53 protein-coding genes (1 of these 53 only partly in view) are annotated in these 57,671 nt (G+C 41.8%); 16 read left to right on the forward strand and 37 right to left on the reverse strand.

The window, feature by feature from the left end; all coding sequences use genetic code 11:
* The 3 genes from OO007_RS12720 to OO007_RS12730 all read left to right on the forward strand — a co-directional run.
* Positions 1-165, forward strand: the 3' portion of a protein-coding gene (locus OO007_RS12720) for an anti-sigma factor (RefSeq protein ID WP_325809086.1). 570 nt of this gene lie to the left of the window's left edge; 165 of the gene's 735 nt are visible here — the last part of the coding sequence; its start codon lies off the left edge, out of view; its stop codon occupies positions 163-165.
* An 18-nt stretch (positions 166-183) separates the two neighbouring features.
* Positions 184-1,272: an esterase-like activity of phytase family protein gene (locus tag OO007_RS12725; protein ID WP_325809087.1), complete on the forward strand. Its 1,089-nt coding sequence runs from the start codon at positions 184-186 to the stop codon at positions 1,270-1,272.
* Positions 1,273-1,334: 62 nt separating this feature from the next.
* Positions 1,335-1,748 (forward strand): rhodanese-like domain-containing protein, encoded by a 414-nt coding sequence (locus tag OO007_RS12730; RefSeq protein WP_131906089.1) that lies wholly within the window; start codon positions 1,335-1,337, stop codon positions 1,746-1,748.
* Positions 1,749-1,779: 31 nt separating this feature from the next.
* Here OO007_RS12730 and OO007_RS12735 read toward each other — a convergent pair whose 3' ends face one another.
* From OO007_RS12735 to OO007_RS12800, 14 genes are all read right to left on the reverse strand, one after another.
* The gene (locus OO007_RS12735) at positions 1,780-2,517 is read right to left on the reverse strand and encodes a HesA/MoeB/ThiF family protein (protein ID WP_325809088.1); all 738 of its coding nucleotides are present in this window, start codon (positions 2,515-2,517) and stop codon (positions 1,780-1,782) included.
* Between the two features lie 136 nt (positions 2,518-2,653).
* Positions 2,654-2,959 carry a hypothetical protein gene (locus tag OO007_RS12740; protein ID WP_325809089.1) on the reverse strand — a complete coding sequence of 102 codons (306 nt, stop codon included), beginning with the start codon at positions 2,957-2,959 and terminating at the stop codon, positions 2,654-2,656.
* 93 nt (positions 2,960-3,052) lie between these two features.
* Positions 3,053-3,316 (reverse strand): MoaD/ThiS family protein, encoded by a 264-nt coding sequence (locus OO007_RS12745; protein WP_207907056.1) that lies wholly within the window; start codon positions 3,314-3,316, stop codon positions 3,053-3,055.
* Positions 3,317-3,442: 126 nt separating this feature from the next.
* Positions 3,443-4,705: an NAD(P)/FAD-dependent oxidoreductase gene (locus tag OO007_RS12750; RefSeq protein WP_325809090.1), complete on the reverse strand. Its 1,263-nt coding sequence runs from the start codon at positions 4,703-4,705 to the stop codon at positions 3,443-3,445.
* A gap of 263 nt (positions 4,706-4,968) precedes the next feature.
* Positions 4,969-6,822, reverse strand: coding sequence for an aldehyde ferredoxin oxidoreductase family protein (locus OO007_RS12755; RefSeq protein ID WP_325809091.1), 1,854 nt, complete (start codon positions 6,820-6,822; stop codon positions 4,969-4,971).
* Between the two features lie 12 nt (positions 6,823-6,834).
* On the reverse strand, positions 6,835-7,314 hold the full coding sequence (locus OO007_RS12760; protein ID WP_131906094.1) for a 4Fe-4S dicluster domain-containing protein: 480 nt from the start codon (positions 7,312-7,314) through the stop codon (positions 6,835-6,837).
* Between the two features lie 106 nt (positions 7,315-7,420).
* Positions 7,421-8,914: a formate dehydrogenase subunit gamma gene (locus OO007_RS12765; protein ID WP_325809092.1), complete on the reverse strand. Its 1,494-nt coding sequence runs from the start codon at positions 8,912-8,914 to the stop codon at positions 7,421-7,423.
* 358 nt (positions 8,915-9,272) lie between these two features.
* A complete protein-coding gene (gene fdh3B, locus OO007_RS12770) occupies positions 9,273-9,893 on the reverse strand; it encodes a formate dehydrogenase FDH3 subunit beta (protein ID WP_131906096.1) in 621 nt (206 codons plus the stop codon).
* Positions 9,894-9,905: 12 nt separating this feature from the next.
* The gene (locus OO007_RS12775) at positions 9,906-12,821 is read right to left on the reverse strand and encodes a formate dehydrogenase subunit alpha (protein ID WP_131906097.1); all 2,916 of its coding nucleotides are present in this window, start codon (positions 12,819-12,821) and stop codon (positions 9,906-9,908) included.
* A 12-nt stretch (positions 12,822-12,833) separates the two neighbouring features.
* Positions 12,834-13,040, reverse strand: a complete 207-nt coding sequence (locus tag OO007_RS12780; RefSeq protein WP_131906098.1) for a transcriptional initiation protein Tat — start codon at positions 13,038-13,040, stop codon at positions 12,834-12,836.
* A gap of 55 nt (positions 13,041-13,095) precedes the next feature.
* Positions 13,096-13,731 carry a TorD/DmsD family molecular chaperone gene (locus OO007_RS12785; RefSeq protein WP_325809093.1) on the reverse strand — a complete coding sequence of 212 codons (636 nt, stop codon included), beginning with the start codon at positions 13,729-13,731 and terminating at the stop codon, positions 13,096-13,098.
* A gap of 388 nt (positions 13,732-14,119) precedes the next feature.
* Complete coding sequence (locus tag OO007_RS12790; RefSeq protein WP_325809094.1) at positions 14,120-15,661, reverse strand: 4Fe-4S binding protein; 1,542 nt, start codon at positions 15,659-15,661, stop codon at positions 14,120-14,122.
* Positions 15,658-16,395, reverse strand: coding sequence for a DUF3306 domain-containing protein (locus OO007_RS12795; protein ID WP_325809095.1), 738 nt, complete (start codon positions 16,393-16,395; stop codon positions 15,658-15,660). Before OO007_RS12795 ends, OO007_RS12790 begins: the two co-directional genes overlap by 4 nt.
* A 3-nt stretch (positions 16,396-16,398) precedes the next feature.
* Positions 16,399-17,022, reverse strand: coding sequence for a DUF3305 domain-containing protein (locus OO007_RS12800; protein ID WP_325809096.1), 624 nt, complete (start codon positions 17,020-17,022; stop codon positions 16,399-16,401).
* 513 nt (positions 17,023-17,535) lie between these two features.
* Here OO007_RS12800 and moaA point away from each other — a divergent pair.
* From moaA to OO007_RS12815, 3 genes are read left to right on the forward strand one after another with little or no spacing between them, the layout of a single operon-like run.
* Positions 17,536-18,591, forward strand: coding sequence for a GTP 3',8-cyclase MoaA (gene moaA / locus OO007_RS12805; protein ID WP_325809097.1), 1,056 nt, complete (start codon positions 17,536-17,538; stop codon positions 18,589-18,591).
* Between the two features lie 4 nt (positions 18,592-18,595).
* Positions 18,596-19,471 (forward strand): formate dehydrogenase accessory sulfurtransferase FdhD, encoded by an 876-nt coding sequence (locus OO007_RS12810; protein ID WP_325809098.1) that lies wholly within the window; start codon positions 18,596-18,598, stop codon positions 19,469-19,471.
* A 9-nt stretch (positions 19,472-19,480) separates the two neighbouring features.
* Entirely contained in the window at positions 19,481-20,398 is a 918-nt protein-coding gene (locus OO007_RS12815) for a helix-turn-helix transcriptional regulator (RefSeq protein WP_131906105.1), read from the forward strand.
* A gap of 71 nt (positions 20,399-20,469) precedes the next feature.
* Here OO007_RS12815 and lipA read toward each other — a convergent pair whose 3' ends face one another.
* The 5 genes from lipA to dld form a co-directional block, all read right to left on the reverse strand.
* Entirely contained in the window at positions 20,470-21,444 is a 975-nt protein-coding gene (gene lipA, locus OO007_RS12820; RefSeq protein ID WP_325809099.1) for a lipoyl synthase, read from the reverse strand.
* 4 nt (positions 21,445-21,448) lie between these two features.
* Positions 21,449-23,233, reverse strand: a complete 1,785-nt coding sequence (gene lpdA, locus OO007_RS12825; protein WP_325809100.1) for a dihydrolipoyl dehydrogenase — start codon at positions 23,231-23,233, stop codon at positions 21,449-21,451.
* 14 nt (positions 23,234-23,247) lie between these two features.
* Positions 23,248-24,882, reverse strand: a complete 1,635-nt coding sequence (locus tag OO007_RS12830) for a dihydrolipoyllysine-residue acetyltransferase (protein ID WP_325809101.1) — start codon at positions 24,880-24,882, stop codon at positions 23,248-23,250.
* A gap of 15 nt (positions 24,883-24,897) precedes the next feature.
* On the reverse strand, positions 24,898-27,582 hold the full coding sequence (gene aceE / locus OO007_RS12835) for a pyruvate dehydrogenase (acetyl-transferring), homodimeric type (protein ID WP_325809102.1): 2,685 nt from the start codon (positions 27,580-27,582) through the stop codon (positions 24,898-24,900).
* A 315-nt stretch (positions 27,583-27,897) separates the two neighbouring features.
* Positions 27,898-29,631 (reverse strand): D-lactate dehydrogenase, encoded by a 1,734-nt coding sequence (dld, locus tag OO007_RS12840; protein ID WP_325809103.1) that lies wholly within the window; start codon positions 29,629-29,631, stop codon positions 27,898-27,900.
* A gap of 247 nt (positions 29,632-29,878) precedes the next feature.
* On the opposite strand from dld, the gene OO007_RS12845 reads away from it, so the two are divergent.
* From OO007_RS12845 to OO007_RS12860, 4 genes are read left to right on the forward strand one after another with little or no spacing between them, the layout of a single operon-like run.
* Positions 29,879-30,691 (forward strand): FCD domain-containing protein, encoded by an 813-nt coding sequence (locus OO007_RS12845; protein WP_325809104.1) that lies wholly within the window; start codon positions 29,879-29,881, stop codon positions 30,689-30,691.
* The gene (locus OO007_RS12850) at positions 30,692-31,480 is read left to right on the forward strand and encodes a (Fe-S)-binding protein (RefSeq protein WP_325809105.1); all 789 of its coding nucleotides are present in this window, start codon (positions 30,692-30,694) and stop codon (positions 31,478-31,480) included.
* A complete protein-coding gene (locus OO007_RS12855) occupies positions 31,470-32,996 on the forward strand; it encodes a LutB/LldF family L-lactate oxidation iron-sulfur protein (protein WP_325809106.1) in 1,527 nt (508 codons plus the stop codon). Before OO007_RS12850 ends, OO007_RS12855 begins: the two co-directional genes overlap by 11 nt.
* On the forward strand, positions 32,996-33,640 hold the full coding sequence (locus OO007_RS12860) for a LutC/YkgG family protein (protein ID WP_325809107.1): 645 nt from the start codon (positions 32,996-32,998) through the stop codon (positions 33,638-33,640). The genes OO007_RS12855 and OO007_RS12860 overlap by 1 nt, the downstream gene beginning before the upstream one ends.
* A gap of 51 nt (positions 33,641-33,691) precedes the next feature.
* Here OO007_RS12860 and OO007_RS12865 read toward each other — a convergent pair whose 3' ends face one another.
* On the reverse strand, positions 33,692-35,047 hold the full coding sequence (locus tag OO007_RS12865) for an integron integrase (RefSeq protein ID WP_325809108.1): 1,356 nt from the start codon (positions 35,045-35,047) through the stop codon (positions 33,692-33,694).
* Between the two features lie 145 nt (positions 35,048-35,192).
* Here OO007_RS12865 and OO007_RS12870 point away from each other — a divergent pair, with 145 nt between their 5' ends.
* The 3 genes from OO007_RS12870 to OO007_RS12880 all read left to right on the forward strand — a co-directional run bounded on the left by OO007_RS12870 (position 35,193) and on the right by OO007_RS12880 (position 37,221).
* Entirely contained in the window at positions 35,193-35,780 is a 588-nt protein-coding gene (locus OO007_RS12870; protein WP_325809109.1) for a hypothetical protein, read from the forward strand.
* 204 nt (positions 35,781-35,984) lie between these two features.
* Positions 35,985-36,281, forward strand: coding sequence for a hypothetical protein (locus OO007_RS12875; protein WP_325809110.1), 297 nt, complete (start codon positions 35,985-35,987; stop codon positions 36,279-36,281).
* Between the two features lie 223 nt (positions 36,282-36,504).
* Positions 36,505-37,221, forward strand: coding sequence for a hypothetical protein (locus OO007_RS12880; protein ID WP_325809111.1), 717 nt, complete (start codon positions 36,505-36,507; stop codon positions 37,219-37,221).
* A 229-nt stretch (positions 37,222-37,450) separates the two neighbouring features.
* On the opposite strand, the gene OO007_RS12885 is transcribed toward OO007_RS12880, so the two are convergent.
* Positions 37,451-37,666 (reverse strand): DUF2061 domain-containing protein, encoded by a 216-nt coding sequence (locus tag OO007_RS12885; RefSeq protein ID WP_131907109.1) that lies wholly within the window; start codon positions 37,664-37,666, stop codon positions 37,451-37,453.
* Between the two features lie 309 nt (positions 37,667-37,975).
* Here OO007_RS12885 and OO007_RS12890 point away from each other — a divergent pair, with 309 nt between their 5' ends.
* Positions 37,976-38,635: an NADPH-dependent FMN reductase gene (locus tag OO007_RS12890; RefSeq protein WP_325809112.1), complete on the forward strand. Its 660-nt coding sequence runs from the start codon at positions 37,976-37,978 to the stop codon at positions 38,633-38,635.
* 172 nt (positions 38,636-38,807) lie between these two features.
* Positions 38,808-40,997, forward strand: coding sequence for an OsmC domain/YcaO domain-containing protein (locus OO007_RS12895; RefSeq protein WP_325809113.1), 2,190 nt, complete (start codon positions 38,808-38,810; stop codon positions 40,995-40,997).
* Positions 40,998-41,003: 6 nt separating this feature from the next.
* On the opposite strand, the gene OO007_RS12900 is transcribed toward OO007_RS12895, so the two are convergent.
* The 16 genes from OO007_RS12900 to petA form a co-directional block, all read right to left on the reverse strand.
* Positions 41,004-41,591, reverse strand: a complete 588-nt coding sequence (locus OO007_RS12900; protein WP_325809114.1) for a TlpA disulfide reductase family protein — start codon at positions 41,589-41,591, stop codon at positions 41,004-41,006.
* 434 nt (positions 41,592-42,025) lie between these two features.
* Entirely contained in the window at positions 42,026-42,535 is a 510-nt protein-coding gene (locus OO007_RS12905) for a hypothetical protein (RefSeq protein WP_325809115.1), read from the reverse strand.
* A gap of 166 nt (positions 42,536-42,701) precedes the next feature.
* Positions 42,702-43,121: a polyhydroxyalkanoate granule-associated phasin gene (locus OO007_RS12910; protein WP_325809116.1), complete on the reverse strand. Its 420-nt coding sequence runs from the start codon at positions 43,119-43,121 to the stop codon at positions 42,702-42,704.
* Between the two features lie 138 nt (positions 43,122-43,259).
* Complete coding sequence (locus tag OO007_RS12915; protein WP_325809117.1) at positions 43,260-44,219, reverse strand: patatin-like phospholipase family protein; 960 nt, start codon at positions 44,217-44,219, stop codon at positions 43,260-43,262.
* Between the two features lie 69 nt (positions 44,220-44,288).
* Positions 44,289-45,146 (reverse strand): ATP-binding cassette domain-containing protein, encoded by an 858-nt coding sequence (locus OO007_RS12920; protein WP_325809118.1) that lies wholly within the window; start codon positions 45,144-45,146, stop codon positions 44,289-44,291.
* A complete protein-coding gene (locus OO007_RS12925; RefSeq protein WP_325809119.1) occupies positions 45,146-46,123 on the reverse strand; it encodes an ABC transporter ATP-binding protein in 978 nt (325 codons plus the stop codon). The genes OO007_RS12920 and OO007_RS12925 overlap by 1 nt, the downstream gene beginning before the upstream one ends.
* 7 nt (positions 46,124-46,130) lie before the next feature.
* On the reverse strand, positions 46,131-47,024 hold the full coding sequence (locus OO007_RS12930) for an ABC transporter permease subunit (RefSeq protein WP_325809120.1): 894 nt from the start codon (positions 47,022-47,024) through the stop codon (positions 46,131-46,133).
* 1 nt (position 47,025) lies between these two features.
* A complete protein-coding gene (gene oppB, locus OO007_RS12935) occupies positions 47,026-47,940 on the reverse strand; it encodes an oligopeptide ABC transporter permease OppB (RefSeq protein ID WP_299871663.1) in 915 nt (304 codons plus the stop codon).
* A gap of 15 nt (positions 47,941-47,955) precedes the next feature.
* Positions 47,956-49,545, reverse strand: a complete 1,590-nt coding sequence (locus tag OO007_RS12940) for a peptide ABC transporter substrate-binding protein (RefSeq protein WP_325809121.1) — start codon at positions 49,543-49,545, stop codon at positions 47,956-47,958.
* 188 nt (positions 49,546-49,733) lie between these two features.
* Positions 49,734-51,080, reverse strand: a complete 1,347-nt coding sequence (locus OO007_RS12945; protein ID WP_131907119.1) for a dihydroorotase — start codon at positions 51,078-51,080, stop codon at positions 49,734-49,736.
* Between the two features lie 113 nt (positions 51,081-51,193).
* Complete coding sequence (gene folA / locus OO007_RS12950; RefSeq protein ID WP_325809122.1) at positions 51,194-51,685, reverse strand: type 3 dihydrofolate reductase; 492 nt, start codon at positions 51,683-51,685, stop codon at positions 51,194-51,196.
* Between the two features lie 22 nt (positions 51,686-51,707).
* Positions 51,708-52,163 (reverse strand): ClpXP protease specificity-enhancing factor, encoded by a 456-nt coding sequence (locus tag OO007_RS12955; RefSeq protein ID WP_207907138.1) that lies wholly within the window; start codon positions 52,161-52,163, stop codon positions 51,708-51,710.
* 65 nt (positions 52,164-52,228) lie between these two features.
* The gene (locus OO007_RS12960; RefSeq protein WP_131907121.1) at positions 52,229-52,858 is read right to left on the reverse strand and encodes a glutathione S-transferase N-terminal domain-containing protein; all 630 of its coding nucleotides are present in this window, start codon (positions 52,856-52,858) and stop codon (positions 52,229-52,231) included.
* Positions 52,859-53,055: 197 nt separating this feature from the next.
* A complete protein-coding gene (locus OO007_RS12965; RefSeq protein WP_131907122.1) occupies positions 53,056-53,859 on the reverse strand; it encodes a cytochrome c1 in 804 nt (267 codons plus the stop codon).
* Positions 53,856-55,268 carry a cytochrome b gene (locus OO007_RS12970; RefSeq protein ID WP_131907123.1) on the reverse strand — a complete coding sequence of 471 codons (1,413 nt, stop codon included), beginning with the start codon at positions 55,266-55,268 and terminating at the stop codon, positions 53,856-53,858. The genes OO007_RS12965 and OO007_RS12970 overlap by 4 nt, the downstream gene beginning before the upstream one ends.
* Positions 55,268-55,873: a ubiquinol-cytochrome c reductase iron-sulfur subunit gene (petA, locus tag OO007_RS12975; protein WP_131907124.1), complete on the reverse strand. Its 606-nt coding sequence runs from the start codon at positions 55,871-55,873 to the stop codon at positions 55,268-55,270. The genes OO007_RS12970 and petA overlap by 1 nt, the downstream gene beginning before the upstream one ends.
* 335 nt (positions 55,874-56,208) lie before the next feature.
* Here petA and purB point away from each other — a divergent pair, with 335 nt between their 5' ends.
* The gene (gene purB / locus OO007_RS12980) at positions 56,209-57,573 is read left to right on the forward strand and encodes an adenylosuccinate lyase (protein WP_325809123.1); all 1,365 of its coding nucleotides are present in this window, start codon (positions 56,209-56,211) and stop codon (positions 57,571-57,573) included.
* The last annotated feature ends 98 nt before the right edge of the window (positions 57,574-57,671 follow it).

Raw genomic sequence — 57,671 nt, forward strand, 5'->3', positions numbered from 1 at the left:
ATTTCCAATAAAGGAAAAACCAATATCAAAATCAGTGAAAAGCAATGGCACCACATGAAAGAAATTGGTTCACTCGCGATTAGCGTAGATCATAAGGATAAAACGTCAGAGAAAAACCCTGCCGGAAAATTCATTCTTAAAGGACAGTTGAGTTCTTCTAGCTAGTCAATATATGATCGCTCAATGCGAACATATATTAAACTGAAACCCAGGTTTCAAAAAAATCAGAATGAGAAACAAAAGCCACTGAAAAATTCAATTCAGTGGCTTATTTCTTTCTTCATAGGATTTAGCTCACTACTGCTATTTTCTTGTAGCTCAGGACAGACAAATCCCAATAGCTACCCAATTGCGATTACGCCTAAGCATATTGATACTGATTTTATGCAATTGAAGCTCAATGGTAGTATCGCTTTAAAATCCTCTACATTTAACACTATTCCGGTTCAGGAACTTTCAGGTATCGCCTGGGATAACGACGAACAACTGCTGTACGCCGTTTCTGATGAGGGGTATTTCTATCACATCAAAGTATCGCTAAAGAACAACCAGCTTGACGCTATGCAGGTGGTATATGCAGCCAGACTGACTGACAGCGAAGGAATTCCATTAAAGGGAAAACACAGGGACTCTGAAGGCTTGTCAACGCTTAACACCAATAATGGCAAACAAGGTGATACCCAACTAATCATCTCGTTTGAAAACAAACCAAGAATTGAGAAATTCTCAACCAAAGGTAGAATGATCTCAACGATTAAACTCCCCAAAAAAATTCGTAAAAAGAATAAATTCAGTCATAAAAACAAAGCACTTGAAAGCGTCACCTATCACCCTAAATACGGCGTAATTACTGCCGCGGAATACCCAATCAAAAACCGGGATGACAGCATACAAACTGTATTTTCCAGCAAGGGAAAAGAATGGAACTTTGAACGCTCGAAAGCGCCGAATAGCGCTATCACTGGTCTCGAGGTATTAGCCAATGGTGATTTACTCGTACTAGAAAGAGCTTATAAAAACCCGATCACACCTGTTGTTATCAACTTGAGGCGCTTGCAACTTGACCAATGCAATACAGATCGACTGTGTAAAACACAAGCAATTGCCAGATTTGATGCCGCTGATGATTGGTCGATTGATAACTTCGAAGGTTTAGCACACTATAAAGATAATCAGTATTTTATGATCTCTGATGATAACAACAACATTTTTCAAAAGACCATTCTTGTTTTCTTTGAAGTTATTGACGCTAAAGAAATCAATAAGAAATAGCGCTATATGATAAATAGCATGATAATAATCGAATATTATTTAACTAACCCATTACACACTTTATGAATACAAAAACGCTAGGACACTTAAGCTCACTCGAAGCTGCTGCTCTTTTAAAAGAGAACCACGAAGCTAAATTAATAGATATCAGAACTTCTATGGAGTTTTTATTTATCGGACATCCCAAAGAAAGCATTCACGTTGCCTGGATGGATGATCCTGATTGGGAGATAAACCCGAATTTTTACAAAGAAGTTAATCAGATTCAAAAGGCCAGCACTAATAACAACTGCCCTATCATTTTGATTTGTCGAAGCGGTAATCGTTCAGAAAAAGCGGGCTTAGAACTCATCGAAGCAGGAATGGAAAACATCTATCACGTCACCGACGGTTTTGAAGGCGAGCTCGATGAAAACAATCAACGAGGCACATTAGATGGCTGGCGTTTTAATGGCTTACCGTGGGAGCAATGTTAATTCTTGGCGGGCACACGAGGCTTAAGCAAAACTAAGCACATACTGCGCAGTTTGGATTTTTTGGAATGGTAACTTTTTGCCATTCCATGCTTAATGCATCGAACAATAATAATTTACCATTCACATTCTCCTCTTCGCCAATCAGAATTAGAATCGCTTGCAGCGCCTGCATGGTGCCGATAACACCAACCACTGGCGCCAGTACTCCCTCCATCGCACAGGTCTCGGTACTCTCAAAATCAGGTTTGTACAAACACTGATAACACGGCCCGCCAGATCCTGGAATATAACTGGTAATTTGTCCTTCCATGCGAATAGCTGCCCCTGAAACAAGCGGCGTTGACTGTTTTACACACGCTCTATTGATTGCAAAACGTGTCGGGAAATTATCGGTACAATCTAAAACGATATCGGCTTGTTGAATATAGCTTTCTAATTCCTCATCATCTAACTGCCAATCCAGAGCTTCAACCACACAATCGGGATTCAATTCTGAGATGGTACGTTTAGCTGAAAACGCTTTAAGCTCGCCAATATCCTGAGTTCGATGAATAATCTGACGTTGCAAATTAGAATCTTCAACCTGATCAAAATCACTGACTATCAGCTTACCTATTCCTGCAGCTGCTAAATACATCGCTGCGGGTGAACCCAAGCCTCCCATACCAATAATCAATACGGTTGAATCTAATAATTTTTGCTGCCCTGCTTCGCCAATTTTATTTAATCGGATTTGACGGGCATAACGGCTTTTTTCTTTATTGTTCATAGGATTATATAAAGCTATTTTGAGTGTTGAGAAATGAGTGTTTCGTCATCATTTAATCTAGATTAGATGATGAGACGAATAAAAGCCACCCCCCTACTTTGAGGGCTTTTTTTAGAGGCTTTATGGCAATCGTATTTTAACCACCACCTTTGTGGAAGTATTTGAAGAAGCGCTTCAGGAATTTGGCTTGCTGCTCTTCACTGGTCTCTCTAAAACTAAAACCCACATTGAGTACCGGCAGACTTAACATCGCAATCACTCTCGGTGGCGCTTGCTCAATATCTATCGATACATCCAGCAAGCCGTCTTTGGTATTAATGGTCCATTGAGTTGGAGACACGTCATTACAAAGAAAATTATCTTCTTCAGTAATAAATTGACCTCGTAAGGTCTTGGTAAATTCTGGCACAGAAAAGGCCATCTCGTACTGTTTCTTATCCAACTATTAACCCCAACCTTAAACCCAATTTGCGATACTCATGTAAACATTCATATCTGATTACAAACAGTATCCTAACGATAAATAGATAGATCACTAACCACCAGCAACGGGTGGCCATATCGATAGAACATCATCCGCTTCTAAAATGTGCGCACTTCGGTCTTCGCAAACAAAAACACCATTCACCAAAACAATATGCGCAAGCTCTAAGGGAATATTATATTCATCGATAACATCTTGCACAGACGTACCCTGAGGCACTTTGATTTCGCGCTTATGTCGTGATGTGCCTGGTGGCAATAAACGCATCAGAGACGCAAATAATTCCAGGTGCATTTTGATTTTAGGTTTATCCATAGAATAATGCTTATCTTAAAAAAGGCCTGTAAGTGGGGGGGGTGTCTTTTCATAGTTATATATTACTTAACAGTAATATTCATTCAACATTGCTTAATATAATACTTAAAACATTGAATTTACTCATTAAACAACGTTATCGAGTTCCTGGGTACACGATAGATATGCTTCCATCAATCGGGTCGGGTCTTTTAATAAACGACTTTTCCACACGCCCAGATGCGTTTTGCTCTCAATTAATCCACGAATAACACCGATATGCTGGGTAACACCCAGTGTGCTGGCTCCCACCAGTACATCTTCTTCAATTCCCGAACCAAACCTGAGATTCATGTATTTATAGGCTTCTGCATTATAGATATCAACACTGTCTCCACCTTCAACACCCATCCATAAACCAAAAGAATGAGAGATCAATCCCAACGTATCGAGAACATTCATGTTTACCGAACCATTATGCTCCACCAAATGACCCGCCATGTTTAATGCCGCTATACGACCATGATCGGTTGCTGTGGGTTGAATCGCCTGCACCTCGTAATTACCAGTAGAAAAGTCCTTACCCTGAGCGACATCTCCGGCAGCATAAACATTGGCAACATTGGTTTGCATATTGGTGTTGACCACAATCCCGTGATCCACTTCTATGCCAGAACCTTTAAGAAATTCAGTATTGGGTTTTACACCTGTGGCACTAATAACCGTGCATGCCCAGATAGATTCCCCATTATCTAACTCAACGATCATCACGTCATCTTCTTCCCTGATGGAATTGACGCGTGTTGAGGTGCGGATATTGACGCCTTTTTCGATACACCATTTTTCAAGCAGCCCACCTGCTTTATCATCGAGCATGCGCGGAACCATGCGATCACCCATCTCAATAACGGTTAGGTTTACGCCCATTTTGGCTAATGACTCAAGAATGATACAACCGATAAATCCAGCACCCATTAGCACTACTTCCAAGCAACTATGCGAACGCTCGGCAATTTGTCTGGCATCTTCTATCGTCCAGCAATTGTGTACATTAGGAAGATCAGCACCTTCAATAGGAGGAAGTAATGGCTTGGAACCCGCAGCGATTAACAATTTATCGTAGGGTATTTCTGTGCCGTCATTCGTAGTCAATACTTTCAGATCAGTATCAACAGTTTCAACGGCATGACCGAGGTATTGAATATTATGAGTATCGTAAAAATCGTCAGAACGAAGATGTGTACCTGCTTCGTCAATATCTTTCATCAAAAAATAAGGAATAGCCATTCTCGAATACGGAGGTATGGGCTCGTTTCCTATCAAAATAATGGTTGAATCTGGATCTTGTTTTCGTAACGTCTCTGCGGCTACAACACCACACGGACCCGCGCCAATTATGACATGTCGCATAGATACTCCTGGAATCTGAGATTGCTTGTAAATGTGATCTGGTTAAGGTGAAAGTCACTTAAACCACATTGAAACTAAATTAAAACGTAAGCGAGTAATTGAATATTTAGCTAGAAAGAGCCCGGAATGTTCCAGGCTCTTATGTATCAACCAATAAGACGTTAATGTTATTACCAATAATAACGCCTTAGCCAATAGATAAAGCTCTCGGCAATAAATGAAGCTCTAGCCACTAAAAGTCGAAAGTACTTTATAAAAGTAATTTACGCCAAGCTTAAGCGTTCAAGTGTTTCAGCAGTAGGAACACCATCTGGAGTCCAACCACGAACCTCATAATAAATAGGTAGCATTTCACCTAATCTATTCACTTGCCCTTTAGTTGGGCCAGATTTTATTGCCTCTTTGAGCAAGCGTTTAGGCAAGGTGTCGTCATCACTGGTGAAGCCAGCTGCGTTGTTGTATTGACGCTCCATATTCCAGATACGTTCTCCGGCTTCCAGACACTTATCAACACTCCAGTCACCTTCACAAGCCGCGTCAATTTGAGGCGCTATATTCTCCATACCCCATGCGAATGTGGTGAAAACACAAATACCCGCCGAATCAACAAGAGCTGTCGCATCCTGGAAAGCCTTTACTAACTCAGGTTTACCGTCAGATTCCGTTTGCTCTGTCTTAACTGGAATACCGAGTATTTCAGATGCGATTGTATAACCACGTAAATGACATGCACCACGATTAGATGTTGCATAAGCAAGACCAATACCTTGAATACCACGAGGGTCGTAAGCCGGGAATTCCTGTCCTTTAACAGACATTGATAATTCAGGCGCGCCATACTTTTCACACATACGCTTAGAACCCAACCCTAGAATTTTCCCAAATTGTGTTCCTGCTGCAACTGCTTCGATTGAAGCAACCAATGCTTCAGCAGAACCAAATCGGAGTTCAATCCCATCTGTATCTTCAGTTGTCATTTTGCCGTCTTCAAATAACTCCATAGCCGCGGCTACAGTACAGCCGAAACTAATGGGGTCCAGACCATCTTCATTACACACAAAATTCACATAAGTCAGTGCATCGATATCATCAACGCCCGTATCAGCGCCTAAAGACCATGCTGCTTCATATTCAAGTCCACCAGAAGCGCCATGATATTGAGGCTTATCTTTCACAGAGAAGTGTGTTTTATCTACCGTAGAAATACGACCACAAGCTATCGTACAGCCAAAGCATGCACCATTCGTTGTCAAATTTGGTTTACCATCACTAGCTCTAGGCTCATGCATTGCTTCACCAGAGATATTTTCAGCGCCTTCAAAACCAACATCACGCATATTTCTCGCCGGTAACCCACCCACACCATTGATAACATTCATCAATACCTGTGTTCCGTATGCAGGGAGACCTTCTCCCGTAACTGCATTTTCTGCAAGTACCTGCTTCCCATCGTTTACTGCTTCAAAGAATGCTTTAGGATCATTAATTCCCTTAACACCTTTTGTGCCTCTTACAGCAACGGCTTTCAAATTCTTTGATGCCATTACTGTGCCCACACCAGAGCGGCCAGCTGCACGATGCAAATCATTTATAACTGCAGAATATAAACAGCCTTCTTCAGCAGGTCGTCCTACTACGGCAATTTTCAAATTAGGATCTTGATGCTTCTCATGAAGCATTTCATCAGCTTCCCATGCAGACTTACCCCATAGGTCGTCAGCGGCGCGAAGTTCTGTTAAGTCATTTTCGATATATAAATAAACAGGTGTTGGTGATTTCCCTTCAAAGATAATCATATCCCAACCCGCATTTTTAAATTCATTACCAATGAATCCGCCAGAGTTAGAACATGCAATCGCACCTGTTAAAGGACTTTTTGTAATGACTGAATAGCGACCACCTGTTGAAGCCATTGTTCCTGTCAGTGGCCCTGTAGCCATGATAAATAGGTTTTCTGGGCTTAGTGGATCAACGTTTGGATCTGTTTCTTCGACCAGATATTTTGTTGCAAGACCTCGCTGGCCTAAATATTTAGTCGCCCACTCCATATTAAGTGGTTCGGGTGTACACGTCCCTTCAGTGAGGTTGACGCGTAATACATTTCTTGTCCAAGACATATTATTTAACCTCTATGCTGATGTGTTTGCGCTAGGAAGACTTTTTTCTGCAAATGCCTTCATACGATCATATCCAGTCGCGTTAGCGTCGATATATGTAATTGCTTCAGTCGGACAGGCTTTCGCACATTCAGGATCGCCACCACAGAGGTCGCACTTGGCAACTTTGCCTGTTTCCTGCACATAGTTGATCGTGCCAAAGGGACATGAAATAGTACAAACCTTACAACCCACACATTTATCATCGATAACAATTTTTGCGCCGGTCGACATATCCATAGTAATTGCATCAACAGGACAAGCTCTTAAACACCAGGCTTCATCACATTGAGTACATGTGTATGGTGCAAAACGTCCTTCTTCATGGAAAGTAAATACTTTGATGACTGATCGGGAGGGATTAAATTCACCTAGCTTTTCGTACGAGCATGCCATTTCACACTGCAGGCATCCTGTACATTTAGCCGGATCAAGATGTAGCGACTTTTGCATTCATATCTCCTTTAAATGGTTATTTTATTTATTTATTAGATTTAAAATCCTTATATACAACTATAGTTAAGTTTCTAACGTTTTTTCTGATTTTCCTGAAAAGCTCCTAAGAGCCTTCCAAAATATCATTCTGCAACTTACTCAATTCATCCCATGAACCTTTGGCTGCAAGCTCAGCTTGTGCAGGCCAGCTTTTAGGTTCGTGCATTTTGTATCTTGATCCTGCAGCATTTAAGATTTCTTTGAGCGCATCACGGTTTGAGTTCTGTATGTCCTCATAGCGGGTTAAGCCTGCTGCATACAATACCTCCTCAATCTTTGGTCCTATACCTTCTATCTTTTTTAGATTATCAAAACCTTCAGACGATGTCGGTTTAACCTTTGATGTATTATCTTTAGCTAGGTTATCTTTTGCTCCGCCATCTTTTACTTTCTCTGCATTGTCGGAAGAATCAGAGAGATTACTAACACCTGCAGCTGCAGTTGTTGCTGCAACTCCAGCCGATGCTGAAACGACTGAATCACCAGCATTCTGAGATGCATTTGCCATAGAATCAGATGACTGCTTATTCATAGCAGTAGCATTTGAGTCATTCGTTTCTAGAACACCATCATTCTTTAGTTCTTGATACCATAAGTCATGATGTTCTTTAGCCCAGTTTTCATCACAATAACCGGTTTGCATCGCTTCATAAGCACCTTCCATTGCGAAAGTACCCATATATATATGACCGAAAGATGCTGCTAATAAGCCAATCGCAGCAATAGCATGAATGACTTGAGATAATTTAATATCTTCTTGTGATATGCCGAAGAAAGGAAAGCCCATCACTATGCCACTTACGACAACCACTATGCCCACAATCATTGCGATCCAGTACCAGGCCTTTTCACCACCATTATAGCGCCCTGCACTTGCATGGCCGCCAAACAACCCACCACCTTTTGCAAACCATTTAATGTCAGTCCAGTTAGCAAAGTTACCCTTGATAAAAGTGAACAACATAATAATTAACAAAACGGCAAACACCGGACCAATGTAGTTATGTACGGTTCTGCCCAGTATGGCGACTGCTCCAAAAACATCTTTGCCTATAACCGGAATCAAACCGAATCTTCCCAGAGTAAGAAGCACCCCTGTAAGACCTAGAATCAGGAAGGAGATTGCAACTGACCAATGGACAAGACGTTGAAAACCTGAAAATCGACGAATTTTATTGCCAGAGCGACCTGCTTTAATTTTTATTTTTCCACGAATTAATCTAAACAGAATAATAGCCAGTAATACACCACCTAAGGCATAAGCACTGTAAGGAATTAGTTTAGTGCGACGAAATTCACGCCACTCCTGACCACTTACATTAATTAAAGTATCGGCAGTCGGCCCTTTTACCTGGGTAGTACCCGTGATATCAACGTTTCTTTGTCTTACTGCTCGCCACAAATCTGTAGCAGGACTTTTAACATCAACCTGTGGATTAAAGGTTGGGTTGTTGATTGCAGCATTTGCTGTCTCATCTGCAATAACAGTAGAAGTGACAGTTACATTCAGTAACAGAAACACTAAACTTAATAGCAATGCCCTAGTGGCCATCCCCATGATAATCTCCTAAGAGCCTCTCTCCTCAAGACGTATAAATACTGCCAACGCCAACAGATCAGAAATCCAGGCGAATCATAGTGGAATATCAAACCTTTTAAACAAACAACACAGTTACCAAACATGGAATCTGAGCTTATCACTAAGCCCAATAAGGGTATGTCTCAAGTACCCTTTCCGCTCGCTGTTTTTTTAAAGGTAATCAACATTCTTCAAAGTGCGTCCAGGATATGGTGTCCCAGAGACTTACAGAACTTAATTGGTCTTGATCAGAGGTACCCTAATATACTTGTAAAAAACATACCCCCCCTCCTCCAATCAAAGGGGGCGTACAAATATCCTAACTAGGAGTTAGACTTTATTTTGTGGCTTTACCAGAAAAGTCTGGGTTAAAACCGTTTTGCTGAATATTTCCGCTTGAAGCAAGATTAGACATACTTCTACTAATCACACGCTTACGGTAAATATCTGAAACCATATTGGCATCACCCGCTAACAATGCTTTAGTCGAACACATCTCTGCACAAAGTGGCAATTTGCCTTCAGCAAGTCGATTTGAACCGTACTTCTTATGTTCATCAACACTTCCAGCTTTTTCAGGACCACCTGCACAGAAAGTACATTTATCCATCTTACCGCGAGAAGCAAATGCACCAGCAGTTGGGAACTGTGGAGCCCCAAATGGACATGCATAAGAGCAATAGCCACAACCGATACAAATATCTTTATCGTGAAGCACGATACCGTTATCAGTAGTGTAGAAACAATCTACAGGACAAACTGCCGCACATGGAGCATCGGTACAGTGCATACAAGCCACAGAGAGTGAACGCTCACCTGGCTCACCATCTTTAACTGTTACAACACGACGGCGATTTATGCCCCATGGAACTTCATTTTCGTTTTTACATGCGGTAACACAAGCGTTACATTCGATACAACGTTCTGAATCACAATAGAATTTTACATTAGCACCCATTATGTGTACCTCCTAAGCTTTAGTTATTTTACACAGGCTACATTTAGTTTCCTGCATCTGTGTGACTGAATCATAACCATAGGTCATGGCGGTATTTAGGGCTTCACCCAATACAACAGGGTCTGCGCCTTTTGGATACTTTTCTCGTAAATCTTTTCCCTGGAAATGCCCACCAAAGTGATATGGAGCTGAAGCTACACCAGAAGCAACTCGACGAGTAACCATCGCTTTTACTTTGATTTTTGCCCCTTCAGGAGTCTCGATCCAAACCATATTGCCATCTCTGATACCAATATTATTTGCATCTCTTGGATTGATTTCTACGAACATATCTTGCTGTAGTTCAGCTAACCATTTATTTGATCTCGTTTCATCACCACCACCTTCATACTCAACCAATCTGAATGAAGAAAGTATCAAAGGAAAATCTTTTGAGTAATCCTTCGCTTGAATAGATGAATAACGTGTTGGCAAACGCCAGAATGATTTACGATCTTCATACGTAGGATAGTTAGCCACCAAGTCATGACGACTTGTATATAGAGGCTCTCGATGAATGGGTATTGGATCAGGGAATGTCCATACTTTAACGCGAGCTTTAGCATTACCAAACGGAGCACAACCATGTTTAATAGCAACACGTTGTATGCCGCCGGACAAATCGGTTTTCCAGTTTTTACCTTCAGCTGCAGTTTTCTCAGGATCAGTTAAGTCATCCCACCAGCCAAGCTTCTTAAGCATATCGCCTGTAAATTCAGGATAACCGTCTTTAATTTCAGATCCGGCTGAGTGGAATCCTTCAGCAAGAAGATTAACACCTTCACGCTCCACACCAAATCTTGCACGGAATGTTAAGCCACCTTCAGCAACCGAAGTACTACCATCATATAAATTAGGCGTACCTGGATGCTTCATCTCAGGTGTACCCCAACAAGGCCAAGGTAAACCGTAGAATTCACCATCACAAGCGCCACCTTCAGCTTTCAAACTAGTGAAATCAAAGTCTCCCCAGTTCTCTTGTTGTTTCTTCAAACGCTCTGGGCTTTGACCTGTATATCCGATAGTCCACATGCCGCGATTAATCTCACGTAACGTATCTTCAACACTTGGCTCATCATTTTCAACTTTAATGTTTTTAAACATCTGATCTGCAAAGCCAAGCTTCGTAGCTAACTTATGCATAATGATGTGATCAGGCAAAGACTCAAACAGCGGATCAATAACTTTATCTCTCCACTGGAAAGAACGGTTTGATGCAGTAACAGAACCGTAAGTTTCCATTTGCGTAGCAGCTGGTAATAAGTAAACACCATCTTTACGATCATGCATTACAGCAGAAACCGTGGGGTATGGATCAACTATAACCATCATATCAAGACCTTCCATGGCCTTTTTCATCTCTGTTCCACGAGTCTGACTGTTTGGAGCGTGACCCCAGAAGAACATAGCTTTTAAGTTATCTTTTTGAGCAATATTGTCTTTATCTTCCAAGACACCATCAATCCAACGTGATACTGGAATACCTTTGGTATTCATTACATGCAGATCTGCATCACCTTTCTTTTCATAACTACCGTCATCGAATTGTCCTTTGATCCAATCGTAATCAAGATCCCAGACTTTCGCCCAATGTTTCCATGAACCAGCCGACAGACCATAATAACCAGGTAACGTATCAGCAAGTACACCTAAATCTGTAGCTCCCTGAACATTATCATGACCACGGAAGATGTTTGCTCCACCACCTGACACACCCATGTTTCCTAGTGCTAGCTGGAAGGTACAATAAGCGCGAGTATTGTTATTACCAATCGTGTGTTGCGTTCCACCCATACACCAGATAAATGTACCTGGACGATGATCAGCCATCGCTTTAGCAGCAGCTTTTACACGGTGTTCTTTAACGCCTGTAACACGCTCAACTTCCGCAGGATCCCATTTAGCAACTTCCTGCATGACTTCTTCCATTCCGTATACACGTTGACGGATAAAGCCTTTGTCTTCCCAGCCATTTTTGAAGATGTGGTACAACATACCCCAAATAATCGGTACGTCAGTGCCGGGACGAATCTGTAAAAAGTGGTCAGCATGTGCAGCTGTACGTGTAAAACGAGGATCAATTACAATCACAGGGGCATTATTTTCTTCTTTTGCCTTTAGGATATGTAACATTGAAACCGGATGAGCTTCTGATGGGTTAGAACCAATCAAAAGAATTGATTTAGAATTATGGATATCATTGTAGGAGTTGGTCATCGCACCATAACCCCACGTATTAGCAACACCAGCAACTGTCGTTGAGTGACAGATTCGAGCTTGATGGTCTACGTTATTGGTACCCCACATTGCTGCCATTTTTCTAAACAAGTAAGCTTGTTCGTTGTTGTGCTTTGCAGAACCCAGCCAGTAAACCGAGTCAGGACCAGATTCTTTACGGATACTGATTAACTTATCACCAATTTCATTGATCGCCTGATCCCATGAAACTTTCTTCCATTTACCATCTACAAGTTTAGTAGGGTATTTTAGACGACGTTCACCGTGACCATGTTCACGGATAGCAGCACCTTTAGCACAATGAGCACCTTTATTGAAAGGGTGATCTAATGCTGGTTCTTGACCAGTCCATACACCATTTTGTACTTCAGCAATAACACCACAACCAACCGAACAGTGAGTACATACTGTCTTTACACGCTTGATAGCCGCACCAGGGACAGTATCTGCTGAAGCTTCAGCTTTTCTCATCATTCCTGGAGAAAGCGCAGTACCAAGAGCCGCTCCACCAGCCATCAAACTGGAAGTACGCAAAAATTGACGACGCGATATCGCTTTACCTGATGCGCCTTTTGATGCTCCCGTCTTTTCTATTAAAGAGCTATCAATAACTGCATCAGAAACGTAATCAGACTTCTTTGTGAGTTTCATTCCACTATCTCCTTATAGTGCAGCTGATTTATAATAATCAGCGATATGTTGAGTTAGTCGATAACCTTCTTCTTGTTTTTCCTTTTCGACCACGGGCAATTCTTGAGCTGCCATAGCTGCACCAGGAACAGCTACTGCAGTGATTGCACCAGCTCCTAATACGACACCACTACTTATAAATTGACGACGACTGATTTTTGCTTCTGCATATTTTTTCATTTTTTCTCAACCCCTCCCGGGCTAAACCAGCAAACTAGACCTATAACCCAAACGTTTAAACCACGTTCAAATATAGTTTTTCAAAATTGATTAAAGCTGTACCAAATCGTCCTACTGCACGATAAAAAACAGCTGAATCGGCTACGGACAAATCATTGAAGAATCGTCCCATCCAAGGCTCAATATGTTTTTCAAAAAAGATTACTTGGGTATCATCTTTTCCAATACTTTTGTTTTGATCAGACTCTGCACTTTCAGTGATTAGCAACGCCATCATTTCGCACAAAGCAGCAACATGATCTTCCGGCTCTACAATACTTTCATCACGCTCGTAACCCAGTGCCTTTAGATCATCTCTTAAAATACTTAATGGTTGCTCCATTAAAAAACCAGTTAAATACCAAGAGCCATAAGGAACCAACTCACCTCTACCTAGACCAACAAACAATACATGATATTCATCATCTACTGCTGACACATCTGAAGACTGAGCCGCTAAACCTAGAGAAGACATCGACAGCAATAATTCATCTTGCTCTACATTTTCCAGATTAACTTTTGCAAACTCTGATACGTGCTCTAAAACGTCTTGAGCCGGAACACCCCTCAGAAGCGCAGCCAATATACTATATGCAGATGCTCTGTATTGTTGCTCTGCCTGAATACTCCCCTCATCGCTTTGCGCAGTCATAGTTTGTACTTCCGAAGAAGCGATCTGCTGCAAATTATTCTCGACTTGTTGAGAGCGGGTTTGTTGAAACATCTTTCCTTCAGACATAAATTCCTTATATTAATTTTATATTGCAATGAACGTGCCACCTTTTAAGAGAATAAAATAACCAAAACGGAGTAATTCAACCAAGACTTTTGCAGAACTGCTCCCGAAATACCCAGACTGTGACCCAAAGTACAAAATGTACCGGTTAAAATAACCTGATTTTTCTGGCTAGCCACATATAAATAACTAAGATATACGAACAAATAAGACAAACTAATATACTCAATGCTCTTAAATAAAAAAACAATCAAAACTTAAGATGACTATCCTCCTAATAGTCACCTCAGTTAATCTGTTTTATCTAAAAATCAGTATTTGGATCTTCCATCATATCCACGACTCTACAGTCATCACACATTTTTAAACGACTTCTTGATCGCTCATCAGCGAACATTGAATGACCAGCCAGCTTTACCATAATAGTCGCGATACCGGATGTCGTTGCAAATGGTTTGCCACATTTAGTGCAGCAGAAAGGCTCATCCTGATGCAAGACCCGTGATTTCATACGAACTGCTCTATCAAACAAGAATCGCGGCGTAATTGATATCGCATCTTCGGGACAAGTATTCACACACACATTACATTGCAAACATTTTTCCTCAATCAAACTGACTTGAGGCATCTCTCTTCCATCTTGCAATGCATTTCCCGGACAGGCGCTGACACAGGACATACATAAAGTACATTTACTCTGATCAATTAACGCTTCACCAAAGATAGACCCTTCCGGCAAGGAAACTATCGGCTCAACTTTATCGGCCTGTGAAACCAAATGATCCAGCGCCATGTAAAATGACTGACGCTTTTCTCCAACCGGCGCATGAGTGGCCGTTGCGATTAATGGTAAACTTTTAATACTCATTAATTCATTTTGATCAGACACTATGGACACACAGTTTTCAGGGTAAGACATACCCTCCAAAATATTATGCGCCATACCCAAATGCAGATTCAAAGCACTCTTTGATGTTTCGGGTATACCGTCCAAATCAAACAGACGAACTGACCTCGCTCCCCAAGCCAATGCAGAAAACCACATCTCTGGACCAACACTAGCAACCTCTTCTACAGTTACGACCAAAGCAGCTGGTAACATTTGCTCCACTCTTTCTTGCTCGTCTTCTGTGGCAAAAACAAGATCAGGTCTTTCATCTGTTTGTTTTAAATAGGTTACTATTAACGTTCTTATATGCGCCAACAAATCCTTTGGTTTTGGAAATGCATAAGTCAGAGCACTTGATGGACAAACGGTGGTACAAATACCACCACCTTGACAACGAAAAGGATCAACCTTAATTTTCTCTACTAAAGAAGTAATCGCTTCCGCAGGACAAGCATCAACACATCGTGTACAACCTGCTTTTCCTGATCGGCCATGCGCACACAAACTTTCGTTGTAATCAAAGTAGCGGGGCTTCTCAAACGTACCCACCATTTCACGCAACTCAGCCTTTGCGCTTGCTATGTCAGACAAATCATTCGCCGCTGTGATATACCCCGGTGGTTTTAAACCCATCGTTAATAAAGGCAGCGGAGTAAGATCGAGGATGAGATCCGCTTTTATCGTTTGGCCACTCACTTTAATTAAAAATTGACCCAGAGCACCTTCAATAGCTATTTCATCAGTTGGTGAACGCCCTTGAAACTCAATAATTTCACTAGTTAGCGGATCAGGTAAATCACCAATTTTATGCGCAACCTCAGAAGCTGCGATAATCACCACATGACCACGCGACTTATACTCAACTACTGATGTAGGTTGTGGATTTAATTTTTCAACGGCCGCGTATGCCGCCTGTTTTGCTTGTATCTTACTTTCTGAGACAAATAAATCTGTCATGCAACATCCTCGTTGTTTCTGTTATCAGCCTTATCAGCTTCATCATTATTGTTTGTGTTTCGTATGCTTGGCGCTTCTACGACACTATCATCATTTATTAAACCATCATTGTTTAGCAAAGAGTCATCAGTGGTATCACTTGCGAGCTCAGGATTTTGCGTTTCAGCATCATCAAGTGCATCATCAAACTCACTGACGCTATCATCATCTTGACTAGCAACATCTTCAGCATCAGCATTCGCGTATTCTGCTTCAGCCAATTGCTCTTCAGCTTTTTCTTGTTCTTCTTTAGCCAGCGCTCTTTTAGCCTCTACCTCAACCATATGTTTCATATCTGAAGTAATTGTAGTTGGATCTAGTTTTTCAAAGAATGTGTAATCGCCGTCATAATCATCCAAACCATCACGAACATTATAAACTTTGCTTTTAAATAACTTGCGTAGCGCCATGGTACGCAGACCTTCGCTAACACCTGTAGACATAAAACCCGAATAATCCGAGCTTTCATCTAATGTTTCAATATCTGGCATATCTTCATCGGTCAGAGCATTCAGCTGTGCTTTCTTTTCTGCCCGAAGTACTTCGGGATCAACGACCTCTTCTGCTGCATTTGAATCAGCACTATCTTCCTGAATTTCTCCAGACGCTATTTTTTTATCTTTAGCCGCTTCTTCAGCAACTAGCTGTTTACGACGCGACCAACGAGATCCAAAACTTTCTTTTTCATTTGGCATACATTAATTACCTGACTTGTCTTGCTGTTTACCTGGTTGCTGCCCTTCTCTGTTATCTACTTTCCAATCGGTACGCTTACGCTTTATACGCTTCTCTGCTACATAATTTTCTACTACATAGGCTTCTGCCCAACGATATAATTCAGGAGGAATCGGAACAGCATAAATCGTGGCCTCTCCCTCGAGATAGGCATGCGCCTCATCAAAACTTAGCGAAACCAAAAATGGAATGGGAATACCGGTATCATTACCTTCTGCATCTTCTTCTCGTGCAATGATGAAACACCCTGGCTCCGGGGACATTAGATTATGATAGTAACTCTCACACTCATCATTATATAAACGAATTTTCATACCGCTATAAATGAGTTGTTTGACCTCCCCTTGTTCGACCACTTTAATCTGATCTTTAGCCTCTGAGGGCTCACCTGTATCAAAATCTTGTTCGGACAAAGCCACGATACCGACCGCATCCCATACTTCATCAATCCATTTATTTTGAGAAGGACGACTCTCCATAATAACGGATACCGTAAAGCTATTTTTTAGCTTTTCAGAATCAGTCGTGGATATATCTGCTTGAGAGTTTTCAGGCTTGTTATTCGTACTGGTATCTGATTTATTCATAGATAAGATTGTAGTTTAGTTTTGTCTATCGTTCTGCGTTGAATTTTAGCTTAACTAGTTAATTAGCAAGTAACATGCCATTCGATACATTTTACACGTATTAATATTATTTAAAGTCACCCCCCTACTTACAGGCACTTTTTTAAATATAAAGCAGTGATATTCAACGAATACAATAACCAACATTGATAACAACTTGGTAAATAGCCAACGGTATAATTTGTACCATTCACCCGAACATTGAAGACATTAAACACCGAACCACCCAACAAATAATTGCGCGAGGCTTACTCTTCCATCATTTAGAAATAATGGTACGAAAATTGCTACAACTGGTAAAACAAGTCCTATAAGCTATAGTTAATAAATCAATAACGACTACTAAACACGAATGCGCACAACAACTGACAGAATAACGAGTAAAACCAGAAGTTGAGTAGCTAAGCAAGTAACAAAGAGAGCTATACAAAGAGCGCAATATATTTTAACAAAGCAAAAAATACACAGGCCACAATGACAGATAACTCCAAACAAAATACGACAGAATCACAGCAAGTGACACAGAATAATACCGACACTAAGCCTCAGCTGGTAGATCGATTTGGTCGTCAGGTGACTTATGTCCGTCTATCCGTGACTGATCGCTGCGATCTACGTTGTGTTTACTGCATGTCCGAAGATATGACCTTTGTGCCTCGTGAACAATTACTCACACTTGAAGAAATGAGTCGAATTGGTAAAGCCTTTGTAGAGCTTGGCGTAAACAAGATTCGTATTTCAGGCGGAGAACCTCTGACACGTCGAAATATACTCACTGTGTTTGAATCTCTGGGAGAGCTTGACGGACTCAAAGACCTGACTATCACCACCAATGCGACGCTACTCGAAAAATACGCTCAGCCTTTAAAGGATGCAGGCGTTACTCGTATCAATGTCAGCCTTGATACCTTAAACGAAGCACGCTTCAAAAAAATCACACGCATCGGCAAACTTGAAAAAACCATGGCAGGCATAGACGCTGCTCTAAAAGTTGGCTTTCAAAAAGTTAAACTCAATAGCGTCATCATGAAAGATTACAACGATGATGAGATTAATGCGCTGGTAGAATTTGTACGCGAACGTGGTATGGACATTAGTTTTATTGAAGAAATGCCACTGGGTGAAATTGGCGACCATGATCGTGCCGAGACCTATTTCTCAAGCGACAAAATACTGAGCAAGTTACAAGAAAGCTACGAACTCACAGCGACTGATGAAACAACTGGAGGACCTGCCAAGTACTTCCGTTTTAATGACTCTGACAGCCGCATTGGATTTATTTCGCCACATAGCCATAATTTCTGTGACGACTGCAATCGTGTTCGCGTTACGGCAGAAGGCATGCTGTTATTATGCCTGGGCCAGGAACATTCAATGGATCTACGCAAGATTGTCAGAGCCAACCCAAATGATGACGAAGCGTTACGCTCAGCCATTATCGACTCCATGCAACTAAAACCGAAAGGGCATGATTTCAACCTCAACGGACAACCTATTATCATGCGCCACATGAGTGCTACGGGAGGCTAAGCTTTTGTCTCCAACACCCTCACCCGATAGAACCACACAAAAACCCGAACTCACAGACGAAGGTCTAGGCGCTGCTTTCGCAGTAAATGGGATCAATGAGTTTGGCGAAACCATAGAAGGTCACATTGCTGCCGAACGTGCCCTCACCATCTATCTCAACAAACGCGAAATAGTCACACTCATGACTTTAGGTACACAGCCTGAATTATTGGTACTTGGCTGGTTACGCAATCAACGCCTGGTTAAGAATGCCAGCGACATTCGGGCGATTCAGGTTGATTGGGAAACGGAATCCGTTGCGGTTACCACACACGATGCCATTGATGGTATAGACGAAAAACTGAGCAAAAAAACTGTGACCACAGGCTGCGGACAAGGCACAGTCTACGGCGACATGATGGATGGTTTGAGCCAGATTCAATTACCCAAAGTTTCACTACGCCAATCCAGAATTTACGAGTTACTCGCAACGCTCAATAAACATAACGAAATCTACAAAAAAGCCGGCGCAGTCCATGGCTGCGCTTTGTGTCAAGATACCGAGAATCAACGATTTGTCGAAGATGTCGGGCGTCACAATGCAGTAGACGCGATCGCAGGTTATATGTGGTTACACGATATTAGCGGCGGCGACAAAATCTTTTACACCACCGGCAGACTCACTTCAGAGATGGTTATTAAAGTGGCGCAAATGGGCATTCCTGTTTTATTGTCTCGCTCTGGCGCAACACAAATGGGTTATGAAATTGCCAAACAACTTGGTGTCGTTTTAATCTCCCGCGCAAAGGGAAAACATTTTCTCGTCTATAACGGCGCTGAAAATATTGAGTTTGACGCAATACCAAATAAAATCACTTCCAAATCAAACACTGCTTCATGAGCTAAACCAATGAGTAAACCCAGTTCACTAGACCTCAATACCCCGTTTCTTAGCGTAAAGCAGGTTTCAGAATATCTCCAACTAAACGAAAAAAAGGTTTATTCACTGGCTAACGAAGGCCATATACCTGCAACCAAAGTGACGGGTAAATGGATGTTCCCCAGAGAACTCATCGATCGCTGGATGCTAGACTCGTCTCACAGTGGTTTATTGAAAGACCGATTGATTATCGCGGGCAGCGATGATCCATTACTGTATCGCGTAGTCAATACCTATGCCGCACAAATGGGTTCGCACGCCCTGGTTAGTTATTCACCAACCGGAACAGGCATCGGTTTAAAACTTTTACAATCACAACGCATCGATGTTTGTGGCATGCACTGGGGCCCAACGGCAGAAAGCAGAATGCGTCACCCTGCGCTTTTACAACAACACGCACAATACAAAAACTGGGTATTAATCAGAGCCTTTCAGCGTGAACAGGGCCTAATAGTCAGCCCTAAACTTTTACAATTATCTGAAAGCCCCGATGCATTTTTTGACACTCAATATCGCTGGGCGATGCGCCAGAAAGGCTCAGGTGCACAACGTTTCTTACTGGAAATTCTCAGCCACTATCACAAAACCACTGATCTTCTAAACTGTGAAGTAGAAGCCAATTCAGAACGCGAAGCCGCAGCCGCAATTGCAATGGATATGGCAGACATCGCACCTGGAGCACGCTCGGTAGCGACAGAGTTCGGTTTAGGTTTTATCAGTTTAGGTTGGGAATCTTTTGATTTAGCGCTCCCCAGAAATATCTGGTTCAGGCATTTGTTTCAAGAATTTATCAATGAATTGAAATCATTACCTAGCCAACAGATGGCCGAGGCACTAACGGGATACGATTTAACGTCCTGTGGTGAATTGGTTTGGGGAGATGATTAAAAACAGGGAGATGACGTGACTTATAAATCATATAGGTCACCCCCCTACTTTGAGGCACTTTTTTGGTGTTCTTAAGTAGCAGTATTTCCAATCACTGTTTTAGCTTGCAGGTCGGCATGGTAAGAAGAACGCACCAAAGGACCACTTGCAACGTGCTTAAACCCTAAGTCTTCCGCATAGATTCTTATTTCTTCAAACTCATCCGGCGAATAATAACGCTCTACGGGTAGATGAGAATCAGAAGGCGCAAGGTATTGACCCACCGTCAGCATTCGACAGCCGTGATCATACAAATCCTTCGCCGTTTCTTTTATCTCATCCATGGTTTCACCCAAGCCCACCATTAATCCCGATTTTGTTGGGATGTTTTGATGACGTTCTCCGAACTTTTTGAGTAAATCCAGAGACCACTGATAATCAGCACCAGGTCGCGCTTGTTTATACAGTCTCGGTACGGTTTCGATATTATGGTTGAATACATCAGGCGGCTCTACGGACATTTCTGCAATCGCAATATCCATTCGCCCCCTAAAATCAGGCGTAAGCACTTCAACACTGATACCCGGCTGGGCTTCACGCGCTGCGCGAACACAATCGGCAAAATGCTTAGCACCACCATCCCTTAAATCATCACGATCTACCGAAGTGATTACCACATACTTTAGACCCATCTGCTGAATCGCTTCCGCTAAGTGACGGGGCTCATCTTCATCAACCGGCAACGGACGACCATGCCCTACTTCACAGAATGGACAACGGCGCGTACACACCTGACCCAGAATCATAAAAGTTGCCGTACCATTGCCAAAACATTCCGGCAGATTTGGACAAGAGGCTTCTTCACACACCGTATACAGTTTTTTATTGCGTAACATCCCACGCACATGCGCCGCCTGGGATGCCGATGGCAATTTAATTTTCAACCACGCAGGTTTCTTCAACGGCTCATCTTTGGGAACTACTTTAATTGGAATGCGGGCAACTTTATCTGCCCGCCGTAATGGAACTCCAGGCTCTGGTTTTGCTATTACTTTTGAATGTGCCATAGTTTTACTTCTTCTTTTTTGGCGCGTAAAGGTCTGTAATCGTTCCTTCAAACATTTCCGCCGCCATAGCCACAGTCTCAGACAATGTAGGATGTGGATGCACAGTCAAACCGATATCCGCAGCATTTGAACCCATTTCTATCGCATGAGCTACTTCTGCAATTAATTCACCTGCATTAATCCCAACAATTCCAGCACCTATAACTCGCTCATTCTTTTCATCAAAAATAAGTTTAGTCATGCCTTCTTCACGCCCCATTGATAATGCACGACCACTGGCCGCCCATGGGAAAACGCCTTTACCGTATTTGAGGCCTTGGGCTTTAGCTTCTTCTTCAGTAACACCTACCCAGGCAATTTCTGGATCTGTGTAAGCAACCGATGGAATAACTCTGGCATCGAAATGACTTGGTAAACCTGATGCTGCTTCAGCTGCCGTCTTGCCTTCATGAACCGCTTTATGAGCGAGCATAGGCTGACCAATAATATCTCCAATTGCAAAAATATGTGGTTGAGTGGTGCGCATCTGACTATCCACGACTTGAACAAAACCACTTTTATCTACTGCAACACCCGCGTTTTCTGCACCAATTAATTTTCCATTGGGTGTACGACCCACAGCTACCAGAACACGATCATAAACTTGAGGTTTATCAGGCGCCTGCTTGCCTTCAAAAGTCACTTTCATACCTGACTTAGTTGCTTCAACTGCAGTCACTCGGGTTTCCATCAAAATGGCTTCATATTTCTTTTTGATGCGATTGGTATAGGGCTTAACGATATCTTTATCAGCACCTGCAACCAGATTTGGTAGCATTTCAACAACGGTGATTTTAGAGCCTAGTGCCGAATAAACCGTCGCCATTTCAAGACCAATAATTCCGCCACCAATAACCAACATACGCTTTGGTACATCTGCAAGTTCCAGTGCGCCCGTTGAATCAATGACGCGCGGATCTTCTGGAATAAACGGTAAATGAACCGCCTCAGAACCTGCCGCTATAACGGCTTTATCGAATTTAACGACAGTCTTTTTGCCGTCTTCAGCAGTGACTTCAACATGATTCGGATCGAGGAATTTACCTACCCCGCTTACAACCTGTACTTTACGTTGCTTGGCTAAACCACTTAGTCCGCCTGTTAAACGACTGACGATTTTCTCTTTCCATGTTCGTAATTTATCGATATCGACTTTAGGCTTTTTGAAATCAATACCGATCTCATTAACCTCTTCAGACTCATCGAGTACTTTTGCGGCATGCAACAATGCTTTAGAAGGAATACACCCTACATTCAGACAGACACCGCCCAATGTTGACCAACGCTCAATTAATACCGTTTGCATACCTAAATCGGCAGCACGGAAAGCCGCGGTGTAACCACCTGGGCCCGCACCCAACACCAACATTTCACACGTCACATCTGCACTACCGGAGTGGCTGGAAGCGCTTGGTGCGCTAACAGCTGCAGGCGCTGGCGATGCTTGTTGTGTCGAAGCATCTTTTGCAGGAGCTGGAGCAGATTCTGGTTCAGCTGTTGCTGCCCCTTCTTCTACTTCCATAAGACAAACTACAGAACCTTCGCCGGCCTTATCGCCAACCTTTAACTTCATCTCTTTGATCGTGCCTGCATGCGAAGATGGCACATCCATTGAGGCCTTGTCAGACTCTAGCGTTAACAATGCATCTTCTTCGGCGACAACATCTCCAGGACCAACTAAAACTTCAATCACATCTACTTCATCAAAGTCGCCAATATCAGGGACTTTTATTTCAATTACATTACTCATTTAAAACTCCCTGTTTAAAGCATTAAGTTGCGAACATCAGACAATACGAATGATAGGTGACTAGCAAAACGTGCCGCATAAGCACCATCAATCACTCTATGATCGTATGAAACAGCTAGCGGCTGAATTAAACGATCAACAATTTCACCGTCTTTACGCACCAAACGTTCCTGAGATCGAGTGATACCAAGTATCGCAACCTCTGGGGCATTTACGATCGGCGTAAAATTCGTTCCACCGATACCGCCTAGGCTAGAAATTGAGAAACAGCCACCTGACATATCAGCCGCTTTCAATTTCCCATCACGTGCTTTAACCGAGATTTCACCCAGCTCGCGCGCCAGTTCAAACATGCCTTTGCGATCAACGTCTTTAATCACAGGAACGACTAATCCATCAGGTGTATCAACTGCTACACCGATGTTATAGAACTTACGCATAATTAAATTCTCACCAGCATCATCCATCGCTGAGTTAAATTTAGGGAATTCTTTCAAACCGGACGCAACCGCTTTCAACATGAATACAAGCGGCGTGAAGTTGAAGCCCATTTCTTTGGCTTTGCCTTTGATTGTGCCGCGGTAAGCCTCCAACTCGGTAATATCAGCTTCGTCAAAATGCGTCACTTGCGGAACATTCAACCAGGCTTTATGCAGATGCTTAGCAGAAAGCTTTCCAATTCGAGACATTGGAACCGTTTCAATTTCGCCAAATTTAGACCAGTCTGGTTGAGTAATTAGAGGAATACCCATTTCTCCACCAGCAGCTTTAGCAGGTGCGGCATTTGATGAACTTGAAGCAGTTGCAGCAGCTGGTTGACCACCATTTGCACTGAAGCTTTTAAGATCATCTTCAGTAATTCTACCTTGACGACCAGTACCCGTAACTTGTGTTAAATCAATCCCTTGTTCACGTGCTTTGCGACGTATTGATGGGCTGGCGTGAGCTCGACGGAATGCTTCAGAATCTTTTACATTAGAAGCCGCAGGAACTCGTGCAGGTGCTTTTGCCGCACCACTACTGCTTGCATCAGGCACTGGATTTGAATCTGCGGCGGCTTTTGTGCCACCTTTCGTTTCGAGCAGCATAATCAAACTGCCTTGAGAAACCTTATCACCCACTGCAATTTTCAGCTGTTTGACCACACCCGCTTTTGGCGCAGGGATATCCATCGAAGCTTTATCAGATTCAAGAGTGATAAGAGAGTCTTCTTCTTGAACGGTATCACCTTCTGCAACCAACACTTCAATTACATCGACACTGTCAAAATCACCAATATCAGGCACTAGAATTTCTTCTAAGCCGCCACCGCCATATCCACTTCCACCCGCACTTGGCGCGGCGCTAGATGCTGCAGACTCGCCCCCCACTTTAGGTTGAGCATTATCTACAGCAACGTTTACGCTTGATTCATCTGAATCTTCCAGAATCAGAATCAAACTACCTTCAGCCACCTTATCTCCAACGGCTACTTTAATCTCTTTGACCACACCACCTGCCGTAGCAGGTATATCCATAGAGGCTTTATCAGACTCCAGTGTAATAAGCTCATCATCAATTGAGATGGTATCGCCAACGTTTACTAATACTTCAATGACATCGACTTCAGAGAAATCACCGATATCAGGAACTAACATTTCTTTACTCATTATTATTTCTCCGAATTATGCGTGTAGCGGATTAGTTTTATCAGGATCGATGCCATACTTTTTGATAGCTTCTAACACTGTTTTATTGGTTATACCTTTCGCTTTTTGATCAGCTAATGCTTTCAGCGCGGTAATTGCCACATAACGGCTATCGACCTCAAAATGCTCACGTAAAGCTTCGCGACTATCAGAGCGTCCAAAGCCATCGGTACCAAGTACATGGTAATCATTCGCAATAAATGGTCGAATTTGCTCTGCATACATTTTCATGTAATCCGTAGCCGCAATCACTGGACCTTTGGCTCCATCGAGACAGGTTTCAACCCAGCTTTTACGTGGTTTCTTATCCGGATGTAGCAAATTCCAGCGCTGCACATCTTGTCCATCACGAGTTAACTCATTAAGACTTGGCGTAGACCAGATATCAGCTGCGATATCCCAATCATTTTTCAACAAGTCTGCCGCAGCAATCACTTCACGCAAGATAGACCCACAACCTAATAACTGAACAGTATGTTTTGCTTTACCCTTCGCTTTTTGAAATTGGTACATACCTTTGATGATGCCTTCTTCCGCACCTTTAGGCATTGCAGGCATACTGTAGTTTTCATTTAGCGTGGTTATGTAGTAATAAACATTCTCATTATTTTCGTACATGCGCTTTAGACCATCGTGATATATCACGGCAAGCTCGTAAGCAAACGTAGGATCGTATGAGATACAATTTGGGATGAATTGTGCAAATAACTGACTGTGCCCATCCTGATGTTGTAGACCTTCTCCATTCAGGGTAGTACGTCCAGAAGTCGCTCCTATCAAGAATCCTCGAGCCAACATATCACCGGCAGCCCAGGCCAAGTCACCAATACGCTGGAAACCAAACATGGAATAGAAAATGTAGACAGGTATTGTCATCACGCCATTGTTTGCGTATGAGGTCGAAGCAGCAATCCACGAAGACATAGCGCCGTCTTCATTAATCCCTTCTTGCAACATCTGTCCATTTTGTGACTCTTTATAAGGCATGATGTCTTTAGAATCCATCGGCACATATTTCTGACCTTCGTGCGCATAAATACCCACTTGACGGAACATACCTTCCATACCAAAAGTACGTGCTTCGTCCGGCACAATCGGCACTAAACGAGGACCAATCTCTTTATTACGAGCAACAGCAACCATGATTCTCACCATTGCCATGGTGGTCGACATAGTTCGTTCGCCCGTATCTTTTAATAGCGCATCAAATATTGATAAATCAGGAATATTCAGTGTTTCATATTCTTGTGATCGACTGGGCAAATAACCACCCAACGCTTTGCGTTTTTCATGTAAATACAACATCTCAGGCGAGTCGGCTGCTGGCTTGTAGAAATCAGCCGCATCTACTTGCTCATCAGAGACAGGAATAGAAAATCGATCGCGTAATTTACCCAACTGGCTAGCACTTAACTTCTTCTGAGAATGACTGATATTCATTCCCTCACCCGCTTCACCCATGCCATACCCTTTTACGGTATGCATAAGTATCACGGTAGGTCGATCTGGAGTGTTTATCGCTCTGTGATAAGCCGCAAAAACTTTTTCCTGATCGTGACCACCGCGCAGAAGATCAAGATAGATTTGATCATCAGTCCAGTCGTTAACCAGCTCTTCTATTCCATATTTAACAAACAGGTGCTCGCGAACATAAGCCCCGCCTTTGTTTTTGAAGTTCTGGTATTCACCATCGACGGTTTCCATCAATGCTCTTTTCAAGGTATTACCATGCTGAGGATCATTTAACAGTGGATACCAGGCTGATCCCCAGAGAACTTTAATGACATTCCAGCCACCGCCCCTGAAGTTACTTTCTAATTCTTGTACTATTTTACCGTTACCACGAACTGGCCCATCTAATCGCTGAAGATTACAGTTCACGACGAATATAAGGTTGTCTAATTTTTCACGTGAGGCTAATGAGATTGCACCTTGTGATTCAGGCTCATCCATCTCTCCATCGCCCAGAAATGCCCAGACTTTACGCTGCTCTGAAAGTTTTTCTGCTTTCGGAGATAGCCCTCTATTTTGTAGATATTTAATGAAACGAGCCTGATAAATAGCCATGATCGGACCAAGACCCATGGATACCGTAGAAAACTGCCAGAAGTCAGGCATCAAGTAAGGATGTGGATAAGAAGAAAGACCTTTGCCGCCCGCCTCTATTCTGAAGTTATCCAGTTGCTCATCAGTCAAACGTCCTTCTAAGTAAGCTCTTGCATACGTACCGGGCGCAGTGTGCCCCTGAACAAATAGCATGTCGCCACCACTAGGATGATCAGCACCTTTCCAGACATGGTTATAACCCACTTCATACATTATCGCTGACGATTGATACGAAGCGATATGCCCACCAGGCTCAGCTGGTTTGCGGTTAGCTTTAACCACCATAGCGGTTGCATTCCAACGGAGTGCGCGAAGAATTTTGCGTTCCGTTTCTAGATCTCCGGGATATGCCGGCTGCTGATCTGTCGGAATTGTATTTACATAAGGGGTATTATCTTTGGGAGGTTCAACACCGGCTTCAAAAGCGGCATTTATTGCTTGATTTAAAAGATATCGAGCGCGTTCTGGTCCTTCTCTTTCTATAACAACGTCAATGGCTTCCTTCCATTCACTTGTTTCCTGGGGGTCTAAATCGGTTACATCTTCACTACTCATGCGTTGTTTCTCCTAGCGGTAGAATTTTGTTAGTGTTGTAAGACTTATTATTAATCTTATTTAACTGTGAAAATTATGTTCTTATCAATGTTATAGCTTATATTTCAGGTAAAGTTATTGAAGGAATAATGATTCGCATTAATAAGAATAATTAATGACCTAATAAATAAAAAAGGCCTATAAGTGGGGGGGTGTATAATAGATTCGAAAAAGAATATTTTTCGATAAAAAACAGATACTTTTTAATCAAAATAATGACTAAAACCGAACAAAAAACACATTATCGTATTGATATTCGAAAACTATGTTTAATGACTATAAACAGCAACTACAATTTCTTTTGTGCTTACTCATTTTTCCGATGCCTGGATTAAATGTATTGGTAGGATCAAGCTCACGATAAAATGATTTTAAATCCTGCTCCGCTTCATACAAATGTCCCACATTATGTTCTGCTGGATATTTCGCCCCTCTTTCATCAAGAACTACAAGCATGGCTTTTTTCACTGCTTCGGTGTCTGCGCCTTTCTTCAAAATATAATCCTGATGAAAAACATGACACATGAAATGGCCGTAATACAAAGCAGAATCAATTTGATCGCTAATTTCTTTAGGCAGGTCTTCGACCCAATTCATATCGTTTCTTCTTAAGGCGATATCTAAAGCCAGAATATCCCCAACTTTATGACTCTTGACCGTTTGATAACGAATGGCGGCACCTGCTGCGGCAAAACGAAGCAACATCGCTTTACTTGCTTCATCATCAGTACAGACAAAGAAATCACCATCGTTGGCAAGCCCATCAGAATTATTTGAAGCAAAGAAATCAGTTAAAAAGCTTTGGGCTTCTGCGATACCCTCATCACTCATTTTAAGAATAAGGTGATGTTCGTATTTATCACGGAACTGAATCATACGTTTTGGCAAATGCTTCGGCCATAAATGACTCGCAAACTGCATCACATGATCAGTTAAGAATTTTGGAAGTAGCGGAATTTTATTGAGGGTTGCATCTATACGCCCTTTCCACGCGAACATCTTTGGCAGACTATCTGTACCCAGATGCTGGATCGTTAAAAATGTATCTTTACCATACTTTTCACCAATATCGAACATATCACCATGAAGATACTCACCCACATCGGGTACATTTTCGAACTCACTTAAGATATGTCTCCGCAGCTTGGTTAATACCTGTGCGTCATTGGTTCCGATGTAAAACGTTTGTTCTTGCTTCGCCACTTCAAAGGTGTCGAGTCTTACCGCGAATACCGCTAATTTACCGGCACAACCACTGGCTTCGAATAAACGACGTTTATCCGCATTAAAGCGGGCTGGCGTGACTGCATCGACATCCCGAATGCGCTCTACATACTCTCTATCTGAGGCCAGCTTTCCGCCATCATCGAGATCATCGGTGGGAAAGTCTTGTCGCTCTAAACGGGCGATTATCTCTTCGGGTGTTGCATCTGCCGAATCGCCTAAATCAATACCAAGGTGATTCACGAGTTCTAACTCGCCTTTCTCATTGACCCGCGCATACAAAGCCAGCTCAGTATATGCCGGACCACGCTTTACCAGAGAACCACCAGAATTATTAGACACACCACCAACGATCGATGCACCAATGCTCGACGAACCTATAACCGAATGCGGCGCTCTTTTTAACGGCTTAAGCTTCTTTTCAAGTGCGTGCAAGGTTGCGCCTGCAAAACCTAACACCTGCTCTCCACCATTTAACAAAACGATATTATTGATGCGTAAAGTATTGATGATAACCACTTCACGGTCATAGTCGTCATTATTTGGCACAGAACCCGCCGTCAAACCCGTATTGGCAGCTTGCATAATAATGACGGTATTGGCTTCAACACAGACTTTTAAAACTTGCCATAACGTCAATAATGAATCAGGAAACAACACTGCTAATGCACCACCACTACCCGCACGGAAACCTTTACGGTAATACTCCGTTTTCTTTTCATCTGTGGCTACTTTTTCCTGACCCAGAATATTTTTGAGTGCTGTTATCAATTCATCATTAGACATAGTTTTTTCTCTTAAAATTTTATGGCAGGTGTAGCGCGAGTATTACTAATACCTTTTAAATAATTGGTAATACCAATTTACCAATTGTCTTACCAATTCAAAAGAAGAGTAGTTAATTTTCTGAAAAAATCAAATTATTTCTCATACTATTTGTTTATTTATAAAGATTTCAGACACTTACAAACTTTCTTGATTTCTCGATTTTATCGACTACAATAATGAATAATTGGTAAGACCAGAGACCATCATGCACAAAAAACGAATTGCAGATACCATTGCAGATAAACTACAGACCCTGATTGTTGAAGGCAGTCTTAAACCAGGTGATCGCCTGCCTGCAGAAAGAACACTCGCTGAAAGCTTCGGCGTATCGCGTCCATCATTGCGGGAGGCCATTCAAAAATTACAAAGTCGTGGCTTACTTAAAACTCGACCTGGTGGCGGTACAACGGTCGAATCGAGTTTGAATCCTGAATTCGTTGACCCACTGATCAGCTTTTTTCAAGAACACCCGGAATCACGCTTTGATGTACTCGAAGTCAGGCACTCTTTAGAAGGGAATGCAGCGTGGCATGCCGCTATCCGCGCAACAGACGAAGACAAAGAAAATATCAAAGCCTGTTATGAAAAAATGATTTTACTACACAATGGCGACGACCCATTGGCAGAAGCACAGGCGGATGCAGAGTTTCATTTAAGCATTGTCGAAGCATCACACAACCTTGTTTTATTGCACATGATGCGCGGCTTGTTCACACTATTACAAAACAGTATTTCACATAATCTGGATAAGCTTTACACGCTCCCCAGAGTCTTTGAACCACTGAGTAATCAGCACAAAGCATTAATGGAAGCTGTAATCGATGGCGATCCTGAAAAAGCCCGACAGGCAGCTCAAGATCATTTGGCATTTGTAGAAGATTCATTGCAAGACATCGATCAAGAAGAGGTTCGCAAAACCCGATCATTGCGTCGCTTAACGACACTGAATGCATTAAAAAACACTATGAACGATTCACATAATAATTCAAAGAAAGAAACTAAAATGGAGCAGAGCTAAATGTCTGACAACGATCTTCAAGATACAAGCCAATCAGATAAAAAAATATCTGAAGTCTATTTCTTCGGCACCTGCCTAATCGATCTGATTTACCCAAACGCAGGAATGTCGGGAATCAAATTACTGGAACGCGAAGGCATCAAAGTCATCTACCCACAACAACAAACCTGTTGTGGTCAACCGGCGTGGAATAGCGGCTACCGTGATGAAGCTCGGGACGTTGCGGCTTTACAATTAGGCTTATTTAATAAAGATATTCCCATCGTTGTGCCATCGGGTTCTTGCGCCGGCATGATGAAGACGCACTACCCTGCTCTGTTTAAAGACAATAAACTCGAATCACAAGCGTTAAACCACGCATCTCGGGTTTATGAACTGACTGAGTTTCTGGTTGATGTACTAAATATCCAACTGGAAGATCTGGGCGAGCCTCAGGAAATCGCCATTCACACATCTTGTGCAGCGCGTCGTGAAATGGGCGTCGCAGATAAGATCGAATCACTGGTAGCACAACTATCCAACGTGACTGTTTTAGAGCAGGAACACAAAGCAGAATGTTGCGGTTTTGGTGGAACATTTGCGGTTAAGGAGGCGAAGATATCAGCATCGATGGTCGCCGATAAAACCGCGAACATTAGAAACACAGGAGCAACCCAACTCATCAGTCAGGATGCCGGGTGTTTGATGAATATTTCAGGAGCCTTTGATTACCAAACTGATGATAAAGGCAAAGGACCAGACTGCGACCATATCGCCAACTTCTTATGGGAAAGAACCCATGCAAAATAATACTCAAGACACCACCCAGAACACTAACAAATCGGTTAAGAGTGATAACACTAAAGACATTCCTATTTTTAAAATAGAAGATTTCCATGTGCGCGTAGAAAACGCACTAGGCAATGAAGAAGTGCGAAACAACTTCCGCGTTGCGATGAATGGCTTAATGACACGCAGACTGGATATGTTCCCCGATAAGGAAGAACTGGAAAACCTGCGCACCAAAGCGATGGAAATTCGTGCTAACAGCCTTACAAAACTCCCCCAGTTATTAGAGCAACTAGAAAAAAACTGTACTGCCAACGGCATAAACGTTCACTGGGCAGAAACCTGCGAAGAGGCAAATAACATCGTTCTCGACATCATGAACAAACACGATGCGAAGATGATGGTTAAAGGCAAATCGATGGTTTCTGAAGAAATGGGCATGAACCATTTTATGGAAGAACACGGTATCGAATGGCTAGAATCCGACTTAGGCGAATACATTTTACAATTGGCAGAAGAACCACCGTCACATATAGTGATGCCAACCATCCACAAAAACAGAAAACAGATCGCTGCATTGTTTTTTGAAAAATTCCCTGAAATTCCCTACACCGAAGATGTGGATGAACTCACCAAAATAGCGCGAGAATTACTGCGTGATAAATTCTTCGCCGCACCTGTTGGTATATCCGGCGTCAATTTCGCAGTTGCTGAAACCGGCACAATTTGTCTGGTAGAAAATGAAGGAAATGGCCGAATGAGCACCACTTCTCCGCCTGTACATATTGCAGTCACAGGCATAGAAAAAGTGGTCGAAAAGCTAGTCGACGTTCCCCCGCTTTACAGTATTCTTACACGATCTGCGACAGGTCAGCCTGTTACTACTTATTTCAACATGATCAGTTCTCCTCGCAAGACTGGGGAAAAAGGAAACGAGAAAGACGGCCCCAAAGAAGTCCACCTAGTATTACTCGATAACGGTCGTTCCACAATTTATAGTGACCCGGAATTACTAGATACCCTTCGTTGTATTCGTTGCAGTGCGTGCATGAATCATTGTCCTGTTTACGTTCGCATCGGCGGCCATGCCTACGGCACCACTTATCCGGGACCTATCGGCACGATATTCGAACCGCAAAAATCTGGATTAGATGCGCACGGTGAACTAACTCAGGCCTCTACCTTATGCGGAGCCTGTTCAGAAGTTTGCCCAGTGCGTATCCCTATCGCTGACATTATTAACCGTCTACGTTACGAAGGTGTCAGACAAGACGAAACCACCACCAAAGACGCTGGCAGCAAACGTAAAACCAGCGAAGCATTAATCTGGAAAACATGGTCATTCGCTCACAAAAAACCAATGATGTATGGCTTAGGCACCAAAGCAGCAACACGACTTCGTGGACTTATACCCAGTAAATTAGGTCCCTGGACTAGCGTTCGTAAAGCACCAAAACTAGCGCCTAAAACACTTCATGAACTGATGAAAGAACACGAGGCCACAAGTAACAAGCAAGGCAAAAAGGAAAACAAATAATGAGCGCACGCGACAATATACTCAACAGACTAAAAGCCAGCGGCTCTCAATACGACTCCACACAAGAGTTAGACAGAAGCTGGTATTCCAAACACGATTGGGATGAAACCGCTCTGCTACAAAATTTCATCGAAAGAATGGAAGCGGTACGCGCAGAAATTCACCAAAGCACAGAAACAGCATGGCCAGAATTATTAGCTGAATTATGCGAAAAGAAAGGCTGCGCTAATTTACTAATTTCAAAACAAACGCTGTGGTCAAAACAAATAGAAAATCAGACTAACCTACCCGAGTTAATCGAATACGATAAAGACATTGAAGCATGGAAAAAACAACTCTTCTATGAAATAGATGCCAGCCTAACAACTTCATTAGGTGGGATATCGGAAACTGGATCATTAATCGTCTGGCCTACCGAAGATGAACCAAGAATGATGTCTCTGGTTCCACCTATTCACTTCGTCATTATGGAAAAAAGTAAACTGCATTCCACCTTTGCCGAAGCGATGCGAGTCATGGACTGGGCATCACAAATGCCAACCAATGCACTACTGATATCTGGCCCTTCAAAATCAGCAGATATTGAACAGACACTAGCTTATGGTGTGCATGGGCCTAAAGAATTGGTGGTGATAATTATTTAGGTCACCCCCCTACTTTCAGGCACTTTTTTACCATATAGAAATAAATGTAATTTAAAAGTCCACCGGACTCTTAACACTTAAACCAGGTTTATTTAATACATGGGTATAAATCATCGTGGTCTCCACATCATTATGCCCCAATAACTCTTGAACCGTACGAATGTCATAGCCCGCTTCCAGCATATGGGTAGCAAAACTATGACGTAAAACATGACTACTGACCTTCTTCTTTATATTCGCTTTTATTGAGGCGCGTTTGACTGCTTTTTGCAGGCTAGTTTCATGCAAATGATGTCGACGTTTAACCCCAGAATGAGGGTCTAGGCTAATCTTGCTAGCGGGAAAAACATACTGCCATATCAACTCTGATTGTGCGCTCGGGTACTTTTTAGCTAAAGCAATTGGTAAATAAACCGTTCCTGCTCCTTTCTTTGTATCCAGCGCGTGCTGTACCTCAACTTTCTTAATTTGATTTTGTAGTTGTTGCTTATATCGCTCTGGCAACGGAACCACTCTGTCCTTATCGCCCTTAGCTTCACGCACTATAATTTGTCCGTAATCAAAATCTATATCCTTTACACGCAAACGGACACACTCCATCAAACGCATACCTGTGCCATACATTAAGCCGATTAGCAGTGCATAGTTATCATCACTGTGAGATAACAAATTTTTCACTTCATTTTTAGAAAGCACCGTAGGCAATCGCTTGCCACGTTTGGCATGCGTAAAACGATACTCTTCGGGGTTTTTATTAAGAATCTCTCTCATTAAGAACACCACAGCGTTCAACGCCACATTTTGAGTACTTTTAGAGACTTTTCGATCGACCGATAAATAACTTAAAAAAGCTTCAACATCTTGCGGCTTAACCTCATCAAATTTTCGACCTTGTAGGAAGAAGTCAAACTGTTTGACCCAATTCACATAGGTTTTTTCAGTTCTTATTGAATAATTCTTAGCCTGAATTTTACGTGCGAGCTCATTTAACCATAACCCATTAACACCAGATTGTTTTTGATGCAAAGGCCGATTACCTGGTCCTTCCTGCTCCCCCTCGCCCATGACTGACTCACGCCAAAAAGCCCAATCTACAAATCGAGCTGGACGCGTATCAGCGACCTCAATCAACAATAATCGTAAGGCTTCAATCAACTGCATTTTTTGCCACGACTCAAGACGAGTCGCTAGTGTACGTTCTAAATACGTTTCAATTTCTTGTTGAGATATATCCTGAATATTCCGTTTAGGGAAAGATCCAATAAACGCCTCAACCGCCATAACGTAATAAGGGTGTGATTGAGAATAAACCTTTTGCTGACGTAACACATTCAGGTAGGTCGCCCAGTTATGAGACTTATATTTAGGAAGCGTTAAATCAATAGACATTCTGAAATAATACGACATCAGTTTAATTCTGCATAGTAAGATATTAAGTGCGCGTAAAATCTAACCACCTTTGTATGCCGTGGTTTCAGATGATAAATTGAGTTAATCCGTATAGTAAGATATTATCTTCGTCTGTATAATAAGCTGTTAGGCCAATAAAGAGATGTCTGAAGAATATACAGATTGGATAATTCCACGTTTAGTGCCAGAGAATGAATGGCACAACGTAAAAAGCTATATTATGAAAGCTAGTGGTGAGGAAGTAGAAAAAATAATTTTCGAATGGTGGAGTGATATTTCATTTAAGCCTGGCGAATACCATCCACCGATTGAAGTATTAAACTCAGACGCACCAACAATCATTAAAGTTGTTATCTCGCAATCTATAGCCGAGTACGAATTTAGCATGTTCGGAATGTCAGGATTCCTTTGGCAAAATCTATCTAATTGGCCAAAATTTTTAAACACATTGAAAATCGGATATGAGTTATTTGGCCTTCAAAACCAAGTTCAGTTACTTGATGAAGTAACTCTTTTTTGCGAAGAAACAGAGAAGGATTATCGAAGCATCCTAAAGGAAGCAAAAAAGATTGAAGATGATCAGGAATGGGACTTATTTGTGGAGTCACATATCAAGTTACTTCCTGATCATTTATCACCAGTTTTAGGTCTGGAATCAGGTACAACACAAAATCGCTACACATGGTTACAAAAAAACAGGAGCATAGTCCTCGAAGCAATACAGGTCTAACAAGCCACTTAAATGGGAACGCCTAAGCAGGTTTTCGCGTTGCCATTTGCAGTTTTGTTTGCATGTAGCTTATCATGGCATTCAATTAATTTAATCGCCGTCCCCTTAGTGGGGCGTTAGATTTCTCAGTAATATAAAAAGTGCCTAAAAGGTGGGGGGTGTCATTTTTCATTTTCTATCTCATCAATTTAAATAAGATAAAATATGAAAACACAAATTTGGTTTGTAATACTTGCTGTACTCATGTTAATTCCTTGTTATTTTGGCTTGCTTGGAATTCATGGTTATTACACAAGTAGCGACCCACTTTTCAAGAGTGAAAGCTTGATAGTTATCGGGTTTATGGCTGTCTATTCTTTGGTTTTAGTAATTCCATATTTAATTAGCTATTTTCTTTTCAAACAAAAATTATCTCAAAAATTTAAACTTTATACATTTCTTCCTTTTATACTTATGTTGTTAATTACTATTTATGGTACTTTTTTAGGTATACCATGGTAATTAATCTAACAAGTGACTGTGGTTTCAAGTCAACCTTTTAGGTATTTTTGAAATAAACATTACTGCGTTTATTTTAGGGTTCGAAACACACTAAAAGGTAAAAACTTTGATTGGTGATATACTAGATTTAATCGCCATTTTTGGTTTTTAAAACTCTTGGGATAGATTGAATATCAACTTTGATATCAGTGTAATGCAAAACTATTGTAGCAATAGGCTATTAGTGAATAGACTTATTCCGATTATCATTACGCTTATATTATGCCTTTACACTAACACTATATCTGCTGAGCAAAGCACTCTACTGTTTAAAAATAAAGATGCCAGCATATACAAGGACAGAGCTTATTATAATGGTATAGCGTTATATGATGCTGCAAAAGACCTTGAGCGTTTAACTCTGCAAGAAGCTACGGATGATTGCCCTGTTAACTATACCTATTATTATCACCCGCTTTCGTTAGTCGGTAATTACTATAGTTATGAGTCAGGTGAGTTTGGCGTTTTAGCCTGCGGCACACCGGATGGCTCCTCAAAGGTTGTAACGATTAACCTTACTGATTATAAAGACGTTTCTTTAACGGATATATTCACTCAGGAGAGTATTCTCAAAGCGCTTAGTGAGGATCAGTGGGTTAAAAAAATTCTAAAAGAAACAAAGAACAACTTCGAACCTATCTTATCGTTTGATGCTTTTATCGAGAGTATCAATACCCTGAGTAATGACCGGTTTAGCCCAAATAGTTTTGCTGTTTTAAACTACGATAAAAAAAACAACAAAGCCGCTGTAAGATTAGTTGGGCAGCGATATATGGGTTACAACCATTTTAAGCATGTAGAATTAGGCTTATTACTAGAACCCAAAGACCCATTTAAATACGATTTAGAAAATAGCACTTATTTTACTTTGCATGCTTTTAAAAATAATCTTACTGATTGAAAGCCTTTGCTGTCGTTTCACTCAAATAATATTATTAATTCGCTAAAAATATTCATTTTTAATAGCTACAGTTTTACTAAGTGGTTGTTTAAATGAAGCCGCAAAATCTTAAAAACTAAGCTAAGAAAGCTAACAAACCTCATGCCATAAAGTTAAAGGCATTTTAAGTTATAAAAAAGACTCTCCCCTATTAATAAAACATAGCTAGCACTTTTGTGTTGTTAGATTATTACACCCGCTCACTGTAAACCGTTGTTAATACAGAAAACATTCCAGCGATATCGTATTTATTCCAGAGTTTCTCGTGGAAATAGAACACTACTGTGTTGACTGCTGGTTCGATAAGAGCGACCGCCCCGCCGATAACAGCGCTACCGGTAATTAGGTATGCGACTAAGAATGCCGTTGAAAAGTGAACGATGGCAAATGTGATTGTTTTTAACATGATTATCTCCAAATGTGTTTTGATGGTTAAATGATAATCATTCTCGTTTGATTTGTTAAATGAATTATAATGAATGTATTGATAGTAAAAAGCTATCGATACATATTTACAGATTAAGCTATCAAACAAAAATATATTTATTCGCATGCATTTACGTATTTGCTCAATATACTTAAACGATCATGATGATTTTTTGGTTGTTTGTAGCCTCATACTTGTCTTATAACGATCACAGTATGCTTACCTATAACTGCCAATAGATTATGGCGGTGTTATGCTTAAAACTATCTATAGATAAGGAGCTATCAAATGAAATTGTTAATTTTTTTGGGTACTGTTCGAGATAGTACTCCACCCAAACCTGCACGACTCGGTGATCGGGTTGCAAAAGCCTGTCTCGATTGTTTGCATTCACGTTTCGACAAGCATGAGGTAGAGTTAATCGATGCTTTGGATTATCCGCTGGATGATGTTTTTAAACCTCATTTTGCATACGCAAGGAGCAAAGGTCCACCTGCCCTTAATGATCTGGCTAGCAAGATTGAATCTGCCGATGGTTTTATTATGATCAGCCCGGAATATAACCATTCCATGAGCCCTGCTCTGTCTAATTTATTAAACCATTTTGGTAGCTCTTTATTCTCTTACAAGCCCAGTGCAATCGTTACCTATTCTGCGGGTCAATGGGGTGGTTTAAGAGCAGCCATTGGGATGCGCACGTTTCTTTCTGAGCTTGGTTGTCTTCCTGTTTCGTCGATGATTCACGTACCTAAAGCACAAGAGGTCTTCGATGCAGATGGATCTGCACTTGCGGAAGTCGATATTACTTCCTGGTTTGACTATTTTGACCGGACCTTCAATCAGTTGCTTTGGTGGGCCGAGGCAACCAAAACACAGAGAACTGAAGTTGATCCGCACACACTAATCAAGAGTTTCAATACCGATCCGTCAGAGCGAAATGCACCTTGATAGTCTTCAAGTCACTATTACGTGATTTATCGACGATATTTGTAAGCGATATTTCCTTTATAGGTGAAATAGCTATAATCTCCACCTACTCGCTGATTGGCAGTTTCTAACTCGTTTAGTTGCCTAAAGCGTTACCCTACTTCCTATAGAAAACGACTTCGGAAATCCCCCAATGGAAATCAACGTTAACTTTCTCGATAACCTCAGACTTGAAGCCAAGTTTGATGATTTTACTGTGATTGCAGATCAGCCTATACGCTATAAAGGCGATGGTTCAGCTCCGGGTCCTTTTGATTACTTTCTGGTTTCTTCTGCGCTATGTGCGGCATATTTTGTGAAGTTGTATTGTGAGACTCGCGATATATCCACGGAAAATATCAAGCTATCGCAAAACAATATTGTTGATCCTGAAAACCGCTATAACCAGATTTTTAAGATTCAGGTTGAATTGCCCGAAGATATTTCTGATAAGGATCGTCAGGGTATTTTGAGATCAATTGAACGCTGTTCGGTTAAACGGGTAATACAGAATAACCCGGGGTTCGAGATTGAATCGGTTGAGAATCTTGCAGAAGATGCGCAGGCGATGTTGATGGCACAGCCTGAAGGTGATGCGAATACTTTTATATTAGGTAAAGATTTACCGCTAGAACAAACCATCTCCAATATGACGGGGATTCTGGCTGATCTGGGAATGAAAATTGAGATCGCCTCCTGGCGTAATATCGTACCGCATGTTTGGTCATTACATATTCGCGATGCCGCCTCACCAATGTGTTTCACCAATGGCAAAGGCGCTACCAAAGAGAGTGCACTTTGTTCTGCATTGGGTGAGTTTATCGAGCGTTTGAACTGCAATTTCTTTTACAACGATCAATATTTCGGAGAAGAAATAGCGAATAGCGATTTCGTCCATTACCCTAATGAGAAGTGGTTTAAACCAGGACCAAACGACGAATTACCTTCAGACATTCTGGATGAGTATTGCTTAGAGATTTTTAACCCTGATGGAGAGCTAAGTGGCTCCAATCTGATCGATACCAATTCTGGCAATGCGCAACGCGGTATTTGCTCTATTCCATACACGCGCCATTCTGATGGTGAAACAGTGTATTTCCCTTCAAACCTGATTGAGAACTTGTACTTAAGTAATGGCATGAGTGCGGGCAATAATTTGCCCGAGGCGCAAGTACAATGTTTATCAGAAATTTTTGAGCGTGCAGTCAAAAAACAAATCATTGAAGAAGAAATCGCCTTGCCCGACGTTCCCGAGCAGGTCTTAAACAAATACCCTAGCATTGTTGAAGGGATTCAAGCGCTGGAAGCGCAAGGCTTCCCAGTAGTTGTTAAAGATGCATCCTTAGGGGGACAATTCCCTGTGATGTGCGTCACCTTGATGAACCCGAGAACCGGCGGCGTATTTGCCTCTTTCGGTGCGCATCCCAGTTTTGAAGTCGCGCTAGAACGCAGCCTTACCGAATTACTACAAGGTCGCAGTTTCGAAGGCTTAAATGATGTACCACCCCCCACCTTTAACAGCCTTGCTGTGCAAGAATCTGAAAACTTTGTTGAACACTTTATCGATTCAACTGGTGTTATTTCATGGCGCTTCTTTAGTGCGAAACATGATTATGAATTCTGCGAGTGGGATTTTTCTGGCAGTAATCAGGAAGAATGCGACAGCTTGTTTGGTATTTTAGAAAGCATTGGCAAAGAATCGTATATCGCAGTGTTTGACGAACTGGGTGCAACGGCCTGCCGTATTTTAGTTCCTGACTATTCCGAGGTTTATCCGGTCGAAGATTTAATCTGGGATAACACCAATAAATCATTAGATTATCGCGAAGATATCCTGAACATTCATGCCTTGAGTGAGGATGCACTCATCACGCTTAAAGAGCGTCTAGAAGACAGTCAGCTCGATAACTATACCGATATCAAAACACTGATAGGTATCGAGTTTGATGAAAACACAGTCTGGGGACAATTGACGATTCTTGAACTGAAGATCCTTATTTGTCTTGCAATAGGTGATCTTGAAGAAGCTATCGAACTGGTCGGCGACTTCCTGCAATTTAACGACAATACCGTTGAACGTGGTTTATTCTATCAGGCAATTCACGCTGCGCTTGAGATTTCATTAGACGACGAAATGGAACTTGATGACTTTATTGTCAACCTGAGAAGAATGTTTGGTGAAGAGACAATGAGCAATGTTGTAGGCTCGATTACTGGTGAAGTAACGTTCTACGGACTCACTAAAACCAATATGCAGCTTGAGGGATTAGACAGACACCTGAAGTTAATTGAGAGTTATAAGAAACTTCATCAGGCGCGTGCCGCAAAAGCGTCAATCGCTTAAGTTTAATCAGGTTTTATGCGTAGAAGAATTTAAATCTGTGATGGCTTTGATAATTTCAGGGTCATCAAAATTTCTTCCGCCAATGGCAAAATAGGCGATTTCGCCTTTGGGGTTGATAATGAATGTCGTAGGTAATCCCCTGACCTTCCAGCTTTTCATTAGCGATCCGTCTTCGTTAAAAAGTACCGTAAACTCTGGCGTGGGATCGAGTTCTGCCATGAAGGCGAACACTGCATCGTCGTCTTCACCAATATCTACTGCCAATACTTCTACGTTTTTATCTTTTGTTGATTGGTGCAAGCGTCCTAATGAAGCCATCTCTTTGCGACAAGGAGGACACCAGGTCGCCCAGAAGTTAACCACCACAGTTTTACCTTTAAGGTCTTTTAAATCGGTGGTTTCCTCATCCATATCCTGCAACTTTAAAGCTGGCGCCATAATCGATTGTTTTACAGGCGTTAGCTTTTGAATTAAGGATTTTTCATCTGCGCTAACGCCATTAACAGTCGTCAACGTCATGATGATGAGCAAAGGTATTGCTAATCGCGTTAGGGATATTCCAGATTTGGCTTTAACTTGGCGACGTTCGAACACATCTAACTCCAGACAATTTTATTGTGGTTAAGATTTTTGTTAATACTTTCGTAAACACATTTGTTAATACTACAGTTGCTGATGCTTCAATCACTTATTATTGCTCAGATTTGTCATTACTCAGTTTCAGTTTTATTAAAACATAAAAAACTAACGAGGATGATAAGACACAATATCATATCTTTTTACTGTGCTTGTTTTGTGTGCTTGTTTTGTGTATTAGCTTGGTGTTTATGAGTTAAGTTGATTAGCTAAGAGAGTTTAGCCGAGTTGATTTTTAACAGCAGTCGAAAGCCACCCCCCTACTTTGGGGCACTTTTTTTAAGACTGACACTAGAATGTGTCAGTTTTAATTTTTATATAAGTTTGTTTAAAACCTTGTTTAAGCGTTTATTTCAAAGCTATTGTAAAAGTGATTTTCAACGCGAATACAATCAAGCGCTTTTACTGATATCTTCCAGTAACTTATCAAAGTAGTCTTTCACTTCTCCGGCAGCTTTGATGCTCGCATCTTTTACTTTGTCACCAGACTCATTCAAGTCACGCGCTATCTTGGCGCCTTTAGTTTCCATGAAATCTTCCGCTTCCATTTCGGCCAAATGTGCGCGTAGTTTTGCAGTATCGATTTCTGTATGGGCTTTGCTTGAAATTTTCTGTGTAAAATCTTCCAGCGTTTCTTTCACGCCTTCCATCTTATCAACAACTTCCATTGTACCTAGATGCGCTTGAAGCCTAGCTTCATCGCCTATCTGATCTACGGCGGATGCCGCTTCTTTAAGCTTTCCTTTGGCACCTGAAAAACTCTTCTTTAAATCAGCCCATAACTCACGGGCATCTTCAGCCAAGTCTTCAGTAATGTCTTCGACTTTGTCTTCTATCTTATCTTCGAGTCGATCGATCGCTTCTTCTGCAGCTTCTAATTTCTTTTTGAATTCGTTATCCATCTTAATCTCCTGCCAATTATTTCTGTTTTTATTATATGCCTGAAAAACGGAGGAAGTAGATGAATACAATTGTTAGCTGACTTAGGTCAAGTGAAATGTCACCCCCCCACTTTGGAGGGGTTTTTATCTAAGATTATCTATTAAAGGTGTTTTTGCAATCGAACGCTTATCTGTTTTTAAGACGCTCAGCATTTGAAGTTGTTTTAGCGTGTATAGGCTCGAGACCTTTATTGATAATACTTAACGCTGCTTTATTCATCTTTTTAGGTGTACAAACTTCTAGTGTGTTCATTTCCCACCAAGGTGTGAACATCGCTTTGACGACTGATGTATAGATTTCCTGATTAATTTTGCTAGTCTGCTCTGCCATAGCCTGCCAAGACTCAACAAACGCATCAGACTTTTCTGACCACATTAGTTCAAATTCTTCCTGATGATTTTCGTTTGGTTGATATCCAGCGAACATAAATTGTCCGATACGACGTGCCATCACTTCTGGAACAGACGTTGATAATTCAACCGACTGCATAGCAATAGATTTTTTTACGTTGTTATTATTGGCTGTAGTTGATTTACTTTTTGTCATGTTATTTGTAACCCTTTTATTTGTATCATTTAAGAGTGCACTATACTCTTTTTGCTGCGGTGCACAAGAAAATTTTCAATACTGAGCTTTAAATATACAATTTTAGGATAAAATGTAACAACATCAATAGATTAACGCTTATAAACCAAGCACTCTTTTAATTTCGGGCAGCATCGCATTCACGCATTTCTCCCCTTCTTCAATCGCTTCTTTTGCCCGATATAATTCAATAATGCCAATATGAGCCAAATGCGGGGTAATAATAATTTCTGGCGGATCACCCACCATTCTGCTTTTAGTGATTCTGTCCTGAGTAATATTGACCGAACTGGCGATTGTTTCAAACAATGATGGTGAGGTGGCTTTATCCTTTTTGGTTGAAAAGAATGACGGTGTATAACCGCCGATTAGACTAGTAAACTTATCTGCCAGCGCGGGCAAACTATTCGCTTGTGGTAATTGTTTTACTTTCAACTCTTGACGCTTTGTTTCTTTAGATTCCAGGTTTTCAAGATGATTTTTTCTCATGTGGCGACCGAGTAAATCACCGTTCAGATTAACAGCAATCACCAAATCTGCGCCCAAAGCACGGCACGTAGAAACAGGTACGGGGTTTACCAAACCACCGTCGACTAACCATTGATCATTTTTACGAACCGCAGGAAACAGGCCAGGCAATGAAATCGATGACCACACTGCTTCTAGTACCGAACCTTTCTTCAGCCAGATTTCACGACCACTGTCTAAATCAGTCGCAATCGTAGCGAATTTTTTGGGAAGGTCTTCTATCAAAGTAGACTCGGCAGCCACCGTTTCTTGCATTAGGGCATGTAATCTTTTGGTATTTACAAAACCATTCAGCGATGAATTGATTTCGTATAACTTGGCTGATTCAAACTTTGTTAATGATGTTGCCCACTTTTCAAGTTCATCCAGTTTTCCATTAACATAAGATGCACCAACCAAGGCGCCAATGGATGTTCCGCAGACAATATCAGGCTCGATACCGTTTTTAATAAGGGCATTGATCACACCGATATGTGACCAACCGCGTGAAGAACCACTGCCTAATGCCAATCCGATTTTTAAATTATTCATTATGGTCTATTACCTTTAATGGAGGTCACCCCCCTACTTATAGCCTATTTTTATTGGTTTGAATCCAATCTAACCGATTCGTTTTCTTTCCATTGCAGGGTCTGCTAATGGAATAGAATCTAGTAGTTTCTGCGTATAAGCGTGTTGCGGGTTTTCATAGATATCCGAAGCATTTCCTGTTTCGACTACCTGCCCTTTATATAGTACTAAAACACGATCACAGACTTGCCTAACAATACTCAAATCATGCGAAATGAAGATCATACTCATACCTGTACGACTCTTCAAATCCATTAACAGATTAATGATTTGTGCCTGAATAGAGACATCCAGCGCGCTGACTGGCTCATCGCAAATCAACAGTTTAGGGTTAAGAATCATGGCTCTGGCAATGCCAATACGTTGACATTGGCCGCCCGAAAATTCATGTGGATAGCGATTTTTTTGCTGTTCTTGCAAACCCATTGCCAGCATTAACTCTACCACTCTGTTTTGTATTTCTTGCTTCGACAGGTCTGGCTTAAGGTTATACAACGGTTCTGCGATTATTTGTGCGACTGTCATCCGGGGGTTTAACGCATCTAACGGGTCTTGAAAGATAAGCTGAATATGCTCGCGCATCGCTTTATTCTGATCGTTTGTGTTTTTCGTTAAATCCTCACCTTGCCAGAGAACCTGACCAGATGTCATCGCTTGTAACTGCAAGATCGCTCTGGCAAGCGTTGATTTACCACAGCCTGATTCACCCACCACACCTAACACTTCACCCTCGACAAGTTCGAAGGAGATATCGCTAAGTGCCTGTATTTCCTGATTCGGGCCTTTTTTTGCACCTTGATTGAACACCACACTGAGGTTTTCAACCGAGAGTAATGATGAAGCTTGTGAGGGCGAAGCGGACGAAGGGGGCGAAGATAGTGTAGACATTAAATATCCTCCCGAAAACAACTCACTAAATTACCCGCATCGATTTTTCTCTCGGGAGGAGAATCAATTTTACAACGCTCTTCCACAAAGGCGCAACGGGGAGAAAAGGCACAGCCAGCTGGGAGATTCAATGGATCGGGTGGTTGCCCATCTATTGCTAACATTTTACCACTCTTCTCTGTATTGGTCGGCGTTGCCGCTAGTAATGCCTGGGTGTATGGATGCCTTGCTTTATAGAAGATCTCATCTACCGTTCCGGTTTCGACTATTTTACCTGCATACATCACGATAATGCGATCACACAAACCTGCTACTAAAGGCAAGTCATGGGTAATTAATACAATACTGGTTTTTTCTTGTCGGTAGATATCTTTTAGTAATCGAATAATTTCAGTCTGGACTGTCACATCAAGCGCAGTGGTTGGTTCATCCGCAATAATGAGTTTAGGTTTACATAACAAAGCCATCGCAATCACAACGCGTTGGCGCATGCCACCCGACAATTCATGCGGATAGCTATTGAAACGTTGCTCAGGGTCTTTAATTTTCACTCTATCGAGCATTTCGATAGCTCTGCGTTTGGCAGATTCTTTATTAAAGTTTGTACCTTCGTGCACTTCTAATACTTCGGTGAGTTGTTTGCCAATTCGCAGGTAAGGATTCAACGCCGTCATTGGATCCTGAAAAATCATGCCGATTTCTTTGCCACGAATTTTATTTAGCGATTTATCAGACTGATTTAGCAGTGCTTGTTGATTAAAGCTAACCGATCCGTGGGCACTTCCATTAGGTGGAAGTAATCCCATTAAGGCATTAAATAGCTGGCTTTTACCTGAGCCGGATTCTCCCACTATTGCAACGGTTTCTCCCTGATCTAACTCGAGTGACACACCTCTAACCGCTTGAAGCGTTTGCTTTCTCTGAATACCCGAATCCACGGTAAAGTCGACGCGAAGGTTTTCGATGGTAAGCATCATAATCGTTCTACCTATCTTTCGGGTCTAGCGCATCACGCAGACCGTCGCCGATAAAATTCAAACAAAACAATGTGACTGCCAACATAATTGCCGGAGATAACACCATCCACGGCGCTGACTCCATTTGTTGCGCACCTTCAGCGATAAGCACTCCCCAACTCGACATGGGTTCTTGTACCCCAAGCCCTAAAAAGCTAAGGAAGGATTCAAACAGGATCACCTGAGGCACAGTCAATGTGGCATAGACAATTACGGGTCCGAGCGTATTGGGAATGATGTGTCTTTTAATAATCGAGTAATGACTCGCACCCGTTACTCGGGCCGCCTCGACAAACGAACGTTGTTTGAGTGATAAGGTCTGGCCACGAACAATACGCGCCATGGTGAGCCATTCAACCGCACCTATCGCAATAAAAATTAGCCAGATACTACGCCCAAAATAGACCGTCAGCAGGATAACAAAAAACATGAAGGGCAATGCATACAACACATCAACAAATCGCATCATGATCGAATCTGTTTTGCCTCCGGCATAACCGGCGATGGAACCATAGATGATGCCAATGATGAAGCTCACGGCTGTTGCCAATAAACCTACCATCAATGATATGCGTCCACCTTCTAGCGTCCTAACAAATAGATCGCGCCCATTTGAATCTGTACCAAAGTAATGATGTGACTGTAAGTGGGGGGGTGTCCCCATATTATCCCAATCGACAGAATCGAGTTCCCACGGACTAAACAATGGTCCAAAAATACATAAGACGGCGATGATGACTAAAAGCACAATGCTGACGACCGCCGCTTTATTATGCAATAAGCGTCGCCATGCTTGTTGCCACGGTGATAAACCAGCAACTGCGTTATCTGCAATAATCTCATTTGGAATAAGCGCTGACATCTTAGTATTTAATCCTTGGATCAAGCCAGGCATAGAGTAGATCAACCAATAGATTCATCAGAATAATCAGAAAACCGTAGAACACCACAACACCCATCACCAAAGTGTAATCTCGATTGAGCGCGCCATTGATAAAGTGACGCCCTATTCCTGGCAAACCAAAAATGGTTTCCACTACCACAGAACCTGTAATGATTGCTGCTGTTGCAGGACCTAACCAGGATAAGATCGGCAATAACGTTGCTCTTGAAGCGTGCCTTGAAAGAATCAATCGAGTCGGTAAACCCTTCGCCTTGGCGGTGCGAATATAAGGCATATTCAGGGTTTCAATAAGACTGGCTCGTGTCATGCGAGCGACAGTCGCTATCTGCGGCAAACTCAATACAATCACCGGCAATACCATGTGCTTTAATTCACCCCAGCCACTGGTTGGTAAAAGCCCCCAGAACACCCCGAAAAGCAAAATCAAAATCGGCGCCATAACAAAATTAGGAATAGTAATTCCCGTCATCGCCAAACCCATCACCAGATAATCTATCGCGCTGTTCTGTCTTAATGCTGCAATCACACCGAGTAAAACACCAATCATCAAGGACAGTAAAATAGCCAATAACCCCAATTGAATACTCACGGGAAAACCCTGAGCAATGAGCTCGCTTACGGTGAAGTCATGGTATTTAAATGAAGGACCAAAATCCCCTTTGAGAACATTCAATAAGTAGTAACCATATTGAACGGGCAATGGATCATTGAGGTGATAGACCTTTTCCAGATTTGCTGCTATTTCAGCGGGAACTGGACGCTCAGAATCGAATGGTCCACCCGGCGCCAAACGTATCATGAAAAAAGCGATGGTTATTATGATAAATAGTGTGGGGATACTCGAAGCGATACGTTTGGCAAAATATGAAAGCATTGGTTTTTAGAGCAATTATTTAGCTAAATAACGCGTCGGATGAATATCCATCACATTATCTTCCCAGCCTTTTATTTTAGGATTCAGCAAGTGCTGGGTAGTGTAATAATAAATGGGAATTAGCGGCATATCCGCCAGCAATAGCTTTTCAGCATTCTGCATATATTCAGCACGCTGCTTGGCATCTGTTTCGATTTCAGCCTGTTTTAACAGTTTATCGTAGGCTTGGTTTTTATAGCCAGCTGGGTTTATGGTGCCTACATCCGAACGGAATAAATCGAGAAAATTCGAGGCATCGTTGTAATCACCAATCCAGCCTGATCGTATCAATTGGAACTGTTTCTGTGAGCGTGAATTCAAATACACTTTCCATTCTTCATTGCGCAGACTCACTTTTACGCCCAAAGTCTGTTTCCACATCGCCGACAATGCTATCGCAATCTTCTTGTGGTTTTCGCTGGTGTTATAAAGCAGCTCAACCTCAAGGGGCTTATCTTTGGAATACCCTGCTTCTTCATACAATTTTTTAGCCAATGCAACACGCTCTTTTTTCTCCAGCGCAAGCTCAGGAATCGTTTGAGATGTGTAACCATTCATACCTGGGGGTACCCAACCCAAGCCCGGTAGTTCACCCGCTTTAGTGACTTTATCCGTTAGAATATTTCTATCGATGGCAAAACTCAGCGCTTTGCGTAAAGCTAAATTATCTTTGAATGGCGCTTGTTCCAGATTCATTGCTAAATAATACGTGCCAATATAAGGCGTATTACGAAAAGCGTCTCCCAGATTCTTCTTAACCCATGCGATTTGATCAGAAGGCACATCATCGGTGATGTCTAGCTCATCAGCACGGAAACGTTTTAATTCCGTCGCTTTATCCTCGATGGGGTGGAAATAAACGGTGTCTACCTTGATAGCATCATGATCACGATAATGCGGATTTTTTGTGAGTATGATTTTTGATTGTGGTTTCCAATCCGCTAATTGGTAAGGGCCATTCGAAATCAAATTACCCGGACGTGTCCATTTTTTGCCGTGTTCTTTTATTTTTGCTAAAGGTACAGGATAAGCCATGTGATGGCTGAGTAATCCTGTTAAAAAAGGCGTGGGATTTTCTAAGGCTATTTCCAAGGTAAAGTCATCGACAGCTTTGACACCTAATTCGTTGATGTCTTTAATCTCGCCTTTGCTGATCGCTTTTGCGTTTTTAATCGGCCATAAAATGAATGCATATTCTGAAGCCGTTGCTGGCAATAATGCACGTTGGAAACCATTTAAAAAATCGTTTGCGGTAACTTGAGTACCATCAGACCATTTACCATTTTGGCGAAGTTTAAAGGTCCAGAGTTTCGCATCTTCTGAAGTAGTCCAGCTTTCGGCTGCTCCCGGTATTAATGAGCCATCTGCTGCTTCTGAAATTAATCCTTCGAATAAATCACGCTGGATATTCGCTTCTGGAACGCCTGTAGATTTATGTATATCGAGGGTTTCAGGCTCTGCACCATTACCACGATGAATCACCATTTCGGCGTTTACCGCGGTAGAAAGAATACTAGAAAATAAAATCAGGACAGGTAGAAATAGAAGCTTTTGAGAGATTTTCATCAAGGGTCTTTTGGTAGCCAGTTTGAATGATTCTACAACGCCTTGGACTTGTTTTATAGCGATGTTTTACATTGGAAACAAGATCAAAGCCACCCCCCACCTTTGGGGCACTTTTTTTAGTCATTTTTATATTCAACTCAGAAAGTAATGACCTTGTTTATTTGCTCAAAAATACTACCTAAGAAAGGTTAACTACGCTTTTTACGATCAAACTCTATGCGCTGACCAAGATTTCCATTTCTAACTTTTTGATTGATATAAACCAGGTTTCCGTTAACGATGGTAGCGTGTACGCTCGAGCGGAATTCGTAACCATCAAAAGGCGTCCAGCCACATTTCGAAATAACGTCGTCATTACTTGCAGTCACTTCAGTATCAAGATCAACCACAACCAAATCTGCCCAATAGCCTTCGCGGATGTAACCACGGTCTTTGACGTTAAATATATCTGCAACAGCGTGACTGGTTTTAGATGCGATAAACTCTAAGGAGAAAATACCGTCTTGATAATGCTCCAACAGGCTTGGTAATGCGTATTGCACCATCGGTAACCCTGCTGGTACATCGAAATAATTACCCTGCTTCTCTTGCAAGGTATGAGGTGCGTGGTTTGTACCTATAGAATCTAGATGTCCTTCCAGTAGACCCTGAATCAGAGCCGCACGATCGACTGCTGTTTTAAATGAAGGATTACATTTGAGAAGCGATCCAAGCGTTTCATAGTCTTCATCACAAAAGACCAGATACTGACTGCATGTTTCTGCCGTTATCAATTTTTCTTTGAGTGGTAACTCTGAAAACTTTTCGGTCTCTTTGGCGGTGGTGATGTGTAGAATATGCAATCGCGTTTGATGCTCTTCTGCAAGTTTCATTGCTAACGCTGTCGATTTTACACAAGCCTCTTCACTGCGAATTTTGGAATGAAGTTCTATAGGAATATCATCACCATAGATCTGGCGGTAATTTTCTTCGTTTTCCACGATTGTGGGCGAATCTTCACAATGAGTGGCAACCAACAAAGGAGCATGCTTAAAGATATCGTCAAGCGTTTCTTCAACATCGACCAGAGTATTGCCATTCGATGACCCCATAAATACTTTTAAGCCGCAACACGCTAGGGGATCTATAACTTTAATATCTTCCAAATTATCATTTGAAGCACCGTGATAGAAAGAATAGTTAGCAATCGACGTTTTCGCTGCTAACTGCATTTTCTCTTCTAAAATATCTGAATTGAGTACATTCGGAATGGTGTTTGGCATATCAAAGAATGTTGTAACACCGCCTGCTACAGCAGCAGATGATTCGCTTTTGATGTCCCCTTTATGCGTTAAGCCGGGCTCGCGAAAATGTACTTGATCGTCGATCATGCCAGGCATGACGTGCTTGCCTTTAACGTCCAGAACATTGGCAACTTTCATGAACGAAAGGTCTTTTGCAATTTTTTCAATACGCCCGCCTCTAATATAAATATCAGATTCTACGATTGAATTCTCATTTACTATTTTGGCGTTAAGTATTAAAAGAGTAGCCATATATATTTGTTCACTTTAACCATTCAGTTTGTTCACCCCGTTACTAGCTAAGCGCCATATATACAAAAGTACATATTCGCTAACTAAGAGCTTCCACTACTAATCGTTATTTTTTAGTCTTCAGTTCGTATTAGAGTAACGAATGAGTAAGGGTAAGGGTTTTTCTCATCTGCAGGGTTATCGATTCGATCGATTTCTTTCCATGCATATTGAGTATAGTCGGGAAAAAAGGTATCACCCTCTAAATCTGCATCTATCATCGTTAAGTAAAGACAATCTGCGTCCTGTAGAAACTTTTCGTAAAGATGTGCACCACCTGTAATAAAGACTTCGTCAGCACCTTTAGCCGCATCTAAAGCATCAGATAAGGTATTTACAACGGTACACCCTTCTATCTCCAGCTCCGTATTTCGGCTAAGAATGATATTTAATCTTCCGGGAAGTGGTCTTCCAATCGAATCATAGGTTTTTCTACCCATAATGATTGGACTGCCTAAGGTTGTCTTTTTAAACCATTGCAAGTCAGCGGGAAGATGCCACGGCATTTTGTTATCCAGACCTATGACTCTGTTGTGAGCCATCGCAACTATCATTGAAAGTTTCATTTCTAGACCTTTGTAACAGTGACTACTTAACGACTTTTAAACTTGGGCGTTTAGAAGACTTTTTGGTCTTCTTAGTATCGGCTGACGCTGATCCCTTATCCAAGCTCGCATCAGATAGGTGTCCTTTGGGTGGCTCATCATCGGGCGGAGTACTATCATCAAACTCTTCAGGATCAAACGATAAACCTTCACTCGTTTCACTTGCGTATAGTGCTAACACAGCACCAATAGGCGCATAGATAGAATGTGGCTTGCCGCTAAAACGCGCACTAAAACTCAGACCATCATTATCTATCAACAGGTCTTTCGCCGCAGAGGGGCTAATATTAAGAACAATTTTACCATTCTCAACAAATTGCTGGGGAACCTGCACGAGAGGGTTATCTGCAAACAGTACTACATGAGGGGTAGCATCATTATCTACTACCCACTCATATATCGCTCTTAGCAAATATGGTTTATTGGATGTCAATTCCATTATTTAAAGCGCCTTCTTCAATATCGTAAATCAGGGGTATATCTAGCTGGCTTTTAAACGAGCAATTAAGGTCGGATCGACTGCTCTGCTAACGTTAATGATCCCTGGAATAAGTCACGTGAGAATACTCTATCCATATAATCATGGATTGGCTTAACTTCTGGGCCATTAAGATCAATACCGTACTTAGGTAAACGCCAAAGGATTGGAGCAATAGTACAATCAATCAAAGAAAAGTCATTACTCAAGAAGTAATCTTTAACTTCAAAAACTTCTGCTGCAGCTAGCATGCTTTCTCTTAAGATGACACGAGCTGTATCCATGCGTTCAGATTCGCCACTCTCTAAATCACCAACCAAAGACAACCAGTCTTTCTTGATACGGAATAATGTAAGGCGTGTATGCGCTCTTGAAACCGGATCAACAGGCATTAATGGCGGATGAGGAAAACGCTCATCAAGGTATTCCATAATAACGTGTGAGTCATATAGAACTAATTCTCTATCAACCAATGTAGGCGCAGAGTTATAAGGGTTAAGGTCAGCCAAGTCTTCAGGTTTATTATTAGGGTCCATTTCAATAATGTCTGCCTGAATATCTTTTTCTGCCAAAACGATTCTAACGCTGTGACAGTGCGGACAATCCGGCAAAGTAAAAAGGGTCATTACTGAACGACGATTTGCAACTGATGACATCTAAATCTCCTGCGTGCTGATGGTATATACCTACAGCTATATGGGTGCTATTAAATAAACTTCAAGGTCGAAGTAAATCAAATAAAAAAGGCTGCTCATTTCGAGCAGCCCAGTATTTTACACTAAATATTTATAAAAATCCTTGTCAATTAAGTACCTTTGGTATCGGTATTTTCAACAATGATCTTTAACTTACATTAGTGAATATCTTTCCAGTATTCTTTCTCTAACATCCATGAAACACCGAACAATAACAACAAGAATAATAGTGTAAACACACCATACATTTTTCTTGATAATTGCGCAGGCTCACTAACGTATGTTAAGAAATTGGTGAGATCACGTACTACTTGATCGTACTCACCTGGAGACATCTTTCCTGGCTTAGACAATGTTAGCGTTGGCTCACCGTGATGTTCTCCATCACCTTCAGCGTGCTCCATTTCTTGCCAGCCTTGTAGCTCCCATAAAACATGAGGCATACCGACGTCTTTAAAGACAGTATTGTTGACACCCATAGGACGAGAGGAATCCAGATAAAATCCTTTCAAGTAAGAATAGATCCAGTCTGTACCGCGAGAGCGACCAACTAAAGACAGATCCGGTACGCTGGTACCAAATGCTTCAGCAGCAGCTTTTGGAGAGTAAGCGTTCTTCATTAGAGAGCCTACTTTGTCCTGCTTGCCATCTTCATCGTAAGTAAAGATCATGTTTTCTTTCAATAGAGTAGAAACATCATCTCCAGTTAAACCATGCTCTTCATTAAGCCCCATATCTTCAGCCATACGATTGTAGCGACTGAATTTAAGAGAGTGACAACCCATACAATAGTTTACATAGTACTTAGCACCATTTTGTAAGCTTTGCTTATCATGAAGGTCGATATTTGCACTTTGTAGTGCTGCACCATGACCTGCGCCCCCACTAACACTACCTAGGATGAAAACAACCAAGGCCGGCACTAATAAGACAAATATCCATTTGCGAATACTATTACTCATGATGTTACCCTCTCTGGAACTTCTTTCTCTGCATTACAGCTTTTCATAAAGTATGGAAGCAATAAAGTTAACGCTAAGTAACCTATCGGCCATACCCATTGCCACATAATCTGAGCAGCACTCGCTGCATCTCCCGGGTTGTAACGGATAAAATCAATAATGAAAACCGCTGCCGCCAGGATTACGAACCACACCAAATAACGACCTGGTTTCGTAGAATTACTATGAACATAGATAACGGCAAAGAACATGAAATAAATTTCAGTCATTCGCACACCCATCTCTTTAAACTCTGGAGTTACTGCCTTAACACCCAAATAACCCAGGATGATAAATACTGCAGCAAAGATAGCTAGGTTAAGCATGTGTGCAGTATTACGGTAACGCCATGATTTAATCGGGTTGCGATCCAGCCAAGGCAATAAGAACAACATAATAATCGCACCAAACATCGCCAATGTACCCATAAACGGAGACAAGGTAACCGCACGTAGCACTGTATAGAATGGTGTGAAGTACCAAACTGGCGCTATATGTTCAGGTGTCTTCAATGGATTCGCAGGCTCAAAGTTTGCATGCTCCAAAAAGTAACCACCCATCTCAGGCGCAAAGAATATAATCGAGAAGAACACCATCAAAAACACAACGATCGCAGGAATATCATGCACTGTGTAGTAAGGGTGGAATGGAACACCATCTAACGGTATGCCTTTTTCATTCTTCAGTTTCTTGATTTCCACACCATCCGGGTTATTAGACCCTACAGTATGAAGCGCAACGATATGTACAAATACCAAAGCCACCAAAATTAATGGAACGGCAGCAACATGGAATGCGAATAATCGATTCAACGTAGGATCAGAGATAACGAAATCACCACGAATCCAGAGTGATAAAGACTCACCCACCAGCGGTATGGTATTGAAGAGGTTGATGATTACCTGAGCACCCCAGAATGACATCTGCCCCCAAGGAAGCATATATCCCATAAACGCTTCAGCCATCAGAGCAAGATAAATCACCATGCCTATGAGCCAAATTAACTCTCGTTTACCCTTGTAAGAACCGTACATAAGGCCACGGAACATGTGAAAGTAAACCACAATGAAGAATGCCGAAGCACCCGTAGAGTGCATATAACGGATAAACCAACCGCCAGGCACATCTCTCATAATATATTCAACAGAGGCAAATGCTAATTCAGCATCTGGCTTGTAATGCATGGTAAGGAAGATGCCAGAAACAATCTGAATCACCAAAACCAACATCGCTAAAACACCAAAGTAGTACCAGGCGTTAAAGTTTTTAGGCGCATAGTACTCGGACATATGAGCTTTCCACGTTTCCATCAATGGGAAACGCTCATCAACCCAGCCTAGTAATCCTTTATATTCTGTATTGTTAGCCATTAAGCTGCACCTCCGTCTTCACCAACGAGAACTACATCGTCGCTTTTGTAATAGTAAGGCGGCACAACAAGATTTGTCGGCGCAGGAACATTTTTAAATACACGCCCCGCCAAATCAAAACGTGAACCATGACAAGGACAGTAAAAACCACCTTTCCAATTAGCGCCCAAGTCTGCTGGTGCAAGCTCAGGTCTGTAAGTTGGCGAACAACCCAGATGAGTACAAATACCAATTAGAACCAACATTTCTGGTTTAATCGATCTATCTGCATTCTTTGCGTAGGCAGGCTGCTGAGCTTCCACACTTGATTCAGGATCAGCAAGAAGAGGGTCATTAGATGGTAGGTTTTTCAGCGTTTCTTCTGAACGACGAATAAACCAGACAGGTTTACCACGCCAGATAACTCTAACTAACTGTCCAGGCTCAATTTTACTGATATTAACTTCGACAGGAGCACCCGCTGCTTTGGCTCTTGCACTCGGCATCCAGGAGATAAGAAGCGGTGCTGCAAAACCGGCTGTACCTACTGCACCTACTGCTGCAGTGGCAGCGATAAGCATGCGCCTACGCTTTTTATCGACTGTATTCGAATCAGAATCTGACATGATTCATGTTCTCCACATAAATTATAAAAATCTGAAATAACGAGAGAAAAAACAATAAATTCCTCGTTAAAAAACCGCCGTATCGTCGCTTAACTGGCTACGAAGGTCAAGAAATAATCCTAAATTGGTAGGGTTTTTTGATCTAAAACACATAAATACAAAAGATTAAAAAATACCATAAATACAGATTGATATTTCTCTTTCTCCGTGTATTTTACTCACTTCTACAAGGTAGTGTAGCAAAGAGTAGGACAAAGATACTCTTGTATGCGTAAAATCATCGGTTATACTCCGTCTTAAATTTATTCCCACCCCTTATCACAGAACATACAGACATGAATCTATCTGCTTTAACTGCACTTTCCCCGGTTGACGGTCGTTATGCGTCAAAAACTAGCGCACTTCGTGAATTTTTTAGCGAATATGGCTTAATCAAACATCGCGTTTTAGTAGAAGTTCGCTGGCTACAGGCACTTGCAAATCATCCGGAAATTGCAGAAGTCCCTGCGTTTTCAGATACAGCCAACCAACATTTAGAAGCAATTCTAACCAATTTCAATGAAGCTGAAGCACAGAAAATCAAAGATATTGAGCGCACAACTAATCACGATGTGAAAGCGGTTGAATATTACCTGAAAGATCAAATCGCAGATAATGCAGAATTAAATGCAGTGACTGAATTCATTCACTTTGCTTGTACTTCTGAAGACATCAACAACCTATCGCACGCCTTAATGCTAAAAGGCGGACGAGCTGTAATGCTAAACGAAATTGATCAACTAAATTCTGCGATTAGAACCTTAGCACTTGATAATGCAGAAATTCCCATGCTTTGCCGCACCCACGGACAAACCGCATCGCCTTCAACATTAGGCAAAGAAATGGCAAACGTAGCGTATCGTTTACAACGCCAACGCAAGCAAATTTCCGACATTGAAATACTCGGCAAAATCAACGGAGCAGTAGGCAACTACAATGCACATTACAGTGCCTACCCTGATATGGACTGGCCAAAATTCTCGCAAAACTTTATCGAATCATTAGGTATTACGTTTAACCCCTATACGATTCAGATTGAACCTCACGACTATATCGCGGAGCTATTCGACGCGACCGCACGTTACAACACCATCATTATCGACTTCTGTCGTGATATTTGGTCGTACATCTCGATTGGTTACTTCAAGCAAAAAGTGATTGCGGGCGAAGTCGGATCATCAACCATGCCGCACAAAGTTAACCCGATTGATTTTGAAAACGCCGAAGGCAATATGGGAATGGCAAACGCGATGATGACGCATTTATCGCAAAAGCTTCCTATTTCTCGTTGGCAGCGTGACCTTACCGACTCAACCGTATTGAGAACTTTAGGCGTAGGATTCGGCCACACCAGTATTGCTATCCAATCAACGCTGAAAGGCATTTCTAAATTAGAAGTCAACGAAGAAGCCATTGCCGCCGACCTTGATGCAAACTGGGAAGTATTGGCAGAGCCAATTCAAACAGTGATGCGTCGTTACGGCATCGAAAAGCCTTACGAAAAACTAAAAGAGCTCACTCGCGGGCAACGAATAAACGCCGAGAAAATGGCAGAGTTTATTCAAAAGTTAGAAATTCCTGAAGAAGCCAAACAGCAATTATTAGCATTGTCGCCAGCGACTTATATTGGTAATGCAATTGAACAAACAAAGGCGATTTAATTAATTAGTTAAAAAACGCCCATAAGTAGGGGGGTGGGTTTTCTAAACTTGCCAAGCGCTGGCAATGGTAAATTCACCAGTTGTATCGTAGTTTTCGA

This window comes from Cocleimonas sp. KMM 6892 (assembly GCF_035798195.1).
In the GTDB taxonomy this organism is placed as follows: Bacteria; Pseudomonadota; Gammaproteobacteria; order Thiotrichales; family Thiotrichaceae; genus Cocleimonas; species Cocleimonas flava.

Excerpts from the sequence above, each read along its gene's own strand:
- OO007_RS12725 (WP_325809087.1), top strand. The coding sequence starts at position 184 with ATGCGAACATATATTAAACTGAAACCCAGGTTTCAAAAAAATCAGAAT.
- OO007_RS12730 (WP_131906089.1), top strand. The coding sequence starts at position 1,335 with ATGAATACAAAAACGCTAGGACACTTAAGCTCACTCGAAGCTGCTGCT.
- OO007_RS12735 (WP_325809088.1), bottom strand. The coding sequence starts at position 2,517 with ATGAACAATAAAGAAAAAAGCCGTTATGCCCGTCAAATCCGATTAAAT.
- OO007_RS12745 (WP_207907056.1), bottom strand. The coding sequence starts at position 3,316 with ATGGATAAACCTAAAATCAAAATGCACCTGGAATTATTTGCGTCTCTG.
- OO007_RS12750 (WP_325809090.1), bottom strand. The coding sequence starts at position 4,705 with ATGCGACATGTCATAATTGGCGCGGGTCCGTGTGGTGTTGTAGCCGCA.
- OO007_RS12755 (WP_325809091.1), bottom strand. The coding sequence starts at position 6,822 with ATGTCTTGGACAAGAAATGTATTACGCGTCAACCTCACTGAAGGGACG.
- OO007_RS12760 (WP_131906094.1), bottom strand. The coding sequence starts at position 7,314 with ATGCAAAAGTCGCTACATCTTGATCCGGCTAAATGTACAGGATGCCTG.
- OO007_RS12765 (WP_325809092.1), bottom strand. The coding sequence starts at position 8,914 with ATGGGGATGGCCACTAGGGCATTGCTATTAAGTTTAGTGTTTCTGTTA.
- fdh3B (WP_131906096.1), bottom strand. The coding sequence starts at position 9,893 with ATGGGTGCTAATGTAAAATTCTATTGTGATTCAGAACGTTGTATCGAA.
- OO007_RS12775 (WP_131906097.1), bottom strand. The coding sequence starts at position 12,821 with ATGAAACTCACAAAGAAGTCTGATTACGTTTCTGATGCAGTTATTGAT.
- OO007_RS12780 (WP_131906098.1), bottom strand. The coding sequence starts at position 13,040 with ATGAAAAAATATGCAGAAGCAAAAATCAGTCGTCGTCAATTTATAAGT.
- OO007_RS12785 (WP_325809093.1), bottom strand. The coding sequence starts at position 13,731 with ATGACTGCGCAAAGCGATGAGGGGAGTATTCAGGCAGAGCAACAATAC.
- OO007_RS12790 (WP_325809094.1), bottom strand. The coding sequence starts at position 15,661 with ATGACAGATTTATTTGTCTCAGAAAGTAAGATACAAGCAAAACAGGCG.
- OO007_RS12795 (WP_325809095.1), bottom strand. The coding sequence starts at position 16,395 with ATGCCAAATGAAAAAGAAAGTTTTGGATCTCGTTGGTCGCGTCGTAAA.
- OO007_RS12800 (WP_325809096.1), bottom strand. The coding sequence starts at position 17,022 with ATGAATAAATCAGATACCAGTACGAATAACAAGCCTGAAAACTCTCAA.
- moaA (WP_325809097.1), top strand. The coding sequence starts at position 17,536 with ATGACAGATAACTCCAAACAAAATACGACAGAATCACAGCAAGTGACA.
- OO007_RS12815 (WP_131906105.1), top strand. The coding sequence starts at position 19,481 with ATGAGTAAACCCAGTTCACTAGACCTCAATACCCCGTTTCTTAGCGTA.
- lipA (WP_325809099.1), bottom strand. The coding sequence starts at position 21,444 with ATGGCACATTCAAAAGTAATAGCAAAACCAGAGCCTGGAGTTCCATTA.
- lpdA (WP_325809100.1), bottom strand. The coding sequence starts at position 23,233 with ATGAGTAATGTAATTGAAATAAAAGTCCCTGATATTGGCGACTTTGAT.
- OO007_RS12830 (WP_325809101.1), bottom strand. The coding sequence starts at position 24,882 with ATGAGTAAAGAAATGTTAGTTCCTGATATCGGTGATTTCTCTGAAGTC.
- aceE (WP_325809102.1), bottom strand. The coding sequence starts at position 27,582 with ATGAGTAGTGAAGATGTAACCGATTTAGACCCCCAGGAAACAAGTGAA.
- dld (WP_325809103.1), bottom strand. The coding sequence starts at position 29,631 with ATGTCTAATGATGAATTGATAACAGCACTCAAAAATATTCTGGGTCAG.
- OO007_RS12845 (WP_325809104.1), top strand. The coding sequence starts at position 29,879 with ATGCACAAAAAACGAATTGCAGATACCATTGCAGATAAACTACAGACC.
- OO007_RS12850 (WP_325809105.1), top strand. The coding sequence starts at position 30,692 with ATGTCTGACAACGATCTTCAAGATACAAGCCAATCAGATAAAAAAATA.
- OO007_RS12855 (WP_325809106.1), top strand. The coding sequence starts at position 31,470 with ATGCAAAATAATACTCAAGACACCACCCAGAACACTAACAAATCGGTT.
- OO007_RS12860 (WP_325809107.1), top strand. The coding sequence starts at position 32,996 with ATGAGCGCACGCGACAATATACTCAACAGACTAAAAGCCAGCGGCTCT.
- OO007_RS12865 (WP_325809108.1), bottom strand. The coding sequence starts at position 35,047 with ATGTCGTATTATTTCAGAATGTCTATTGATTTAACGCTTCCTAAATAT.
- OO007_RS12870 (WP_325809109.1), top strand. The coding sequence starts at position 35,193 with ATGTCTGAAGAATATACAGATTGGATAATTCCACGTTTAGTGCCAGAG.
- OO007_RS12875 (WP_325809110.1), top strand. The coding sequence starts at position 35,985 with ATGAAAACACAAATTTGGTTTGTAATACTTGCTGTACTCATGTTAATT.
- OO007_RS12885 (WP_131907109.1), bottom strand. The coding sequence starts at position 37,666 with ATGTTAAAAACAATCACATTTGCCATCGTTCACTTTTCAACGGCATTC.
- OO007_RS12890 (WP_325809112.1), top strand. The coding sequence starts at position 37,976 with ATGAAATTGTTAATTTTTTTGGGTACTGTTCGAGATAGTACTCCACCC.
- OO007_RS12895 (WP_325809113.1), top strand. The coding sequence starts at position 38,808 with ATGGAAATCAACGTTAACTTTCTCGATAACCTCAGACTTGAAGCCAAG.
- OO007_RS12905 (WP_325809115.1), bottom strand. The coding sequence starts at position 42,535 with ATGGATAACGAATTCAAAAAGAAATTAGAAGCTGCAGAAGAAGCGATC.
- OO007_RS12910 (WP_325809116.1), bottom strand. The coding sequence starts at position 43,121 with ATGACAAAAAGTAAATCAACTACAGCCAATAATAACAACGTAAAAAAA.
- OO007_RS12915 (WP_325809117.1), bottom strand. The coding sequence starts at position 44,219 with ATGAATAATTTAAAAATCGGATTGGCATTAGGCAGTGGTTCTTCACGC.
- OO007_RS12920 (WP_325809118.1), bottom strand. The coding sequence starts at position 45,146 with ATGTCTACACTATCTTCGCCCCCTTCGTCCGCTTCGCCCTCACAAGCT.
- OO007_RS12925 (WP_325809119.1), bottom strand. The coding sequence starts at position 46,123 with ATGATGCTTACCATCGAAAACCTTCGCGTCGACTTTACCGTGGATTCG.
- OO007_RS12930 (WP_325809120.1), bottom strand. The coding sequence starts at position 47,024 with ATGTCAGCGCTTATTCCAAATGAGATTATTGCAGATAACGCAGTTGCT.
- oppB (WP_299871663.1), bottom strand. The coding sequence starts at position 47,940 with ATGCTTTCATATTTTGCCAAACGTATCGCTTCGAGTATCCCCACACTA.
- OO007_RS12940 (WP_325809121.1), bottom strand. The coding sequence starts at position 49,545 with ATGAAAATCTCTCAAAAGCTTCTATTTCTACCTGTCCTGATTTTATTT.
- OO007_RS12945 (WP_131907119.1), bottom strand. The coding sequence starts at position 51,080 with ATGGCTACTCTTTTAATACTTAACGCCAAAATAGTAAATGAGAATTCA.
- folA (WP_325809122.1), bottom strand. The coding sequence starts at position 51,685 with ATGAAACTTTCAATGATAGTTGCGATGGCTCACAACAGAGTCATAGGT.
- OO007_RS12955 (WP_207907138.1), bottom strand. The coding sequence starts at position 52,163 with ATGGAATTGACATCCAATAAACCATATTTGCTAAGAGCGATATATGAG.
- OO007_RS12960 (WP_131907121.1), bottom strand. The coding sequence starts at position 52,858 with ATGTCATCAGTTGCAAATCGTCGTTCAGTAATGACCCTTTTTACTTTG.
- OO007_RS12965 (WP_131907122.1), bottom strand. The coding sequence starts at position 53,859 with ATGAGTAATAGTATTCGCAAATGGATATTTGTCTTATTAGTGCCGGCC.
- OO007_RS12970 (WP_131907123.1), bottom strand. The coding sequence starts at position 55,268 with ATGGCTAACAATACAGAATATAAAGGATTACTAGGCTGGGTTGATGAG.
- petA (WP_131907124.1), bottom strand. The coding sequence starts at position 55,873 with ATGTCAGATTCTGATTCGAATACAGTCGATAAAAAGCGTAGGCGCATG.
- purB (WP_325809123.1), top strand. The coding sequence starts at position 56,209 with ATGAATCTATCTGCTTTAACTGCACTTTCCCCGGTTGACGGTCGTTAT.